The sequence below is a fragment of the Mangrovihabitans endophyticus genome (assembly GCF_014646155.1).
Lineage (GTDB): Bacteria > Actinomycetota > Actinomycetes > Mycobacteriales > Micromonosporaceae > Actinoplanes > Actinoplanes endophyticus.
On record NZ_BMMX01000032.1, the window covers coordinates 1 to 56,477 of the forward strand.

Sequence of the window (56,477 nt, forward strand, 5' to 3'; positions counted from 1 at the left end):
CCCATCGCCGGGGCCCGTGCCGCCGGGGCCCGTGCCGCCGGGGCCGGCCACACCGCCGGGGGCGGCGTCGGGCAGCGGGTCCGGCCGGGGCGGGTCGACCGGTGTCACGGCCGCCAGTTCCACCCGGAAGCGGGCGCCGCCGCCCGGCCGGTCCAGCACGCACGCCGTGCCGCCGTGCGCGTTCGCGTGCTGCGCCACCAGGGCCAGGCCCAGGCCGGTGCCGGCGCCGTCCGCGCGGGCGGTCGCCGACCGGCCCCGGACGAACCGGTCGAAGATCACCGGCTTGTCGTCCGGGCTGACTCCGGGCCCCTCGTCGTCCACCTCGACGATCCCCCAGCCGCGGTCGGCGCGCAGCCGCACCGCGGTCGGCCCTCCGCCGTACGCGTCCGCGTTGTCCAGCAGGTTGCCCAGCAACTGCGCCAGCCGGCGGCGGTCCACCGTCCACACCTGCGGGCCGGTGGCCGTGACGATGTGCTGGGGCACCTTCCGCGCCCGGCACTCCTGCCGCGCCAGGTCCAGCACGTCCACCGCGACGCGGTCCGCCGGGCGGTCGCTGCGGGCCAGCTCGATCAGGTCGTTGGCCAGGCCCTGGAACCGTTCCACCTCGTCGGCGACCAGCCCGGCCGCGGTGGCCGTGCGCTCGTCCAGCCGGTCCCGCCGCCGGGTCAGCACGCTCGCCGCCGCGGCCAGTGTCTGCAACGGCGACCGCAGCTCGTGGCTGACGTCGGCGGCGAACCGCCGGTCCCGCTCATTGCGGGCGGACAACTCGTCCACCATGTCGTTGAACGATGAGGTGAGCCGGGCCAGGTCGGGTTCGGTGGCCGGGTTCAGCCGGGCCTGGGACGCCCCCGCCGCGATCTCCTGGGCCGCCTTCGCGACCTGGGTGAGCGGCCGCAGCACATAGCCGGTGGAATACCATCCCAGCACCGCGCCGGCCGCCGCCGTGCTGATCGCCACGAACGTGAGCACCAGGGTGAGCACCCGCAAGGTGTGCTCCAGTTCCTGCAGCGAGTCCACCTCGTACAGGATCGCGGTCGGCGAGATCGGCACCGCCAGGACCATCGCCGTGTGCCCGCCGGTGCGCAGCCGCTGCACCGCCGCCTCCCCGGAGACGGCGCGGTCCTGCAGGGCGGGCGTGATCGCGTCGGTGAGCCCCGGGTCGGCGCTGCGCGCGTACCACTCGCCGTCCAGCCGCAGCACCGCCCGCCGGTTCTCCCCGGTGTCCAGCGAGCGCAGCACCCCGACGATGTCCGGCTGGCTGGCCTTCAGGCCGGCGCGCACCACCGACGCGTCGTAGACCGCCGCGCGTTCCGCGGTGCGTTCCCGCTCGGCCAGCAGCGACTGCCGGGTGATCTGGTACGACACCAGCGCCATCGTGGCGGACAACGCGAGCGCCCCGCCGGCGAACCCGGCGATCACCCGTACCCGCAGCCCGGCCCGTCTCATCGCTGCAGCTTGTAGCCCAGGCCCCGGACCGTCACCAGGCGACGGGGCGTGCCGGAGTCGTCCTCGATCTTCTGCCGCAGCCGTCCCACATGCACGTCGACCAGCCGTTCGTCGCCGCCGTCGTACTGCCACACCCGCTGCAGTAGCTGCTGGCGCGACAACACCCGGCCGGCGTGCTCGGCCAGTTCGCACAGAAGCTGGAACTCGGTGCGGGTGACCGCGACGGTGGCGCCCCGCAGCCGCACCTCCCCGGCCTCCGGGGAGATCTCCAACTCGCCGAAGCGCAGCGCCGGCACCTCCTGCGGGTCGGCGACCGTGCGGGCCCGCCGGCGCAGCGCCCGCAGCCGCGCGGTCAGCTCCTGGATGGCCACCGGCTTCACCAGGTAGTCGTCGGCGCCGGCCTCCAGCGCCTCGACGATGTCCGCGGTGTCGTCCCGGGCGCTGATCACCACCACCGGCACGTCGTCGGTGCGGCGTAGCTGCCGGATGCACTCGAACCCGTCCAGCCCGGGCAGCATCAGATCCACCAGGACCGTGTCGGCGGGCCGGGTGCGCTGCACCGACAGGCCCTCCTCCGCGGTCGCCGCGCCCACCGCGGCATACCCCTCATCCTCCAGCGCGAGCACGAGAGACAGGCGGATGCGGTCGTCATCCTCGATCACCAGTACGGCAGACACGCTTGCATTCTGGCCGGTCCCCGCCGGATCGGGCGAATTCCGGACCGGGTACGGCCGCGACTGTCACGCAACCGTCATGTCGCCGGGGAGCCATCGCCACATGCCCCCACCAGTCTGAAGGTCATGTTGCCGGAGATTGTCGTCGTCGTGACCGGGCCGTTGGCTGCGGACGCGGTGGACCGCTGGGGGCGGACCCTCGCCGATGCGGCTCTGACGGGCCCGCGCCGCCTGATCGCCGATCTGACCGACTGCCCGATGGTGGACGCCGCCGCCATCGTCATGCTGCTGCGCACCCACCGCCAGATGGTGCGCGCGGGTGGCACGCTCACCCTGCGGGGTCCGAGCCAGCGGGTGCGGCGCACGCTGCGCCTGGCGCGTGTCGACCAGGTCCTGGCGGTCGAGGACCCGCCCGCCTGCCCGGCGGAGCCGCAGAGCCCCCCGGACGCGGTCGCGCCCCGCCGCGTCGCCGCGGACAGCCAGGTGGCGGCGGAGAACCCGGTCGCCGCGGGATGAGCACGGTGGCCCCGGTGCAGGTGGATGACCGGCCGGACGCCGCGGTGGTGCACGTTCGCACGGACATCGATGCGGGCGTCGCCGCCGTGCTGCGCGACACCCTCACCGATGCGGTCGACCGGCGCGGTCACGTGGTGCTCGACATGGCCGGTGTGGACACGCTCGCGCCGGACGGCCTGGCGACCCTGGTCCGCGCGCATCGCCGCGCCCGCCAGCGCGGCGCCTGGGTGTGCCTGAGCGGGCCGTCGCGGTTCGTCCTGACGGTGCTGCACACGATGAAGGTGGACGGCGTGTTCCCGGTGTTCGACGACTGCGCGGCGGCCCTCGACTGGCTGCACGGCGAGGGGGGCTGACGCGGTGGACTTCTACGACAACCCCGTGGACGAGTTGCTCGCCCGGCGGGTGGCCGACCGTTTCGTGGACGACCCGGAGCTGCGCGGCGGCCACGTCACCATCTCGGTGCAGAACCGGGTGGTGATCCTCAAGGGCCGGGTGGGCTCGCCCGAGCTCCGCGCCGCGGCGGCCCGCCAGGCGTGGGCGATCCCGGGCGTCTTCGACGTCTGCAACCGGCTGCTGCCGGTCTGAGCCGACTGCCGGTCTGAGCCGACTGCCGGTCTGAGCCGACTGCCGGTCTGACTTGCGGCCCGGCCCCGGCGTACGAAGCGGGGCGGGAACCCGCTCGCCGGCAGGTTCCCGCCCCGCACTATCGGTTCGGCCGCACCCGGTCCACGGGGACGGGGGGAGGGGTGACGGCGTAGTCCACGTTCCTCGCCGCAGATGGCGGGCGTCCCGCGGAGTCATGACAATTTCATGACGACCGGTATGTCACAGTGGACCGATGACGAACGCCGACGACGAGGTCACCGACGCCCTGCTCGCGATGAGCCGGGTCCTGGTGGGCGTGGCGGCCCGCTCGCTCAGTGGCATCGCCGAGGACGTCACCCTGTCGCAGTTCCGCGCCCTCGTGCTGTTGGCCTCCCGCGGGCCGCAGCGGGTGGTCGACCTCGCCCAGGAGCTGGGCGTCACGTCGTCGACCGCCACCCGGATGTCCGACCGCCTGGTGCGCAAGGGGCTGGCCGGCCGGCACGAGCGTGCCGACGACCGGCGCGCCTCCTGGATCACGCTCAGCCCGGACGGCGGCCGGCTGGTCGCCGTGGTGATGCGAGCCCGCCGCGCGGCGATCGGCGATCTGGTGGCGCAGTTGCCGTCGCCGCAGCCGCCGGGGCTGGCGGCGACGCTGAACGCGATCGCGGCGGCGGGCGGTGAGCTGACCGGGACGCAGTGGCGCGTACGGATGGGCGCCGCGGATGAGCCGGTGTCTCAAAATTACGTGCAGCAGTGAACCCTTAGCGGCCGTGGTCCGTACGTCCGGTCATGAAGCTGCGTCTGTTCGCCGTCGTCACGGCCGTCCTGGCCATCTGCACCCCGTCCGCCGCGTATGCCGCACCCAGCGTGCCCGCGAGCCTCAACGCCGCCGACATGACGTTGCTCAACGGTGTGCGCCAGGCCGGACTGTGGGAGATCCCGTCCGGCCAGATGGCCGCTGAGCGCGGCAGCCGGGCGAAGGTGCGGGAAGTCGGCCAGAAGATCGCCAACGAGCACATCCAGCTAGACCAGCTCGTCGTGGACGCCGCCAACAAGCTCGGCGCGTCGATCCCGTCCACCCCGACCGCCCAGCAGCAGGGCTGGGTCGCGGAGATGCAGAAGGCCAACGGCGCCCGGTTCGACCAGATCTTCGTGGACCGGCTGCGCGCCGCACACGGCAAGATCTTCCCGGTCATCGGGGCGGTCCGCGCGGGCACCCGCAACCCGATCATCCGGGAACTGGCCAACCAGGCGAACAACTTCGTGCTGAACCACATGAAATACCTGGAGAGCACCGGGCTGGTCCGCTACGACAAGCTGGCCCCCGCGGCGCTGCCCGCCCAGCAGGACACCTCGGCGCTGGCCATCGCGAAGGCGAACGCCAGCAGCATCCCGGGCACCAACTCGACGGTGCTGTGGGTGGTGCTGATCGCCACCCTGGCGCTGGCCGGTGTCGCCACGCAACGCCTGCTGCGCCGGCACTGAGCCCCCGGCGCCGTCGCGTCGGCGCGGCGAGCGCCGACCGGTGACACGGGCGGCGCCGCCCGCGCGGGGCATGGTTCGCCTCGCGCGGACGCGGGAAACTGGGCCGCATGACGATGAAACTGGGCCGCATGAAGATCTGGCCCGGCAACCCGTACCCGCTCGGCGCGACCTACGACGGCGGCGGCACCAACTTCGCCCTGTTCTCCGAGGTCGCCGATCGGGTGGAGTTGTGCCTGTTCGACGACGAGGGCGTGGAGACACGCGTCGATCTGCCCGAACGTGAAGCCCTGGTGTGGCACGGCTATCTGCCCCGCGTCGGCCCGGGACAGCGGTACGGCTACCGCGTGCACGGCGCCTACGAGCCCGCGTCCGGGGTGCGCTGCAACCCGAACAAGCTGCTGCTGGACCCGTACGCGAAGGCCATCGACGGGCGCAACGACTGGAACGAGGCGCTGTTCTCCTACCGGTTCGGTCACCCGGACTCGTACAACGACGCCGACTCCGGCCCGTACGCGATGCGGTCGGTGGTCATCAACCCGTACTTCGACTGGGCCAACGACACGCCGCTGCGCATCCCGTTCCACGAGACGGTGATCTACGAAGCGCACGTCAAGGGCATGACCATCGCCCACCCGGACGTGCCCGCCGACGTCCGCGGCACCTACTCCGGCCTGGCCCACCCGGCGATGATCAGGCACTTCAAGAAGCTCGGCGTGACGGCCGTCGAGCTGATGCCGGTGCACCAGTTCGTGCACGACAGCGGGCTGGTCGAGCGGGGACTGTCGAACTACTGGGGATACAACACCATCGGGTTCTTCGCCCCGCACAACGCGTACGCGTCGTTCGGCGGTCACGGCGCGGTGGTGCAGGAGTTCAAGACCATGGTGAAGGCCCTGCACCGGGCGGGCATCGAGGTCATCCTGGACGTGGTCTACAACCACACCGCGGAGGGCAACCACCTCGGCCCGACGCTGTCGTTCCGGGGCATCGACAACCCGGCCTACTACCGCCTGGTGGACGCCGACCGGCAGTACTACTACGACACCACGGGCACCGGCAACAGCCTCAACGTGCGCCACCACGAGTCGCTGCGGCTGATCATGGATTCGTTGCGGTACTGGGTCACCGAGATGCACGTGGACGGGTTCCGCTTCGACCTGGCCGCCGCGCTGGCCCGCGAGTTCCACGAGGTGAACCGGCTGGCCGCGTTCTTCGACCTGGTCAACCAGGATCCGGTGGTGAGCCAGGTGAAACTGATCGCCGAGCCGTGGGACGTCGGCGACGGCGGCTACCAGGTGGGCGGGTTCCCGCCGTTGTGGACCGAGTGGAACGGCAAATACCGCGACACCATCCGTGACTTCTGGCGCGGTGAGCCGGGCACGCTCGGCGAGTTCGCATCCCGTTTCACCGGCTCCGCCGACCTGTACGAGATAGACGGGCGCCGGCCCATCGCCTCGATCAACTTCGTCACCGCGCATGACGGCTTCACGCTCACCGACCTGGTGTCGTACAACGAGAAACACAACGAGGCCAACGGCGAGGGCAACCGGGACGGGGAGAGCTTCAACCGGTCCTGGAACTGCGGCGTGGAGGGCCCCGCCGACGACTCCCGCATCGACGGCCTGCGGGACCGCCAGAAGCGCAACTTCCTGGCCACGCTGCTGCTCAGCCAGGGCGTGCCGATGATCGCGCACGGCGACGAGCTGGGCCGCACCCAGCGCGGCAACAACAACGTCTACTGCCAGGACAACGAGCTGAGCTGGGTGGACTGGGTGGACGCCCGGCACCACGACGTGCTCACCACGTTCGCCGCGTCGCTGACCGCGTTGCGCGCCAGACATCCGGTGTTCCGGCGCCGCCGGTTCTTCAGCGGCGAACCGGCCGCCGGCTCCAAGATCACCGACATTGCGTGGTTGCGGCAGGACGCCCAGCCGATGACCAAGGACGACTGGACGTCCCCGGACGCGCTGACCATGACGGTGTTCCTCAACGGGCACGGCATTCCGGAATGCGACCCGCTCGGCGAGCCGATCATCGACGACTCGTTCCTGGTGCTGTTCAACCCGCTCGGCGAGACCAGCACCTTCACCTTGCCGCCGCGCGAGTACGGACGCGCCTGGGACACCGTGGTGGACACCTCCGACCCGCTGCTGGCGGCACGCCGGCGGGTGGCCCGCGCCGGCGGCGTCATCGACGTGGGCAACCGCTCGATGATGGTGCTGCGCGCCCGGCGATGACCGGCCGGGCGGACGTGGCGGTGCACCGCAGGGCCGACGTCGTGGTGGTCGGCGGCGGCATCATCGGGCTGACCGCGGCGGCCCGGCTCGCCCAGGCCGGCGCCGACGTGCGCCTCTGGTCGCCGGCCGGCCCCGAACACACCGTGTCCTGGGTGGCCGCCGCCGTCTGGTACCCCACCCGCACCGACTACGACCCGCGGGTGCTGCGCTGGGCCACCGCGACGTACCGGGAATTCGCCCGGCAGGCCGCCGACGGCACGCCCGGGGTGCGGCTGCGGCCCACCCGCAACCTGGGGCCGGTGGCCGGTACGCCGTGGTGGGCGCCGGCCGCCGGTGATGTCACGGTCGGCCCCGCCGAGGTGCGGTTCGTCGCGCCGTGTGTGGAGATGGACGTCTACCTGCCGTGGCTCGCCGGCCGGGTGCGGGCCGCCGGAGTGCCGATCGTGCGCCGCGGGCTGACCCGGCTGGACGAGGCGCTGACGCAGGCGCCGGTGGTGGTCAACGCGACCGGGCTGGCCGCCGGGCGGCTGTGCGGCGACCCGGCGGTGTACCCGGCCCGCGGCCAGATCGCGCTGGTGCCCGACCCCGGCCTCACCGAGTCGCTGCGGGTCACCGACGGCCCCGGCACGTACGTGCATCCGCGCGGTCACGACGTGGTGCTGGGCGGCACGTTCGAGCCCGGCGTGTGGGACACCACCGTGCGGGCGGCCGTGCGGGACGCCATCGTGGCCCGGTGCGTCGCGCTGGTCCCGGCCCTGGCCGGGCTGCCGGTGCTCGGCGACCGCGTCGGGCTGCGCCCGTGCCGCACCGGCGGGCCGCGGGTGGAACGCCGGGGACCCGTCGTGCACGCGTACGGCCACGGTGGGGCGGGCATGACGCTGTCCTGGGGATGCGCCGACGAGATCACCCGGCTTGCGTTGTCCTGACCGTCTCGGACCAGGTGGCGCACGCGGTCGACGCGCCGGACCGTTTCGCCCGGTACATCGCCACGTCCGCGCGGTGCAGCAGCTCGTCCGCGCCCGGCACCCCGCCGGCGGAGGCGGCCACACCGATGGCCGCCGACGGCTGCACCCAGACGCCGCCCAGATCGACCGGCTCCGCCATGGCCCGCTGCAGCCGCTGGGCGACCGCCACGGCGGCGTCCTCGGCCGACACCTCGGTCAGCACGATCGCGAACTCGTCACCGCCCAGCCGCGCCACCAGGTCCGAGCCGAGCACGCTGCGCCGCATCAACTGGGCGAACTCCGCCAGCAGCCGGTCCCCGGCGTGGTGTCCCAGCGTGTCGTTGACCTGTTTGAAGCCGTTCATGTCGACCAGCAGCACCGCCACCCCGCCGCCGTTGCGCGCGGCGCGGGTCAGCGCCCGGTCCAGGCCGTCGTGCAGCCGGGCCCGGTTGGCCAGCCCGGTCAGCGGATCGGTGGCGGCCAGATCGTCGGTGTCGCGCTGGGTGAGGGCCTGACGCGCCACCACCAGAGCGGTGATCGCGATCGCGCCGAGGACCAGCCCGGACCACGGGTAGAACCGTCCGTCGCGCAGCACCGCCAGCACCATCAGCGCGTACCCGACGGCCACCGCCGCGTACGGCAGCCGGGTGGCCGGGTTGCGCCGCAACCCGCCGGCCTCCTTGCCGGGTGTGGCGGCTCGCCGCAACTGGGTCACCGCGGCGGCGGCGAGCAGGAAGTGCGTGGTGAGCCAGCACGCGAACTGCCACGGCGTGCGCTCCACCTGGGCGGTCTGCGCCTGGGCGATACCCAGGTAGGCGTCGCCGCAGAAGAACACCACCATCCCGGCGGTGATCAGCCACAACGGCAGCCGGGCCGACCGGTCGGCGCCGCGCAGCAGCACCCGCGCCAGGCCGAACAGCACCGCCAGGTCGGTCACCGGGTACGCGCCGGCGGCCACCACCACGTCCGGTGACGTCTGGGTCTGCTGCACGTGCGGGCCGATCACCGCGTACCACAGCAGCATCGCCCCGCCGACCACGACGGTGGCGGCGTCCAGGCCGGCCTTGGCGCGTTCCCGCGGCGCGGCCGAGGCGACCGGGAACTGCTGCACGGCCACCAGCAGCAGCAGACCGAACGCGAGATGCGTGCCGTCGCCGGGGGAGGGGAACGGCACCGGGCCGGTGATGAGGAAGATGACCGGGGTGGCGAGCAGCATGGCGAAACTGCACGCCGCGGTCGCCCACGCGCGGCGGGTGCGCTGGTCCAGGCCGCGGTGCCGGGCGGCGAGCACGGCCCCGGCCAGCGCCACCGCGGCGAACAGGACCATGGCGGGACCGGACACCGCGTCGATCGGCAGCCGGTGTGTCACCCCGGCGGTGACGGTGGTGGCGAGCGCCACCAGGTAGAGCAGAGTCAGGCCGCCGAGCAGCACGGCGTACCGGCGCGTCGCAGCGGTCACCGTGGTGTACCTCCCGAACGTCACCGGACCGGGCCGGTCGCTCCCGGCCGACTCCCCACTGCCTTCTGGTTGTGGCGTTCCTATCGGCCGCCGCACGCCGGAACTGAGCCGCCGCCGGGCCGCCGCCGGGCCGCCGCCGGGCCGTCACGCCCAGGCCGCCTCCGTCACGGTGACCGGCCGGTCGGTGTCCGCCGCCTGTTCCACCGCCAGCGCGATCAGATGGTCCTGCGCGCCGTCCGCCAGCGGATACGGCGGCGGCCCGTCGCCGCGCACCCAGGCCGCCGTGCGGGTCAGCAGCGTGGCGATGGCGATCTCCTCGTCGTTCCACCGCCGGCCGGTAAACGGGTTGCGGAACAACACCTGATCACCGAGGGTGATCGTGTCTGTCTCGAAGCCGTCCAGGTCCAGGTCGTACCCGGTCTGCCGGCGCACCAGCGGCGTGCGCACCACGGTCCGCGGGGCGACCAGCCGCACCACCTCGTCGTCGCGCACCTCGCCGTGGGTGCCGCGGACCAGGATCCGGCGGAACCGCAACTGGTTGTGCCACTGGTTGTCGGTGAAGTCGTACAGCCCGGACCGGCCGTCGCCGAAGTCCAGGGTGGCGATCGTCGTGGTGGCCGGTTTCGGCTGGTCGTCGCCGGTCCAGCCGTGGCGGGTGAGCGGGTCGACCAGCGGAGCGACGGTGCGCGACGCGCGGACGGTGACCGGGCCGCGTCCGGCGTCGAGGAAGCCGCGGATCAGGGACACGGCGTGGTACTGGTGCGTCGAGGACACCTGCACCTGGGTGACCGCGCCGACCACCCCGGACCGCACGGCGGCGAGCCGGGCCGCGTGTGCCGGCACCATCAGGTACTGCTCGGCCACCTGCACGCGACCGGAACCGCCCACCCGCTCCCACAGATCCCGCAGACGTTCGGCGTCCGGGGCGGGCGGGGTCTCGGCGAGCACCGGCAGCCCCCGCTCGACGGCTTCCACGACCACGCCCGGGTTGACGTCCCACGGCACCGCGGTGACCACGAAGTCGGGCGCACCCTGCGCGCACGCCTGCGCCAGCGACCCGAACGTGGGCACCGGCAGGTCGCGCGGCGTGCGCACCACGGCACCCCGGCACCGCACGCCGGGCAGGTCCGCGGCGAGCCGCCAGAACATCTCGGCGCGCCAGCCGGCGCCGACGATCACGAAAGACGTCACCGTCCCAGCCTAGGCCGCCGGGGACCCCGCCTGGACCGCGTCCCGCCCCGCCTGCGCAACCGCGTCCGGGGCGCGGCGGCGTACCCTGCGCCACACCCGGTTTGCCCGGCCGGGCTGCGGGAACTTCCCCGCGGCGTGAGTGATGAAAACCGCTGGCGGGCGATCAGCGTGGCGCTGGTGGCAGGGTTCATGACCCTGCTCGACGTCAGCATCGTCAACGTGGCCCTGCCGTCCATCCGCGCCGACCTCGACCTGGGTTCCGGCCAGATTCAGTGGGTGCTGTCCGGGTACGCCCTCACCTTCGGCCTGGTGCTGGTGCCCGCCGGCCGGTTCGGTGACGCCCGCGGCCGGCGCGGGGTGTTCATCGCCGGCGTGGCGCTGTTCACGCTGGCCAGTGCCGCCGCCGGGCTGGCCGGAAGCGGTGGGTGGCTGGTCGCTGCCCGGCTCGTGCAGGGCGCCGCGGCCGGCGTGGTCAACCCGCAGGTGTCCGGCCTGATCCAGCAACTGTTCGAACCGTCCGAGCGGGGACGCCCGTTCGGCATGCTGGGCGCCACCATCGGCATCTCCACCGCCGTCGGCCCGCTGCTCGGCGGCCTGCTCATCGCGGTCTTCGGCCCGGAGCAGGGCTGGCGTGCGATCTTCTCCATCAACGTGCCGATCGGGGTGCTGGCGATCCTGCTCGCGTGGCGCTGGATGCCCCGCGCCGCCGCGGACGGCGCACCGGCCCGGCAGCGCAGCCTGGACCCGGTCGGGGTGGCCCTGCTGGGTGCCGGGGTGCTGTTGTTGCTGCTGCCCCTGGTGCAGGAACGCGAATGGCACGGCAACGCGAAATGGCTGCTGGTGGTGGCCTCGGCGGCGGTGCTGGCCGGCTTCCTGACCTGGGAACGCCGGTACGGCCGGGACCGCACGCCATTGATCGACGTGGGTCTGTTCCGGGTTCGCTCGTACGGGCTGGGCACCCTGATCGGCCTGCTGTACTTCGCGGGCTTCCCGAGCCTGTTCTTCATCTACACGCTGTTCCTGCAGAACGGCGAGAAGTACAGCGCGCTGCAGGCCGGGCTGGCGGTCACCCCGTTCGCGGTCGGCTCGGCTGCCGCATCCGCGGTGGGCGGGCGGATCGTGGCGCGGTTCGGGCGCCCGCTGGTGGCGGCCGGGCTGGCGGCGGTGGCGGCCGGGCTGGGCGCGACGATCGTGGTGCTGGGCGCCGTGGACGGGCCCTCCGCGGGCTGGGCGGCGGCGCTGCCGCTGCTGGTCGCGGGCCTGGGATCGGGCCTGGTGATCAGCCCGAACCAGACGCTCACCCTGTCGCAGGTGCCGGTGCGCCGCGCCGGGAGTGCCGGCGCGGTGCTCCAGACCGGACAGCGCATCGGGACGGCGATCGGCATCGCGGCGGCGGGCGCGGTGTTCTTCGCCCGGCTGGCCGGCACCCGCGGCGACTGGAGCCAGGCGTTGCGTACGGCGTTGCTGGTGACGATCGGTTTCGTGCTGGTGGCGCTGGCGGCGGCGATCACCGACGTGGTGGCGTCGCGCCGCGCGGAGCCGGGCGGGAACACCGAGCGCGAGCGCGCGCCGGCCGGGGCCGGTGCCTAGCGCCCTTCCAGCGTCCACAGTGCACCGCCCGGCGGCGTCAGGCAGACACCCACCCGGTATCCGCCGAGGCCGTCACCAGGTACGCGCGGCGCGTCATCCCGCGGGGTCACGCAGCCGCAGCACCACGGTACGAGAGTCGGTCATGTCCCGGACGCTGTACCGCGGGCCCTCGACTCCCTGCCCGCTGTCCTTCACCCCGCCGTACGGCATCGGATCCGGGTGGTAGCTGGACGTGTCGTTGATGATCACCCCGCCCATGCGCAGCTCGCGGGCGAAGGCGAAGGCCACGTCCAGATCACGGCAGAACACGCCGGCCTGCAGGCCGAACCGGGTGCGGTTGGCGGCGGCGACCGCCGCCTCGAAGGAGTCGACCGTGGACATGGCGACCAGCGGGCCGAACGCCTCCTCGACGGCCAGCCGCGCCGCGCCGGTCAGGTCGGCCAGCAGGGCCGGCGCCACCATGGACCCGCACTGCCGTCCCCCGATCAGGACCCGGGCCCCGGCGGAACGGGCGTCCGCCAGCAGCCCTGCGACGCGCTCGCCGCTCTCCGCGCTGATCACCGGCCCGACGTCGGTGCCGGGATCGCGCGGGTCCCCGTGGTGCAGCGCACCCACCAGGCCGGCGAGCCGGCCGGCCGCCTCCTCGGCAAGGTCCCGGTGCACCAACAGCCGCTGCACCGACGTGCAGACCTGGCCGGCCTTGCGGAAGCCCGCGCGGACCACCAACGGCAGGGCCAGGTCCAGATCGGCGTCGCGCCACAGCAACGTCGGGCTGTTGGAGCCCAGCTCCAGTTGGGTGCGCGCGAGCCCGCAGACGGCGCGGATGTGCCGGCCGACGGCGGTGGAACCGGTGAACGTCACGTACCCGACCGCCGGGTGACGCACCACCCGGTCGCCGACGGTCTCTCCGGGGCCGCAGAGCAGTTGGATGCGCCCGTCCGGGACGCCGGCCGCGTGCAGCGCCTCGACCATGGCGACGGCGCACAGCGGAGTCTGCTCGGCCGGTTTCAGCACCACCGCGTTGCCGGCGGCCAGCGCCGGCGCGATCTTGTGGGCGACGGTGCTGAGCGGGGCGTTGAACGGGGTCACCGCGACGACCACGCCGACCGGTACCCGCTGCGTGAAGCACAGCGAGCGTTCGTGCCCGGGTACGCCGGCAAGCGGCACCAGCTCGCCGGTCAGCCGTTCCGCCTCCTGCGCGCAGAGCTCGAAGATCTGCAGCGTGCGATCCAGCTCGGTGGCGGCGTCGGCGGGTGTGAACCCGGTCTCGGCCACGTAGCCGGCGACGATCTCGGCGCGGCGGGCGCCCAGCCGTGCGACCGCGCCGCGCAGGGTGGCGGCCCGGGCGGTGACGCTCCAGGGCCGGCCCGCCGCCACCGCCGCGCCGGCCACGGCGCGGTCCACCTCGTCGGGGCCCGGAACGGACAACTCGGCCACCCGCTCACCGGTGAACTTGTCCAGCACGGCGAGGCGTTCTCGCCCGTGCTCCCAGACGCCGTCGATGAACAGGCCGGTGACGCTCGGGTCGGTCGGCATGCGAGCTCCTGACGGGCACGGGGACCAGCAGGCGGCGATGGTGACATACCGATCTCTCTTGCGCAATGCGTTGCGCTCTGCGCATCAGCGCGATGCTGCGGGGAAGCGGTGTCCGCCGTCCGGCGCAGGGGTTGTGCCATGCCGCGAAGGCGCGGAGGCGTCCGGTGCCGCCGCGGGTGGCATCGCCTCGGCCCGGCCGCCGATCGCGCGGGTGGCCTCGGCCGCCGCGGCGCACACGTGCGGGGCGAGGTCGGCCACCGCCGCCTCGGTCATCCGCAACGCCGGGCCGGACAGTCCCAGGCTTGCGACCACCGTGCCGGCGGCGTCGGTGATCGGCGCCGCCAGGCACCGCAGGCCCGTTTCGAGCTCCTCGTCGTCGACCGCGTAACCCCGCGCCCGGATCAGCTCCACCTCGCGGAGCAGCCCCGCGAGAGAGGTGATCGAGTTCGGCGTCTTCGCGGACAACCGGCGCCCCCGGTACCGGCGGCGGATCTCCGTGTCGTCGAGACCGGCCAGCAGCGCCTTGCCGATCGAGCTGTTGTGAGCCGGGGAACGCTTGTTCGGCCGGCTGTGCATCCGCACCGTGTGCCAGCCGTCGACGACCACGCTGGTGACCGCGTCGGTGCCGTCCAGGATCCCGATGTGACCGGTCTCGCCGGTGAGCCGCACGAGCGCGCGCAACGGGCCGGCGGCCTGCCGGCTCAGGTCGTTCCCGGCGCCGGCGAGCCGGCCCAGGCGGATCAGCTGCGGGCCGAGCCGGTACTGCCCCGCCTCGTCGGCACGGGTGAGGAAACCGAGCGCGTGCAGGGTGGCAGCCAGCCGGGACGCGTTGCTGCGGTGCACCCCGATCTGCCGGGCGATCTGGGCCACCGTCACGACCTGATGATCGTCGTCGAACATCTGGAGGATCGACAGCCCGTGCACCAGGGCGTTGACCAGGCCGCCCGGCGGCGCCGCGCCGGTTGATGACGGGCCGGTCGATGACGGGCCGGTCGATGATGGGCCGGTCGATGACGGGCCGTCCGGGCCGCCGGAGGCGTTCGCTCTGCCGTACATGCGCCCAGACGATACGCGCGGCGTCGCACGGCATCCAGCAAATCGTTGCGTGATACGCACGCTCTTGCGCAGGGCGCGATTGCGTGCAAGCCTCGGCGGGCCAGGAAAGAGAGGTGCGTCACATGGTTTCCGCCGAGCCGGACCCCTGCGGGGGAGCCGCCCGGACGACCGACGTCCTCGTCGCCGGCAGCGGCGCGGCCGGCCTGGCCGCCGCGCTCACCGCCGCGGTGCTCGGCCGCCGGGTCGTCGTCGTGGAACGGTGCGCCAGCATCGGCGGGACCTCCGCGCTGTCCGGCGGGCGCGTCTGGGTGCCGGGGAACCGGTTCCAGGACGATCCGGTGTCCGACCGCGCGGCGGCCCGTCGCTATCTGGCCGGGATCTTCGACCCGGGACGCGCGGAGATGACCGAGGCGTTCCTGACCAGCGCGCCCGAGATGGCCGACTTCGTCGAGGCGCACACGCCGCACGTCTTCGTCCCGTGCCCCGGATACCCCGACTACCACCCCGGCCGGTCCGGCGCGACGCTCGGCGGTCGCTGTCTCGACATGGAGCCGCTGAGCCTGCGCTCGGTCACCCCGGTGGCCGACCTGATCCGGATGCCACCGGGCTATCTTCCGTTGCGCCATGCCGAATGGGAGCGCTGGCGCCAGCCGCACCGTTACGACCGGAGCCTGCTTGAGCGCCGCCGCCTGGACCGGACCGTCACCGGCGGGGTCGCCCTGGTCGCCGCCCTGCTCGACGGCGCGCTGCGCGCCGGCGCCGGCGTGCGTACCGGACTGCGGCTCAGCGAGCTGAGCCGGGACGGCGCCAGGTGGGCCGCGACCGTCGAGCAGGCCGGCGAGACGCGCGTGATCCGAGCCGAACACGTCGTGCTCGCCACCGGCGGCTTCGACCAGGACCCCGGGCTCCGGCGCCGCTACCTGCCGCCCGGCGTGGAGGTCAGCACGGCGGCCCCGGGCAACACCGGAGACGCGCTCGGCCTCTGCGTCGCCGCGGGCGCCCGCCTGGAGAACCTGGAGCAGGGATGGTGGACCCCGGCGCTGAGCATCCCCGGCGAACACCTCGACGGGGTGCCTTTCCACCGGGCACTGATCCGCGAGCGGGGAGTGCCGCGGATGATCGTCGTGGACCGGACCGGCAACCGATTCGCGGACGAGGCGGCGCCTTACCACCGTTTCGGCAAGGCACTGCAGGACCGCGGACCGGGTGCCTGCCTGGTCTTCGACGAGGGCTTCCGGCGCCGGTACGCGATTCCCGGCATGGCGGCGGGCGACCCGGTGCCGTCCTGGGTGACGACCGGTGACACCGCCGAGGCGTTGGCTCGCCGGCTGGGTGTCGACCCCGCCGGGCTGGCCGCCCAGATCGGCCGCTGGAACCAGTCGTGCGCCCGCGGCGTGGACGACGAGTTCGCCCGCGGCGACGATCCGTACGACCGCTACTACGGCGATCCGGACCAGCCGGGCAACCCCAGCCTCGGTCCGCTCGACGAACCGCCCTTGCACGGGGTGCCGATCCGGGCCGCGACGATGGGCAGCAAAGGCGGTCCCGTCACCGACGCCGACGCCCGCGTCCTGGGCGAGGGCGGCATCCCGGTGCCCGGCCTCTACGCCGTGGGCAACGCAGCGGCCTTCTGGACCGCAGCGGGCTATCCCGGGCCGGGAGCGACCCTCGGCGTGGCGATGGCACTCGGCTATCGCGCCGGGCGCGCGACCGCGTCCTGACTCACCCGTCCCGCATGGAGGATCCGATGCCCACACCGACTCGTGTCCTGTCGACCACCAGAGCAGCCGGCGCACTGACCGCCCTCCTTCTCGCCACGTCCGCCGTGGCCGGCTGTGGCGCAGGCGGAGCGGCCGGAGCCGGCGAGGTTCGCATCGGCCTCGTCTTCCCCACCACCGGTGCGCAGGCCGCGCTCGGCACCGACCAGAGCAACGCGGCCAAGATGATGCTGGAGTGGGCCAACGACCACGGAGGGGTCGGCGGCGCGACGATCAAGATTTTCGAGGGTGACTCGCAGAGCAATCCCGGGGTCGGCGCCACCGTCGCCCAGCGGATGATCGACCAGAACCGCGTGCAGGTCGTCATCGGCTCCTACGCATCGGGCATCGCCCAGGCCATCGCACCGGTCGCGCGGCGCAACAAGGTGGTCCTCTGGGAGGTCGGCGCGGTCGCGCCGGACGTCGCGCCGGCCGGTGACCGGTACTTCCTGCGGACGGTCGGCGCCGCCGGCACCTACGCCACGGCCGACCTGGACTTCCTGGAGAACTACCTGGCCGGCAAGATCGGCAAGCCGTTGGACGAACTGCGGGTGGCCGTCGCGCACGAGGACGGGCCGTTCGGCACCAGCGTCGCCGACGCGGTGGTGAAGGCAGCCGCGGCCAAAGGCATCACCCCCGTGGCCACCGAGGCGTACCCGGAGACCTCGGCGGACATGACACCCACGGTGCTGCGGCTCAAGGCGGCCCACCCCGACGTGCTGCTGATCACCCCGTTGGTGGCGTCCACCCCGCTGTTCTGGCAGGCGGCCCGGACCCAGAACTTCGAGGTCGAGGCGATCATCGGTTCGGCAGGCTTCAGCTCCGCGACGTTCCTGCAGAAGTTCGGCGCCCGGGGCGTCGAGGGGGTGTACGACGTCGAGGCCCCGTCGGTGGCGAACATGAACAGCGAGAACCTGGACCCGGACGCCCGCGCGGTGCTGGACCACCTGCGTACCGAGTTCAAGGCCACGGCCGGCCACGAGTGCCTGGTGCACTGCGGTGACGGGCTCGGCGGCGCTTACGTCCTGGTCAAGGACGTGCTTCCGCGGGCCGTGCGGAGCGGCGCCGTCACCGGCGACTCGATCCGCGCCGCAGCCGAGAAGACCGATCTCCCGGACGGCGGCACACCGCAGGGCTTCGGCGCCAAGTTCGGCGAGAACGGGGACAACACGCTGGCCAAGTCCTACATCATGCAGTGGCAGTCGGGGGTCCTGAAGGTGGTGTGGCCCCGGGAACTGGCCGTCGCCGAGCCGTCCTACCCGATGCCCACCTGGTCGCAGCGGTAGAGCCCGCCACGGCACCCGAACAGTTCCCGGGAGGACCCATGCAGCTTGTCTCCGCCGTGGCCGGCGGGATCGCGCTCGGCGCGATCTACGCGCTCGTCGCGGCCGGCCTCAACCTGGTCTTCGGCGTCGTCAAGATCATCAACTTCGCGCAGGGCGCGCTGCTCACCGTCGCCCTGTACGGGGTCTACGTCTTCTACTCGCTGACCGGCGCCGACCCCTACTGGAGCCTGCCGGTGGTGGTGCTGGTGATGGGCGGAATCGGCTACCTGATCCATCGGGGCCTCATCGACCGGGTGCTCCGCAAGGAACGCACCAGCCAACTGCTGATCACGTTCGGGCTGGGGATGGCATTGAAATACCTGTGCCTGGCCGTCTTCGGGCCGGATCACCTGGGGGTCGCGACCGCGATGGCCGACCGGGTGGTCACGCTGGCCGGCGTGCGCATGACGCTGGCCAGCGTCATCGCGGCGGCCGGGTCGGCGCTCGCGGTCGGGTTCCTCTACGTCTTCCTGCACCGGACCCGCATCGGCACCGCGATCCGGGCCGTCGCCCAGCAGCCGGACTCCGCGGAGCTGGCCGGCATCGACGTACGCCGTGTCTACGCGTTGGCGTTTGCCGTCGGCACCGCACTGACCGGGGTGGCCGCAGCCCTGATGGCGCCGATCTACACGATCCAGCCGGACGTCGGCGACACCTTCGGTGTGATGGCCTTCATCGTGGTGATCCTCGGGGGCCTCGGGAGTGTTTTCGGCGCCGCGACGGCCGCGCTGATCATCGGCATCGGACAGAGCGTGTTCGCCACCCTGGTCGATGTGCAGATGTCGACCGCGTTCATCTTCGTGCTGTTCATCGTCCTCATGATCGCGCGCCCCTCCGGGCTGTTCGGCCGCACGGCCCGGGTCGCGTGATGACCGCCGCCACTCCCACACCCACCGCGGCCGCGGCAGCCGACGCCGATGTCGCAGCGGCGCCGCTGCGGGGCCGCGGGCTCGCCGAGGCCGGCCGGCCGGTTCGCCTGACCGCGGTCGCCGTCCTCGCGGCGGCCCTGCTGCTGCCGCTCGTTCCCGGCATGCCGTTCTACTACCTTCAGATCGGCGTGCTGATCTTCTGGTACGCGACGCTCGGCACGAGCTGGACCGTGGCCGGCGGATACGGCGGGATGCACTCGATCGGGCACGCCGCCTTTGTCGGGGTCGGCGCCTACACGTCCACGCTGCTCTACGTGGACCTGCACGTCAGCCCGTGGCTGGGCATGCTCGCCGGGATGGCGCTGGCCGCCGGGTTGGCCGTCCTGATCGGGTGGCCGTGCTTCCGGTTCGGCATCCGCGGGGACTACTTCGCCCTGGTGACCGTGGCGCTCGGGCAGGTCGTCTACGAGATCGCCAACGGCGCCAGCTTCCTCACCGGCGGAGCGCAGGGCGTGCCGTTGCCCTACGCCGGTGACGATCCCCTCAACTTCCAGTTCGAGACGCGCACCGCTCTGTACTACGTGGCGCTGGTGATGTGGCTGGTGACACTGGTCGTCGCGTACCGCATCCGGCGCTCCGGTTTCGGCTTCGAGCTGATCGCGGTCCGCGACGACGAGATCGCCGCGGCCCGCGGCGGCATCGACGTGAGCGCGCGCAAGCTGCTCGCGTTCGCGACCAGTGCCGCGATGGCCGCGGCGGCCGGGACCTTCTACGCCCAGTTCATCCTGTTCATCGATCCGGGCTCGGTGATTGCCATCACGCTGTCGGTGCAGATCGTGCTGATGTCCGTGCTGGGCGGCATGAACAGCTACCTCGGCGGAACGGTCGGCGCCATCCTGCTGGTGCCGCTGTCGCAATACCTGTCCACGGCGCTGAGCGGACGTCCCGGTATCGACCTGGCCATCTACGGCGTCGTCCTGGTGCTGCTCATGCTGTACCTGCCCGCGGGCATCCTCGGGACGCTGCGCGGCTCCCGGCGCTGGCGGAGCGTGATCGGATGGTAGAGAGCCTGCTGTCGGTGCGCGGCGTCGCCAAGTCGTTCGGCGGCCTGCGGGTGCTGCACGATGTGTCACTGGACGTCGTCGAGGGCGGCATCACCGGGCTGATCGGCCCGAACGGCTCCGGCAAGAGCACGCTGTTCGACGTCATCACCCGCTACCAGCGTTGCGACGCCGGCCGGGTGACGTTCGCGGGCGAGCCACTGGACGGGCTCGCGCCGCACGCGGTCGCCCGGCGCGGGCTGATCCGTACGTTCCAGCTCACGCGCGTCTTTCCGTCGCTGACGGTCGCCGAGAACCTCCTGGTCTTCGCGCGGTCGGCCCGCGCCCGGCCGGGCGGCGGCCCGGCCGCGGGCAAAGCCGGAGGGGGAGGCGAGGGCGAGACGCGCGCCGTCGAGCTGCTCGACGTCATGGGGCTGCTCGGGCTCGCGCACCGGGAGGCGGCCGGGCTCTCCTACGGCCAGCAGAAACTGCTGGAGATCGCCCAGGTCTTGATGCTCGGCCCCCGGTTGCTGCTGCTCGACGAGCCGATGGCCGGCATCAACCCCGGCCTCGCCGATGAGGTCGTGGACCGGCTCAAGGCACTGCGCACGCGGGGCATGACGCTGCTGCTGGTCGAGCACGACATCCCCGTGCTGCACCGGCTCTGCGATCAGGTGGTCGTGCTCAACGCCGGCCGGGTGATGGCCGGCGGCGCCCCCGGCGAGGTGCTCGACGACCCGCACGTCAGGGAGGCGTTCCTCGGTGAATGAAGCGCTGGACCACGTCATGCTCCGCACCCGCGGCCTGGTCTCCGGCTACGGCCGGCTGGAGACGCTGCACGGCGTCGACGTCGACGTGCCCGCCGGAGGGGTCACCACGATCATCGGGCCCAACGGGTCGGGCAAGAGCACATTCCTGAAAACCGTCGCCGGGCTGGTGCGGACCTGGCGCGGCGAGACCCTGCTGGCCGGCGAGGACGTGGCCGGCGAACCCGCGCACGCGTTGGTCCGGCGAGGCATGTGCCTCGTTCCTCAGGGCCGGGTGGTGTTCCCCTTGCTGACGGTCGAGGAGAACCTGCGGATGTGCGCTTTCACCGTGTCGTCCGCATCGATGGTGCGGGAGCGGATCGCGCAGGCTTACGAATTCCTGCCGGTCCTCGCCGACCGGCGTCGGCAGCCGGCCGGCACGCTGTCCGGCGGCGAACAGGCCATGCTGGCGATCGCGAAGGTGATCATGCTCCGGCCACGCGTGCTCCTGCTCGACGAGCCGTCGCTCGGGCTGTCGCCGAAGATGATCGACCTGGTCTACGAGAAGGTCCGCGCGCTGGCCGGGCAGGGCCTGACCACCCTGATCGTCGAGCAGAACGTCCGCAAGGCACTCGCCGTGGCGGGCCGGGCCGTCGTGCTGGTGCTCGGCACGGTCCGCTACGCCGGGCCGGTCGACCAGATGAAGGCCGAGGTCGACCTCGGCCGGTTGTTCGTCGAGGGCGAGGGGTGAGCGGAACCATGGGAGAGGGGAGCGACCGATGCCGTTTCTGAACGAGGGCGACGTGCCGTGGACCGAGCCGCCCGGCCATGTCAGGGCGTACTCGCGATACCTGGTGGGACCGGACAGCCACGGCAGCGCACACTTCGACTTCCGCACCTCCCGATATCCCACCGGCGGGTACGTGGAGGAGCACCTGCACGAGTCGGCCGAGCAGGTGTACTACTTCCTCGCCGGGGCCGGCCGGGCCGTCTGCGGCGAGGAGACCCGCATGGTCGGCGCGGGTGACGTGATGTTCGTGCCGGCCCGGATGCGGCACTCGCTGATGTCCACCGGCGAGCGGGAGCTGGAGTTCGTGGTGGTCACCTCTCCACCGGGCATCGCACGGTGAGGCCCGGGGACGGCCCACCGGCCACGCCGGTCCTCGCCGACCGATCCGGCTCGCCGCCCGTGCGGATCGTCGCGCGGTGGCGGGCCGCCCCGGAGACAGCCGACCGGGTGCGCTCGATCCTGCGGGAGCTGGCCGGCCGATCCAGCGCGGAGCACGGCTGTCTGCGGTTCGACGTCTGGGAGGCCACCACCGAGCCCGGCAGGTTCGTTCTGCTGGAGGAGTACGCCGACGTGACCGCGCGCGACGCGCACGTGGCCACCGCCCACTTCCGGGACCTGGTGCTGGCGCAGGCTGCGCCACTGCTCACCCATCGCGAGGTCGGGGAGTACGCGCCGCTGTCCTCCACCGGGGGCTGACGCGCGCTGTCACCCCGCTCACGCGCACCACCGATCCAGCCCGGCAGCGACAAGGAGCACAGCATGAGCGGCCGCACCGGTGCCGAACTCATCGTCGACTATCTGATCGCCGAGGGCGTGCCTTATGCCTTCGGCATGTGCGGGCACGGCGACCTCGGTCTGCTGGACGCCCTGTACGACCGGCAGAAGGAAATCAGCACGATCTCCGTGCACCACGAGTCCGTGGCCGGGTTCATGGCCGACGCCTACTACCGGGTCAGCCACCGGCCAGTGGTCACCTTCACCTCCTGCGGTCCCGGCTCCGCCAACCTGCCGGTGGCGCTCGGGTCGGCGCTGATGGACTCGTCGGCGTTCCTCGCGATCACCGGCAACGTCGCCACCAGCCAGTTCAACCGGGGCCCCTTCCAGGAGACCGGCCGGCACCACCAGGCCGATTTCCCGTCGGTGATCCGGCCCTACGTCAAGCGCAGCTACCAGGCGACCCGGCCGGAACAGCTTCCGCTGATGTTGCGGCAGGCGTTCGCCACCATGACCCAGGGCCGCCCCGGGCCGGTCAACCTCGACGTCCCGCTGAACGTGTTCGTGGAGGCCACCCACGCGCGGAACCCGGACCCCGGGCTGTGGCGGTCCGGGTTCTCACCCCGTGCCGCGGCCAGCGCGACGGATGTGTCCGCCGCTCTGCGCATGCTGGTCACCGCGCAACGGCCGGTGATCGTCTCCGGGTACGGCGTGGAGCTGGCCGACGCCTCGGCCCGGCTGCACGAGCTGGCGACCGCGCTCGGCGTTCCGGTGGCGAACAGCCCGCTGGGCAAGGGCTCGTTCGACGACCGCGACCCGCTGGCGCTCGGCTCAACCGGCCGTAACGGCACCTACCAGGCAAACCGGGCCACCCGCTCGGCCGACGTGATTCTGGCCCTGGGCACCCGCTTCGACGACCGGGCGACCAGTTCCTGGCTGCCCGGCTACACGTATGCGGTGCCGCCCACACGGCTCGTGCACGTGCACGTCGACCCGGCGGAGATCGGCCGCAACTTCCCGGTGGCGCTGGGCGTGGCGGCCCACCCGGACGAATTCGTCGGCCAGCTTCTCGCCGAGCTGGCCCGCGCACGCTCGGGCGGCGACCCCGGGCTCGACCCGGCGGCGCTGCGACCGGACCACGCGCCCCGCGCCCGGTGGCGCGAGGACATCGCGGGCTGGGCCGCGCACTGGGACCGGCATGTCACCCCGCAGCGCTCCAGCGACGCCGTTCCGATCCGCCCGCAACGGCTGCTCGCCGCACTGCGTGCGGCGCTGCCCGGCGACGGCATCCTGATCAGCGACGTCGGCGTGCACCACAACTGGATCGTTCAGGAGTGGCCGGCGTACGCGCCCCGCACGATCCTGCAGAGCTGGGGGTTCGCGTCCATGGGCTTCGGAGTGGGCGGTGCGCTGGGCGCCAAGCTCGCCGCCCCGGGCCGTCCCGTGGTCGCGGTGGTCGGCGACGGCGGATTCCTGCTCATGCCGAGTGCGGTGGCGACGGCCGTCCAGTACGACATCGCGGTGGTGTGGATCGTCTGGAACAACCAGGGCTTCATGTCCATCCGCGACCAGCAGGCGGGCTACTTCGGCGATGGTCGCGAGCTGGCGACCTCGTTCCGGACCGCGGCGACCGGCGCGGCGTACACCGCGGACTACGCCGCGATGGCCCGGGCGATGGGTGCCGACGGCACGGTCGTCGAGCGGCCCGGCGATCTGGCCGGGCGGCTGGAGGCCGCGCTGGCCTCCGGCCGGCCCACCGTGCTGGACGTTCGGGTGGACCCGCAGGTCCGGCCGCCGGCCGCGGCCACCTGGGACCTGCCGCCCCTGCCGCACCCGGAACCCACCTTCGGCTGGCCGGACCGATGAACGATCAGTGGGACGTGGTGGTGGCCGGGGGCGGGAACGCCGCGCTGGTGTCCGCCATGGCCGCGACCGACGCGGGAGCCCGGGTGCTGCTGGTGGAGCGCGCCCCGGTGGTCTTCCGGGGCGGCAACAGCCGGCACACCCGCAACGTCCGCTGCGTGCACGCCGACGCCGACGAGTTCCACACCGGCGCCTACCCGGCCGACGAGCTGTGGTCGGATCTGTGCGGAGTGGGCGACGGGCCGAGCGACGAGGAACTCGCCATGCTGACCGTGCGGGAGTCCGCGACGGTGCCCGCGTGGATGTCCGCGCGCGGGGCCCGGTGGCAGCCGGCGCTCACCGGCACCCTGCACCTGGGCCGCACCAACCGATTCTTCCTCGGTGGGGGCAAAGCCCTGATCAACTCCTACTACCGGACCGCGTCGCGGCTGGGCATCACCGTCGCCTACGACTCCAGCGTGGAGCAGTTGCGCTTCGACGGCCCGCGCTGCACCGGCCTGCTGATCCGCTCCACCGGCGGCGAGCGGTGGGTGCGCGCCGGCGCGGTGGTGGCCGCCAGCGGCGGGTTCGAGGCCAACATCGACTGGTTGCGGCGGTACTGGGGAGACGCGGCGCTCAACTACCACGTCCGCGGCCCGGTCTACAACGACGGCACGGTGCTGGCCCGGCTGTTCGCCGCCGGCGCCGCCCGGGCCGGCGAGGAACGAGGATTCCACGCCGTCGCGGTCGACGCGCGCAGCCCGCGCTTCGACGGCGGCATCGCCACCCGCCTGGACAGCATCCCGTTCGGGATCGTGGTCAACCGTGACGGCCGGCGCTTCGCCGACGAGGGCGAGGACATCTGGCCGAAGCGGTACGCCACCTGGGGACGCAACATCGCCGGGCAGCCCGGCCAGATCGCGTTCGCGCTGTGGGACGCCAAGGTGCGCGGGCAATTCCTGCCGCCGATGTACGGGGCGTTCGAGGCGCCGGACCCGCAGGGGCTCGCGAAGCAACTGGAGCTCGACCCGGTGGCGATCGCGGAGACGGTCGCGGCGTACAACGCGGGGGTGGACCGGGGACCCGGCGGTCGCTTCTCCATGGCCGAGCGGGACGGGCTGGCGACGGTGGGCCTCGAACCGCCGAAGTCCAACTGGGCCCAGCGGCTCGACACCCCGCCCTACTACGGCGTGCCGATGCGACCCGGAATCACCTTCACCTATCTCGGGGTGGGCGTCGATGAGCACGCCCGGGTGCGCCGGGCGGACGGCGGCACGTTCGACAACGTCTACGCGGCGGGAGAGATCATGTCCGGCAACATTCTGAGCACCGGCTACCTGGCCGGTTTCGGCATGACGATCGGCACCGTGTGGGGCCGGATCGCGGGACGCCAGGCGGCTCGGCATGCCCATGGATGACCTGTTCGCCGAGGCGCAACGGCAGCTCACCGTCTGCAACGCGTGCCGGTATTGCGCCGGGTACTGCCCGGTCTGGCCGGCCCTGACGCTGCGCACCGACCTCACCACGGCGGACGTGACGCACCTGGCGAACCTCTGCCACGACTGCGGAGACTGCTTCGCGGCGTGCATGTACACCGCGCCACACGAGTTCGCGCTCAACCCGCCCAAGGTCTTCGCCCAGGTGCGGGAGGACACCTACCGGCGGTACGTGTGGCCGCGCCGGGCGCCGCGGTGGCTGGGTGGTCGTCGCGGGGCGCTGTTCGGGTTCCTGGCCGTGGCGGTTCTGCTGACCCTGCTCGGCTACGCCACCACCGGCCGTTTCCTGTCCGCCCAGGCGGATCCGGGCTCCCCCTACGAGATCCTTCCGCACCTGGTGATGGTGCTGGTGGCCGGCGGTCCGGCGGGGTACTCGATGGTGGTGCTCGCCGATGCGGCGCGCCGGTACTGGGCGGACGTCCACGGTCCGCTGCGCGACCTGGCGCATCGCAGCCACTGGCCGGTGACCCTGGTGCAGGCCGCGCACCTGCGGCACATGCACGGCGGCGGGCAGGGATGCGACTACCCGGCCGGCGAGCCGAGCCCGCTGCGGCGCCGGCTTCATCTGGCCGTGTCGTACGGGTTCGGGCTGTGCGTGCTCTCCACCGCCTCGGCGGCCTTGATGCAGAAGGTCCTGGCGGTCATGCCGCCCTATCCTTACTGGTCGGTGCCGGTCGTCACCGGCACTGTCGGCGGCGTCGCCATCGTCGCCGGATGCCTCGGACTGCTGGCCCTCAAACGGCGCAGCCTCCCGGACCTCGGCACCGACGCCACGCGGCGCGCGGATCACCACCTGCTGTGGGCGTTGTCGCTGCTCGCCGTGTCCGGCCTGCTGACGCTCGTGCTGCGCACCGGGCCGCTGTTCAGCGCGGTGCTCGTCGTCCACCTGGCGGCGGTGGTGGTGGCGTTCGCGATCGCCCCGTACACCAAGTTCACGCACGGGATCTACCGGGTGCTGGCGATCTACAAGGACAACCTCGAAACGGCGCGGCGAACAACTCCGTAAGAGGTCCGGGTCACCCGGTGAGGGAGTCGACCAGGCGGCGGGCCGCGCCGGCGAGGTTCCACCGCTCGGCCAGCTCCAGCAACGCGTCCGGATCCACCGGCGCCGTCGGCAGGTCCGGTGTGAAGCCGGGAAGCGGCACGTCGAGCGCCACTGTGCAGACCGGCAGCGCCGCCGCCAGATAGTCGCGGGACGCGTCCAGCTTGGCGCGTACCCCGGGCGCGAAGCCCGCCTGCGGGTCGTCCAGCGCCCTCAGGATGTCGTCGATGCCGCCGTACCGGGTGATCAGCCGGGCGGCCGTCTTCTCCCCGACACCCGGCACGCCGGGCAGCCCGTCGCTGGGATCGCCGCGCATGGCGGCGAAGTCGGCGTAACGGCGTGCGGGCACGCCGTACTTGGCGGCCACCGCGGCGTCGTCGCTGTCCTCGAGCTTGGCCACCCCGCGACCGCAGTACAGCAGCCGGGTGCCGCGCGCGTCGTCGACCACCTGGAACAGGTCACGGTCGCCGGAGACGACCTCGACCGGCGCCGGCTGGGTTGCGGCGAGGGTGCCCAGCACGTCGTCGGCCTCGTAGCCGTCGACGCCGAAGGCCGGGATGCCGACCGCGCGGAGCACGTCGAGCAGAACCGGGATCTGCGGCACCAGGGCGGCGGGCACGTCCTCCACGTCGGCGTGCTTGACCCGGTGCTTCTTGTACGACGGGACGAGCCGCACCCGCCACGCCGGGCGCCAGGAGTTGTCCAGGGCGCACACCACCCGGTCGGGGCGCCGGGTGCGGATGAGCTGGGCCAGCATGTCCATGAAGCCGCGCACGGCGTTCACCGGTTCGCCGCGGTCGGTCTGCGCGGCTTTCTCCGGGATGCCGTGGAAGGCACGGAAGTACAGGCTGGGGGCGTCGACGGCGAGCATCGGTCGGTCGGTCACCGGTTCAGCGTGGCACATGCCGGGTCCGCCCTGGCCGTATGCCTCGCGGCGCGTCGACCCCTCGGGGCCGAGGGCGAGCGCCGTGACCCGAACGACCGTTAAGCTAGCGGGGTGACGGTCGACCGTATCCTGCCCAGTGACGAGGCGTACGAGCTTCTCGCGTTGACCCGGGAGATCGCCGGACGGGAGCTCGCACCCCAGGCCGCCGGTTTCGAAGCGCGCGGCGAATTCCCCCGGGAGGTGCTGCGCACCGTGGGACGGGCCGGGCTGCTCGGCCTGCCCTACCCCGAGGCCGACGGCGGCGGGGGACAACCGTACGAGGTGTATCTGCAGGTCCTCGAGGTGCTGGCCGGGGCCTGGCTGGCCATCGCCGAAGGCGTCAGCGTGCACACCCTGGCGTGCTACCCGGTCGCCGCGCACGGCACCGAACGCCAGCGCAAGATGCTGCCGGACATGCTCGGTGGCGAGACGCTCGGCGCGTACTGCCTGTCCGAGCCGCAGGGAGGTTCGGACGCCGCCGCCCTGGCCACCCGGGCGGTCGCCGACGGCGACGACTGGGTGGTCAACGGGACCAAAGCCTGGATCACGCACGGCGGCCGCGCCGGCTTCTACACGATCTTCTGCCGTACCGGCGGGCCCGGCTCGCGCGGGATCTCCTGCCTGTTCGCCGACGCGGACACGCCCGGCATCCTGCCGCAGCACCCCGAACGGATGATGGGCCTGCGCTCGTCCGCACCCGCGCAGATCGTCTTCGACGACGCCCGGATCCGCGGCGACCGGCTCGTCGGCGGGGAGGGCGCCGGGTTCCGCATCGCCATGGAGGCCCTGGACGCCGGGCGGCTCGGCATCGCGGCGTGCGCGGTGGGACTGGCGCAGGCCGCCGTCGACTACGCCGCCGCGTACGCGCGGGAACGGCAACAGTTCGGCCGGCCCGTCGCGCAGTTCCAGGGCGTGGCGTTCCTGCTCGCGGACATGGCCACGCAGGTCGCCGCGGCCCGTGCGATCACGCTCGCCGCGGCGCGGCGCAAGGATGCCGGCCGGCCGTACTCGATCGAGGCGGCGCAGGCCAAACTGTTCGCCACCGACACGGCGATGAAGGTGACCACCGACGCGGTGCAGGTGCTCGGCGGGTACGGGTTCGTCAGCGACCACCCGGTGGAGCGGTGGTTCCGGGAGGCGAAGGTGCTGCAGATCGTCGAGGGCACCAACCAGATCCAGCGGCTGGTCATCAGCCGGTCGTTGTAGCCGCCCGGGGTTCTCGCCCGGTGAATTAGGGTGTCCGGGTGGAAGAGATCGACCGGGCGATCGTCGCCGCCCTCACCGCGGACGGCCGGCTGTCGTACACCGACCTCGCCGAACGGGTCGGGCTCAGCGTGTCCGCGGTGCATCAGCGGGTGCGCCGGCTCGAACAGCGCGGCGTCGTCTGCGGCTACGCCGCCCGGGTGTCCTATGAGGCGCTCGGCCTGCCGCTGACCGCGTTCGTGGCGATCCGGCCGTTCGACCCGTCGCAACCCGACGACGCGCCGGACAAGCTGGCGCATCTGTCCGAGATCGACTCGTGTTACTCGGTGGCCGGGGAGGACTTCTACATGCTGCTGGTCCGGGTGGCGAGCCCCGCCGACCTGGAGCGGCTGCTGCAGGAGATCCGCACCGCCGCCAACGTCACGACCCGCACGACGGTGGTGCTGTCCACGCCGTACGAGAATCGCCCGCCGCGGGCCCCCGCGGTGGAGCCGGCGCCGACGGCCCGTCCCGCGGGCTGACGGTCAGGCGCCCGGCAGGTCCGCACGGACGCAGCGCGTCACGTACGGCAGGTCGAAGGAGGTGCGGCCGACCAGTTCCGGGTGGGTCGCCGCGAGCTGCCGCACCTGGCCCAGCACCGCCGCCCGTTCGTCGGGGCGCAGCAGAATGACGCTGCTGCGCGAGGCCACCAGGTCCAGCAGCTCGTCCGGGCCGATCCGGTGCGTCCAGCGGAACTCGGCGGTGGTGGCCGGCCCGAACGGGGCTCCGATGTCGGCGGTGGGCGGGGTCTCGACGCCGATGATCTCGCCGAGCCGTCGCACCCAGTCGCGCCGCTGGTCGCGCTGGTTCCAGAGCAGGCACAGCCGTCCGCCGCGGGTCAGCACCCGCGCCGCCTCCGGAACGGCGCGTTCGGTGTCGACCCAGTGCCAGGCCTGCGCGACCAGGACGGCGTCGACGGTGTGGTCGGCCATCGGCACCGATTCGGCGGTGCCGATGATGGCGGGCACGCCGGGCAGCACGCGCCGGAGCTGGCCGAGCATGCCTTCGGACGGCTCGACGGCGGTGACGTCGAGGCCGCGGGTGTGGAGCTGGCGGGCGAGTTTGCCGGTGCCGGCGCCCAGGTCCAGCACGCGCGTCGCACCGGCCGGGAGCAGCCAGTCGAGGGCCTCGGCGGGGTAGGGCGGGCGGGCTCGTTCGTACAGGTCCGCGACGGGTCCGAACGAGTTCGCGTGCGCCTGGCGATCGGTCATGGAACGGATCATATCCTATCTTCCTAGGATGCCGTACGCGGTGTGCGCGCCGTGACCACGCCACTGGCCGCCAGCGACGGCTATGCCGGCGGGGTCAGCCGTCCGTCTGCCGGCGCCACCACTGCCGGCCCGGCTCGGGGAGCGTGTCGATCGGGTCGTAGTAGGGGTGCAGCTTCGACAGCGCCTCGGCGTCGTCCGTTTCCAGGCTGGTGCGGTAGTTCTTGCGCCAGTAGGAGATGCCGTGGTCGCGGTCGTACTCGTCCACCATGTGCACCCAGCGCTTGCCCACGAACGGCACGTCGCACACGATCCGCGGCGTCGCGTATCCCGGCAGGTAGCCCATCATGTCGTGCTGCAGGCGCTGCGCATGCCAGACCGGCACCCGCCAGTGCTCGGCGTGCGGGATCATGTCGCACATGTAGAAGTAGTACGGCAGGATGCCCGTCTCGCCTTGCAGCGCGAAGCACAGGTCCAGCAGGTCCGGCGTGGTCGCGTTCACGCCCCGCATCAGCACGCCCTGGTTGCGCACGTCGCGCACGCCCACCTCCAGCAGCGTCCGGGCCGCGCGGGCCACCAGCGGGGTCAGCGAGTTCACGTGGTTCACATGGGTGTGCACCGCCAGGTTGACGCCGCGGCGCTGCGCCGTGATCGCCACCCGGTTCAGGCCCTCCACCACATGGTCCTGCAGCCAGTGCTGAGGCAGGCCCATGAGCGCCTTGGTGGCCAGCCGGATGTCGCGCACCGACGGCACCGACAGCAGGCCCATCAGGTACGTCTCCAACTGCCGCCAGGGCACGTTCGCGACGTCGCCGCCGGAGACCACCACGTCGCGTACGCCCGGATGGGTCTTCAGGTAGTCCAGGTGCGCGGCGTACCGGTCCGCGGGTTTGAGGGACAGGCGCAGCTTGTCGACCGCGGGGGTGTTGTTGCCGACCAGGTCCATCCGGGTGCAGTGCCCGCAGTACTGCGGGCAGGTGGGCAGCAGTTCGGCGAGGACCTTGGTGGGGTAGCGGTGGGTCAGTCCCTCGGCCACCCACATGTCGTGTTCGTGCAGCGAGTCGCGGGTGGCGTGCGGGTGCGACGGCCAGTCGAGGTGGCGGTCGGTGGCGACCGGGATCATGTAGCGGCGCACCGGGTCGGCGTAGAAGGACGCGGTGCCGGGCACCCGGTCCGGCACCATGGTGTTGATCATCTGGGGTGGGATCAGCATGGACATGGTGGCCAGGCGCTGCTGATCGGTCTCCAGGTCGGTGTAGAACGACTCGGCGAGCAGGTCGCCCATCACGGCGCGTAGCTGCCGGATGTTCTTCACGCAGTTGGCCCGCTGCCATTGCGCGGACTCCCATTGGGCGGCGGTGACGTCGCGCCAGCCGGGCAGGCGGGTCCAGTCGGGCTCGGTGAGCTCCCGGCGGCGGTAGACGTACGGCTGGGTGGCGGTCGCCTGGGTCGCGGTCACCTGGCTCGCAGTCGCCTGGGTCGCGGTCACCTGAGTCGCGGTCACGGGGCCTCCTTGATCGGCGGTCTCCTCGACCGTACTGGAGAATCTCCGGTCTAGAAACAAGATGCCCGTAGGATTTACGGTAAGGCACGACTACTGCCGACGTGTTTCGAGATCGGGCGAGGTTATGTCAGACCGTGCACCAACGCCGCCCCCGGCGGATCCATCATCGGCGGGTCCGGTTCCGGCGGGGATGTCGCGGGTGCTCGACCCGCCCGGCGTGCTGCCGCAGGCGGCGTGGCGGCTCGACGCGTCGCCGCGGATCGGTCCCGACGAGGTGCGGCTGCGGGTGGAACGGCTGAACCTGGACGCGGCAAGCTTCCGGCAGCTCGCCGGCCAGCACGGCGGCGACGGCGACGCGGTGCGCGCCGACGTGCTCGCGATCATCGCCGACCGGGGGAAGATGCAGAACCCGGTGACCGGTTCCGGCGGCATGCTGATCGGCGTGGTGGAGGAGGCCGGTCCGGCGTCGCCGCTGGGGCTGCGACCCGGTGACCGGGTGGCCACCCTGGTGTCCCTGACGTTGACGCCGCTGGTGGTGACCGACGGGCTGGCCGGCTGGGACGGGCTGAGTGAGCAGGTTCCGGCGCGCGGGCACGCCATCCTGTGCGGGCGCGCGCCGGCCGCGACACTGCCCGCGGATCTGCCGCCGGAGCTGGCGCTGGCGGTGTTCGACGTGTGCGGCGCGCCGGCCCTGACCGACCGGGTGACACGCGGCCACGCCGCCGCACGAGCCGCGACCGCAGCCGCGCGAGCCGGCGGCGGAGAGCCGTCCGGCGGCCCGGTGACCGTCGCGGTGTTCGGCGGCGCCGGCAAGAGCGGATCGCTGGCGCTCGTCGCGGCGCGGCGGGCCGGGGCGCGTACCGCCGCCGTCGTGGTGTCCGCCGCCGAGCGGGACGCGCTGGTGCGCGCCGGCCTCGCCGACCGGGTCGCGATCGCCGACGCGCGGGACCCGGTGGCCGTGTCCGCCGCCGTCACCGACGCGCTCGGCGGACCCGCCACGGTGACCGTGGTCTGCGTGGACGTGCCCGGCTGTGAGCACGGTGCGGTGCTGTCCACCGCGGACGGCGGCACGGTGATCTTCTTCTCGATGGCCACCAGCTTCGCCGCTGCGGCGCTGGGCGCCGAAGGGCTGGCCGCGGACGTGACGATGCTGATCGGCAACGGGTACGTGCCGGGGCACGCCGGGTTCGCGCTGGAGCTGGTGCGCGAGACGCCCGCGTTGCGCGCGTTGCTGGCGCAGCGGGTCGCGGGACACTGACCCGCATGACCTCTCACCCTGTGACCCTGTACCGCGGCGGCCGCTTCTACAGCGCCGCGGACCCGCGGGCCACCGCCATGCTGGTTCGTGACGGCCGCATCGACTGGCTCGGTTCCGAGGCCGACGCGCCGTCCGCGGACGTCACGGTCGGCCTGGGCGGCGCGCTGGTCACCCCGGCGTTCGTGGACGCGCATCTGCACGCCACCGACACCGGCCTGACCGCCGGCGGGCTGGACCTGTCCGGGGTGCGCTCGGCGGGGCAGTTGCTGGATGCGGTGCGGGCGTTCGCGGCGGGCCGCCCGTCCGGCGCGGTGGTGCACGGGCACGGGTGGGACGAGTCGACGTGGGCGGATCAGACGCCACCCGGCGCGCACGAGCTGACCCGGGCGGCGGACGGCCGCCGGGTGTATCTGTCGCAGGCGTCGGTGCATTCGGCGCTGGTGTCGGCACCGCTGCTGGGCAGCGCCGCGGACACGCCCGGCTACGACGCGTCGGGCTGGCTGAAGGAACAGGCGCATCACGCGGCGCGGGCGGTGGCGCTGGGGTCGCTGACCGCGCAGGAGCGGACCGCGGCGCAGCGCACCGCGCTGGCGGCGGCGGCCGCGGCGGGGGTGGCGGCGGTGCACGAGTGCGCCGGGCCGGGCACGTCCAGCGAGGCGGATTTCGCGTCGGTGCTGGCCCTGTCCGGCGCCGGACTGCCGGAGGTGTTCGGCTACTGGGGTGAGCTGGGCGGTGCGGCCAAGGCCCGGGAACTGGGCGCGGTCGGCGCGGCCGGGGACCTGTACGCCGATGGTGCGCTGGGGTCGCGGACGGCGTCGCTGCGGGAGCCGTACGTGGACGGTCCGGGCTGCGGCGAGGCGTTCGTGACCGCGGAGCAGGCGGCCGGGCATCTGCTGGACTGCATGAGCGTCGGCGTGCAGGGCGGTTTTCACGCCATCGGGGACGCGGCCATCGCCACGGTTCTGGAGGGGTTCGCGCTGGCCGCGGGCACGGTCGGGGTGGATCGGGTGCGCGCGGGCGGGCATCGCATCGAACACGTGGAGCTGGCCGACAAGGCGATGATCGCGGGGATGGTGGAGTTCGGCGTGACGGCGTCCGTGCAGCCGGGCTTCGACATGCTGTGGGGCGGACCGGACCGGATGTACGCGCAGCGGCTGGGCGTGCCCCGGGCGCTGGCGTCCAATCCGGTGGGGGCGATGCACGCCACCGGGGTGGCGCTGGCGTTCGGGTCGGATTCGCCGGTGACCGCGATGGACCCGTGGGCGATGGTGGCCGGTGCGGCGGCGCCGCGCAACCCGGCGTACCGGATGAGCGTGCGGGCGGCGTTCGCGGCGGCCAGCCGCGGCGGGTGGCGGGCCGCGGGCCGCCCGGACACGGGGGTGTTGTCGCCGGGCGCGCCGGCCACGTTCGCGGTGTGGGACGCCCCGGGCGGGGTGCACGGTGGGCTGCCGGTGCTGCTGCCGGACGTGGACGGGGTGGTGCCGCCGCGGCCGGTGTGCCGGCGCACGGTGCTGCGCGGCGAGACGATCTTCGAGGGGTGACGGTGGGCAAGCTGGACCTGGATCCGGAGCTGGTGCGGCGGGCCCGCGCGCTGGCGGCTCGGGCGGGCCGGCCGGTGGTGGACCTGGCGCGCACGCACACCACCGTGTCGGTGGAACGGGCGGTGCTGCGCCTGGCCGGGGTGCGCGGCGCCGACCCGGACGGCATCCCGTGGGTGAATCACCTGGTGGAGGCGGTCCGCGCGGACGTGGGCCTGGCGCACGGGGCGGCCGTGCCGGTGTTCCACGCGTTGGCCGGCCAGGGTCTGGACGACGTGACGGCGCTGGCGCAGAAGGCCGCGGCGGGCGCCGTACGGTTCGCGGTGCCGGACCGGCGTGCGCAGGTCACCGCGGCCCGGCGGGCGGCGAAGCGGGCCACCGGCGCGGGGCTGAAACGGATCGACGCCCGCCGGGCGGAACGGGAGCGGCTGGTGCGCCGGCACGGTGACCCGCCGCGCCGGCCGTGGATCTATCTGATCGTGGCCACCGGCGACATCAGGGAGGACATCCCGCAGGCGCAGGCGGCGGCGCGGGCCGGCGCGGACGTGATCGCGGTGATCCGGTCGACCGGGCAGTCGCTGCTGGACTACGTGCCGGAGGGCGCCACCCGGGAAGGGTTCGCCGGCACCTACGCGACGCAGGAGAACTTCCGGCTGATGCGTGCGGCGCTGGACGAGACCAGCCGGGAGGTGGGCCGGTACGTGCGGCTGACCAACTACGCGAGCGGCCTGTGCATGCCGGAGATGGCGGTGCTGGCCGGCCTGGAACGGCTGGACATGATGCTCAACGACTCGATGTACGGCATCCTGTTCCGCGACATCAACCCGGTGCGCACGTTCGTCGACCAGCGGTTCTCCCGTCAGGTGCACGCCCGTGCGGGCATCATCATCAACACCGGTGAGGACAACTACCTGACCACCGCGGACGCGGTGGACGCGGCGCACACGGTGACCGTGTCGCAGTTGCTCAACGAATACTTCGCGCACGAGGCGGGGCTGGGCGACGCGCTGCTCGGCCTGGGGCACGCGTTCGAGATCAACCCGGATCTGCCGGAGTCGTTCCGGATGGAGCTGGCGCACGCCCTGCTGGCCCGGGAGCTGTTCCCGGACGCGCCGCTGAAGTGGATGCCGCCGACCAAGCACATGACCGGGGACGTGTTCCGCGGCAACCTGCTGGACGGCTTCTTCAACCTGGCGGGGGCGCTGACCGGGCAGGGCATTCTGCTGGTCGGGATGATGACCGAGGCGGTGGTGACGCCGTGGCTGAGCGACCGGGACATCGCCCTGCAGAACGTGCGGTACGTGCTGGACGGCGCCGGCAACCTGCACGAGGATTTCGTGCCGGCGCCCGGCGGGTTCATTCAGCAGCGGGCGTCGCGGGTGCTGGCGGAGGCGGTGCGGTTGCTGGAACGCATCGTCGGGGACACGCTGCTGACCGCGATCGGCGACGGCACGTTCGGGATCATGAAGCGGCCCGCGGACCGGGGCAAGGGCCGCGACGGGGTGGCGGCGCACGCCGAGGACTACTACAACCCGGTGACCGAGGCGCTGGAGGCACACCCATGAGCGTCGTCCGCCCGTACGGCGACACCACCGGCGACGGCATGGCCCAGTTGTCGTTCACCCTGCCGGTGCCGCACGACAAGCGCGCCGAGGGCGCCGCGCTGCAATTGGCCGCGACGATGGGCATGGACCCGGCGATGCTGGTGCACGCCCGGCAGATGGGTGAGCGGCACACCTTCTTCGTCGTGTACGGGCGGGTGACGCACCTGGTCGACACCGCCGCCGTGCGGGTGGTGGAACGCGACTATCCGCTGCTGGGCGCCGGCGCGGTGAACGCGGTGATCAAACGGCGGTTGCGGCGCAAACTGTCGGTGGTGGGCGCGTGCATCGGCACCGACGCGCACACCGTGGGCATCGACGCGATCCTCAACGTCAAGGGCGTCGCCGGGGAGAAGGGCCTGGAGTACTACCGGGAGATGGCGGTGACCAACATGGGCGCGCAGGTGTCCGTGCCGGACCTGGTGGAGACGGCCCGCGCGCGCCGCGCGGACGCGGTGCTGGTGTCGCAGGTGGTCACCCAGCGCGACGCGCATCTGCACAACACGCGGGCGATGGCGGCGGCGTTCCGGGAGGCGCTGCCGGCCGGGCGGCGCCCGCTGCTGATCGTGGGCGGTCCCCGGTTCGACGAGCTGATGGCCGCCGAGCTGGGCGTGGACCGCATCTTCGGCCGCGGCACCACGCCCCGCGAGGTGGCGTCGTACCTGGTGCACGCGCTGTTCGGCGACGAGGGGGAACGCTGATGATCACGGTGACGCATCGCCGGTACGTGCCGTACGCGCACGCCCACTACGCGGGGCACCTGGTCGACGGGGCGTACACGCTGGGCCTGTTCGGTGACGTGGCGACGGAGATCTGCATCCGGATGGACGGCGACGAGGGTTTGTTCGCGTGCTACGACGACGTGCAGTTCCGGGCGCCGGTGCGCGCGGGTGACATGTTGGAGGCGACCGGCACGGTGGTGCGGGTAGGCACCCGGTCGCGGCGCATCGAGTTCACCGCCCGGGTGGTGTGCCGTGGCGGTGACGCCTCGGCGGCGGCGGTGCTGGACGAACCGATCGTGGCGGTGACCGCGACCGGCACCGTGGTCGTGCCGCCGAAGCCGTGAGCGGCGTCGCCGTGCACCGTGCGGTCTGCGTGGACGTCGGGTCGACGTACACGAAGGCCTGCCTGGTGGACCTGGACGGCGGCGCGCTGATCTGCGGGACGCAGACGCCGACCACCGCGTCCTCGGACGTGCTGACCGGGCTGGACGCGGCGGTGTCGGCGCTGGGCGACACCGCCGCCGGCGCGGCCGGGTGGTACGTCTGCTCGTCGGCCGGCGGCGGTCTGCGCCTGGCCGTGGTCGGGTACGAGGCGCTGGTGACCGCCGAGGCCGCGCACCGGGCCGGGCTGTCCGCCGGTGCCCGGGTGGTGCATGTGGCCGCCGGGCCGCTGGACGCCGCCGGCCTGGACGGCCTGCGCGCTGCCCGCCCCGACGTGATCCTGCTGGCCGGCGGCACCGACGGCGGTGACGGGTCGGTGCTGCTGCACAACGCCCGCCGGCTGGCCGCCGCCCGCCTGCGGGTGCCGGTGGTGGTGGCCGGCAACGCCGAGGCCCGCCCCGACGCGGCGCGGGCGCTGGCCGAGCGCCGGGTGCCGGTGACGGTCACCGGGAACGTGCTGCCCCGCATCGGGGTGTTCGACGCCGGCCCGGCCCGCGCGGCGGTCCGGGCGGTGTTCCTGGAACACGTCATCGGCGGCAAACGGCTCTCCCGCGGCCGCCGGTTCGCCTCGCTGGTGCGCTGCGCCACCCCGGACGCGGTGCTCGCCGGGGTGGAGGTGCTCGCCGACATGACCGGTGCCGGGGTGCTGGTGATCGACGTGGGCGGGGCGACCACCGACGTGTACTCGGCGCTGGTGCCGGACGCCGAGCGGGACACCGGGCCGCGCCGCGACGTGGCGGGCACGGCATGGCGGTCCCGCACGGTGGAGGGCGACCTGGGCGTGGCGGCCGGCGCGCCCGGTGCGGTCGCGGCGGCGCGGGCGGAGAACCTGCCCGTCCCGGACCTGCCCGTCCCGGACCTGCCCGGCGCGCGCCGGCACTCGGGCGTGACGGACCGGGAACTGGCCGCGGTCGCCGCGGTGGTGGCGTCGCGCCGGCACGCCCGCGGGCACCGCAGCGGGCCGGGCCTGCCCCGCACCGGCGGCCGGGACCTGCGTGACGTGCGGCTGGTGGTGGGCTCCGGCGGGGTGCTGCGGCACGGTGGCGGCCCGGCGGTGCTCGCGGCGGTGCTGGGCGACACCGGCGGCGGCTGGGTGCCGCCGCAGGCCGCCCGCCGTGTGGTGGACGCCGACTACGTGCTGGCGGCGGCCGGGCTGCTCGCCGCGGATCATCCGCGGGCGGCGGCGGGGCTGCTGACCCGCCTGACGGAGTGAGCGCCGTCGCCCGTTCGGGTGCCGCGTGACACGCCGACGGGTGCGACACGCCCATGGCGTTGCGGGCCGGTTGACAGGCCGCCGGGGTGCCGACGTACCGTCTTCGGGTCCAACACGGCAAGCGGTTGTTGTTCGCTTCGTTCCTTCGCCCACTGGCCGCCGTCCCCGGCACCGGTGCCCGCTGCGGCACCGCTCGGGAGCGTGCGCACGCCAGGTCCAGGGGGTGGGGGTCGGCGGGGCGGCGCGAACCGGCCGCGACCCGGTGGCGTCAGCAGTGCAGCGGGGCCAGTAGACAACGGCATGCCGCGGGCCGCCAGCCCGTGTGCGCGCCGGTCCGAAGGTGCCGACTCCACCGACTGCCGCGCCGACCGTGCCGGACGAGGCAACAACCGCGGCGCGGCCTGCACGGGCGGGCCGCGCCGCGGTGCCCACCGCCCGTCGGTGATCCGGCAGGCGGCGATGATGCGGCAGGCTGCGACGCCTCGTCGGCAGGTAGCCTTCCGCTCGTGACCATGACGTTGCCGCCCCCCACCGCGCAGGCCACCACACCCGCGCCCGCGCCGCAGCCGGTGCGCCGCTGGGCGGCCGTCGCCATGGCCGCCGCCGCCGGCCTGGCGCTGCTGTTCGCCTTCCCGCCGTTCGGGTGGTGGTTCCTCGCCCCGGCCGGCACCGCCCTGCTGGCCGTCGCCACCCACCGCCGCCGGCTGCGCGCCGGGCTGGGCCTGGGCCTGATCGCCGGGCTGACGTGTTTCGTGCCGATGCTGCACTGGACCAGCTTCGCGGCGGGCTGGCTGCCGTGGATCCTGCTGTCCGGCGCGCAGGCAGGCTACCTGGCCCTGCTGGGCCTGGCCGCCGCGTGGACCTCCCCGCTGATCGACCGGTGGCGTGCCCTGTGGCCGCTGGTCACCGGGCTGCTGTGGACCGCCCAGGAGGCGCTGCGCGACCGGGCGCCGTTCGGGGGTTTCCCGTGGGGCCGGCTGGCGTTCAGCCAGGGCGACGCCCCGGCCCTGCGGTTCGCGGTGCTCGGCGGCGCGCCGCTTGTCACGTTCGTGGTGGCGGCCACCGGCGGGCTGCTGGCGGCTCTGATGTGGCGGCGGCTCCGGCCGGTCAGCACCCCGGCCCTGCTGGGCGGCCTGGGCTACCTGGCCGCGGGGGCGCTGCTGGTGGCCGGCGGGGCGCTGCTGCCCGCCGCCGCGCCCGGCGGCACCCGGGCCGTGGTGGCGCTGGTGCAGGGCAATGTGCCCCGGCTCGGCCTGGATTTCAACGCGCAGCGCCGCGCGGTGCTGGACAACCACGTCAACGCCACGCTGCGGCTGGCCGGTGACGTGGCCGCCGGGCGCCGCCCCCAGCCGGACCTGGTGGTGTGGCCGGAGAACTCCAGCGACATCGACCCGCTGCGCAACCCGGACGCAGCCCAGCGCATCGCCGCCGCGGCGTCCGCGATCCGGGCGCCCATCCTGGTCGGCGCGGTGCTGCACACCGACACCCCGGGCGAGATCAAGAACGCCGGGATCCTCTGGCAGCCGGTCACCGGCCCGGACCTCGACCAGACGTACGTGAAACGGCATCCCGTGCCGTTCGCCGAGTACATGCCGCTGCGCCCGGTGGCCCGTCTCGTGTCGGACAAGGTCGAGCTGGTGAAGAACATGCTCTCCGGTGACCGGCCCGGAGTGGTGCGGGCCGGCCCGGTCACCCTGGGCGACGTGATCTGCTTCGAGGTCGCGTACGACGGGATCGTCCGGGACACGGTGACCGGCGGCGCGCAGATCCTCGCGGTGCAGACCAACAACGCCACCTTCGACGAGGCGGAGGCCCGGCAGCAACTGGCGATGGTGCGGTTGCGGGCGGTGGAGCACGGGCGCGAGTCGCTGATGGCGTCCACCGTCGGGGTGTCCGCGTTCGTGGGCACGGCGGGGCAGGTGCGGGCTTCGACCGGCTTCAACGTCGATGCGGTGGTAGTGCGTGAAATGCGGCTCGGCGGAGCGCGTACGCTAGCCACTCGCGTGGGCAACCGGCCCGAGATGGCGGCTGTCGTGCTGGCCGCCGTCGCGATCATCGCCGCGTTCCCGCTGCGCCGCCGGCGCGGCGGCGGGGACGCGCACCCGAGGACGGCGGAGGAACGGTGAGCGAGGCGGAAGGATATCCGGGGATCGGCAGGGTCCTCGTGATCATCCCGACCTACAACGAGGCGGAGAACATCCGGCTCATCACGGACCGGGTGCGCCGGGCGGTGCCCGCCGTGGACATCCTCGTCGCCGACGACAACTCGCCGGACGGGACCGGGGCGATCGCCGACGAACTCGCCGCGGCCGACAACCACATCTTCGTGCTGCACCGCGCTGGCAAGGAAGGCCTGGGCGCCGCCTACGTGGCCGGTTTCGGCTGGGCCAAGGACAAGGGCTACGACGCGGTCGTCGAGATGGACGCCGACGGGTCGCACGCCCCCGAAGAGCTCACCGCGATGCTGGACGTGCTGCGCGAGGTCGACGCCGTGCTCGGCACCCGGTACGTGCCCGGCGGCTCGGTGCACAACTGGCCGATGCACCGGCTGCTGCTGTCCCGCGGCGGCAACATCTACATCCGTCTGGCGCTGGGCATGCCGTTCAAGGACGCCACCGGCGGCTACCGCGCCTACCGGATGTCCGTGCTGGACACCATCGACGTGGACACCGTCGCCTCCCAGGGATACTCGTTCCAGGTGGAACTGGCCTGGCGGGCCTACCGGCAGGGCTTCCGCATCGCCGAAGTGCCGATCACCTTCACCGAACGCGAACGCGGCGCCAGCAAGATGAGCGGCAACATCTTCAAGGAGCAGTTGCTGCGCGTGACCCTGTGGGGCGTGCAGGCCCGCCGGGACGCGCTGCTGAACCGGCTGGGCCGCCGGCCCCGTCGGGGCTCCACCTGGCCCTGACAGGTTTCCGTGTCATGCTGGAAGGCATGATGCGCCGCGGTCTCGCCCTTGTTCCCGTCGTCGTGCTGGTGCTGGCGGTCGCCGAGATCGCCACGTTCGTGGCGGCGGTGCACGCCGTCGGCGCCGGCTGGGCGCTGCTCGCCCTCGCCGCGTTCAGCGTGACCGGTCTGATGCTGCTGCGCCGCGAAGGGGTGCGCGGGTGGCACGCGTTCCGGGACGCCGCGCAGGACGGCCGGCCACCCGGAGACCAGGTGAGCCATTCGCTGGTGGGCCTGCTGGGCGCGCTGCTGCTGGCGGCGCCGGGGTTCCTCAGCGGGCTGGCCGGGCTGCTCCTGCTGGTGCCGCCGGTGCGAGTGCTCACCCGCCACGGCGTGCGCCGCGCGGCCGAGCGCCGGGTGTCCTCAGCGGTGGCGGGTGATCTGTTCGGCCCCCGCCGGGTGCGTGTCCACCAGGAGGACCCGCCCGCGCCGCAGGCGCCGACCGGCGACATCGTTGAGGGGGAAATCGTCCGTTGACGCGTGATGCCGCCCCGCAACGGCGGGGCGGCATCATTGGTGTGGAGGCGGTTCCGCGGTCAGCGACCGCGGCGGGTGCGCACCTCCTGCAACCGTTCGTTGAGAATGTCCTCCAGCTCGGAGATCGACCGGCGCTCAAGCAGCATGTCCCAGTGAGTGCGCGGCGGCTTCACCTTCTTCTGCTCGGGCTCGTTGCCGTCGACCAGCCGGGCCACGCTTCCGTCGAACTTGCACTCCCAGGTCATCGGGACCTCGGCGTCGACGGCGAACGGAACCTCGAACTGGTGGCCCTTGACGCAGAGGTACTCTCGGGTCTGCCGGGGCGCCAGTTCGGTGTTGCGGTCGGACTCGTAGCTAACGGCACCCAAACGGCTGCCGCGCAGCATGCGTTCGCCCATGATCGGCTTTCCCCTCGGTCGTGGCGCTGCTCTCGTCTGGTGTAACGAGAGGGGCGGTCACCGGATTCCGGTGGCCGCCGTGGCACTGGTTCATCGTGGTACTGGCTAGCTGGTGGTGCTGGCCGGCTATGCGTCGGCGTGGCCGCGTCGGCATGGCTGTGTGCCGGCATGGCTGTGTGTCGGCGGTGTTAACACCTACGAGGGTAGCCGCCCGCGGCCGGTTCCCGTCAGGCGCGAACGCCCGCCCGCGCACCTTGATCCACTTTACGGTTGTTTGGGATGTCTGCGCATGGCGCGATCACCGCGCAGTCGGCACCACCTTATCCGTGCCGCCCGTGCTGCTGGCGCCCGTGCTGTTGGCGCCGCCGAGCGCGGCCAGCGCCGACGCGAGATCGGTGACCTGGGCGGAGAGCTGAGCCACCCGGTCCTGCGCGACAGCCGCGTCCTGAGCCGAGCGCCGCGCCGCGTCCAACTCCGCGGCCAGCCGGGCGACCTGTTCGCGGGCGGCCTGCGTCTGCGCGCGGGCCTCGTCACGGTCCGCGCTCGCCAGCGCCGCCTCGCGTGCCGATTGCTCAGCGTCCCGGCGCGCCGCGTGCAGGTCGTCGCGCAGCGCTCCGGCGGTCTGCTGCGCCGTCTCCAGGCCCCCGCGCGCCGCGTCCAAGTCCTGCCCGAGCCGTTGCGCGTCGGCCCTTGCCGCGTCGCGTTCCCGCAGCGCACGGTCCTGTTCCCGGCGGGCCTCCTGCAGATCTGCGCGGGTCTGCTCGACGAGGTGCTGCGCCGCCGCCAGGGCGTCGCGGGCCGCGTCGGCGTCGCGCTGGGCGACCTGCGCGTCGCGTCCGGCGAGTTCGGCGGCGCGGGTCGCGGCGTGCAGGTCCTGGGTCACCTGGGCCGCCTGCGCGCGGGCCGCCTCCACGGTGCGCTGGGCGTTGTCCAGTCCCGCGCGGGCCGCGTCCAGGTCCCGGCGGGCGTCGTCGGCCTGCTTGCGGGACTGCGCCAGGTCACGCTGCGCCGCCTCGGCCCGCGCGGCGGCGGCGTCGCGGTCGGATTCGGCCTGTTCCCGCTGAGCTTGGGCGGCCTGCGCGGCCCGGGCCGCCTCGTCGCGTTCGTCCGCGGCGAGCTCGGCCTCCCGGTGCGCGGCGGCCGCGTCCGCGGTGGCCTGGTCCGCCTCCCGGCGGGCGTCGTCGCGTTCGGCGTGCGCGGCGGCCAGGTGGCGGGAGGTCTCCGCGCGGATCTCGGCGAGTTGCCGTTCCACCCCGGCGGGGGAGAGCTCGGCGTGCAGGGCCTCGCTGAGGGTGCCGACGAACTGGTCCAGCCGGTCCACCACCTCCCAGGTGCGGGCGACCTGACCGGCCAGGCCGGGGGAGGAGCGGTGCCGCATCCGCACGTTGCGGGAGGCGCGCTGGCAGGCGCCGTCGTTGTCCCGGCAGTAGCGGAACGGCCGGCCGGCGGCGGCCCGCTGCGGGACAGGCCGGCCGCAGTGGGCGCAGGGCCGCGTCTCGGCGTGGCCGTCGCCGTCGCCGGACGGACCAGCCGCGTCCGCACCGGCAGTGGCGGGTGTGGACGGTGGCGGCGCGTCGGCGTCTGGCCCAATCCCGTGAGCCCCGGTGGCGATCTCGTTCATCACGGGAACGGTAGCGCCGTCCGCCGCCGGGACGTGCCAACTGCGCCGATGTCGCCCGTGCGGGTCGCGCTCCCTCATTTCCTATCTTCCTAGGACGGCTTACGCGGTGTGCGTGAGCCCACCCGAGCTCGGCAACGTACGGCACACCCCAAAAAGGAATCAACGACAACACCAAAATTTGACGTGAGCCCGCCCTTTCGGCGCTGCGGAAGGATCGGCCGGGTCCGATACCATCGCTGCGCGTCGACGCCGCCACACCGGCGGCGTCGGGGTCGGGCGGGGGGTGAAGGCGTGCGCGTGACGGCGGTACCGCGTGCCGCTGCCGGTGTGGCGGCGGCCGGCCTGCTGACCTGCGCCGTGACATTCGCCGGTGCGCCTGGCGCCGTCGCCGCGGCGCCGTGCGACACGATTCCGCAGCCGGGCCCGGTCAGCACCGCCACGCCGTACGAGGATCGGCTGTACGACCTGGACCGGCTCGCCGCGATAGCCACCGGCCGGGATGTGCGGGTGGCGGTGGTGGACTCCGGGGTGGACGACGAGCATCCGCAGCTCGCCGGGCGGGTTGCGGCGGGCCGGGACTTCCTGCGCGGTGGGGCGAACGGGCGGCAGGACTGCGCCGGGCACGGCACCGGGGTGGCGAGTGTGATCGTTGCCGGCCCGGTGCGGGGGGTGGTTTTCCATGGTCTGGCTCCGGACGCCACGGTGGTGCCGGTGCGGATCAGTGAGCAGGAGGAGATCGACGGCAAGGCGGTGGGGGCGCAGGGCGGGCTGGGGCAGTTCGCGCAGGCGATCCGGTGGGCGTCGGATCCGTCCGGTGGCGGTGCGCAGGTGATCAATTTGTCGTTGGTGACCGGGGTGGATGACCGGCGGGTGCGCGCGGCGGTGGCGCAGGCGCTCGACCGGGGTGTGGTCGTGGTGGCGGCGGCGGGGAACAACGGTGGGGCGGGGCAGGCGAATGCGACGCCGTACCCGGCGGCCTATCCGGGGGTGATCGGTGTGGGTGCGGTGACGGCGGACGGGGTGCGGGCGGACTATTCGCAGCGCGGTGACTATGTGGATCTGGTGGCGCCGGGGTCCGGGGTGACGGTGGCGGCGGTGGGGTCCGGGCACACGGTGGGTGATGGGACGAGTTTCGCGGCGCCGTTCGTGTCGGCGACGGCGGCGTTGATTGTGCAGCGGTTTCCCGGGTCGACGCCGGCGCAGGTGCGGCGGCGTCTGGTGGCGACGGCGGATCCGGCGCCGGGTGGGCGGCGCAGCGACGGGTACGGGTTCGGGGTGCTGAATCCGTACCGTGCGGTGACCGAGACGTTGGGGCCGGAGCAGCCGGCGGGTCCGGTGCCGGTGTCGGCGCGCAGTGCGGATCCGCTGGTGGCGGCGCGGGAGTTGCGGCGGGAGCGGTCGCGGGATGCGGCGTTGGTGGTGGCGGGTGCGGGTGTCGGGTTGGTGCTGGTGGCGATGGCGGTGACGGCGGTGGTGCGGTCGGGTCGGCGTCGCCGGTGGCGGCCGTGACCGCGGCGGTTGGCCGGGTGGGTCAGAGGGCGCCGGGGTTGGTGAGGGCGTGGTGGTGTGAGCCGGGGTCGGCGTGCCAGGCGGGGGCGTGCGGGTCGGCGGTGGTGTTGATGCGCAGGGTGGCCCAGTCGTCGAGGTCGGGGAGTTGTTCGGGGTGGAACCAGGCGACGGCGGTGGATTCGTCGTCGTTGACGCGGGCGGTGCCGCCGGTGGCGCGGCAGCGGAACCAGACGTTGAGGTATTCGCAGCGGTCGCCGTTGGGGTAGGTGACGGGGTGGGTGGCGACGCCGCCGAGTCGTTCGATGCGGGCGTGCACGCCGGTTTCTTCGTACAGTTCGCGCAGGGCGGCGTCGGCGGGTTGTTCGCCGGGGTCGACGGTGCCGGCGGGTAGGGACCATCGTCCGTTGTCGCTGCGGCGGGCGAGCAGGATGTGTCCGGTGTGGTCGCGGACGACGGTGCTGACGCCGGGGAGCAGGATCAGGTCGGTGCCGATGTGGGCGCGCAGGCGCCGGATGTAGGGGGAGACGGGCACCGGCTGATGGTAGTGGGTTGCGGGCTGGCCGGTGATGGTCAGTCCGCGGTGGTGCGGTGGGGTTCGCGGGGTCCGGTGCGGCGGACCGCTGTTTGTGGGGGTGTGGCGCTGGTGTCGCCGGGCCGGCCGGGTCCGACTGTCTCGTTGCGTATGTCGGTGAGGATGACGGCGAGCAGGTCGCGGCTGTGGGTGAGGGCTTGGATGCGTTCGTCGAGGGCGGTCATTTCGTGCCGGAGGCTCGCGGCGAGGTGGGTGCGTTCGCCGGGTTTTTCGGAGGCGGCGGTGCTGGTGCCGGATAGGAATTCCAGGGCGTGGCGGACGACGGTGGTGGGTAGTGCGGCGGCGAGCATGCAGCGGATGCGGGCGACGCGTTTCACGTCGTCGGGGGTGTAGAGGCGGTAGCCGGCCGGGGTGCGTCGTGGTGTGAGCAGGCCTTGTTCCTCGTAGTAGCGCAGCATGCGTGCGGTGGCGCCGGTGCGGGCGCTGAGGTCTCCGATGCGGAGGTTTGCGCTGTCTGGGTCGCCGGTTGTCATGCTTGACCTTAACGCCGATGTGAGGCTTTACCGTCTGCCGGTGATTGTTGCGGTGTTGATGGTGTGTTCGTTCGCGGTGGCGACGGCGGAGTTCGTGCTGGTGGGTTTGCTTCCGCAGATCGCCGCCGATGTGGGGGTGCCGGTGGGTGTGGCCGGCCAGTTGGTGACGGTGTACATGCTTGTCGGCGCGGTGGGTGGTCCGGTGGCGGCGGTGGTCACCCGTCGTGTGCCGCGGCGGGGTTTGCTGGCGGCGACGATGGCGTTGGCTGTGGTGTCGGCGTTGTGGTGCGCGGTGGCGGGTTCGTACGGTGCGCTGATGGCGGCGCGGGCGGGGTCGGCGCTGGCGCAGGCGTTGTTCATGGCGGTGGCTTCGCAGGTGTTGATGGCGGCGGTGCCGGAGCGGCGGCGGACGGCGGCGGTGGCCCGGTTGTTCGGCGGGTTCGCGTTGGCCACGGTGGCGGGTTTGCCGTTGGGTGCGCTGGTCGGTGCGGCGTATGGGTGGCGGGTGACGTTCGTGGCGGTGGCGGCGTTGGCCGGTGCGGGGCTGGTGGGGGTCTGGGTGGCCGTGCCGCGTCTGCCGGTGGGTGATCCAGGGGGGTTGGCGTCGAGTGTGCGGGCGGTGCTGGGCGGGCCGATGCTGGCTGGTTTGGCGGTGACCCTGTTGGCGTTGACCGGTTTCGTGGCGGTTTTCACGTATGTGGTGCCGGTGTTGCGCGCGGTGGCCGGGTTCGGGCCGGGTTGGGTGGGTGCGGCGCTGGCGGGTTACGGGGTGGGCACGGTGGCCGGCAATCTGATCGCGGGGCGGGTGGCGCCGGCGCGGATCGGGCGGTGGTTGCCGGCGGCGGTGGCGGCGCTGGCGGTGGTGTTGCTGGTGCAGGATGTGGTGTTGCGTTCGCCGTTGGCGTTGGCGGGTCCGGTGCTGATGGGCGGTGCGGCGTTCGTGGTGGTGCCGTTGGTGCAGACGTGGTTGATGGGTCGGGCGGGGCCGGCGGCGGCGGGGTTGGCGGCGGCGGTCAATGTGTCGGTGGCGGGCGCGGCGGGTGCGTTGGGTGCGGCGCTGGGTGGTGTCGTGTTGTCGGTGGGCTGGGGGCCGTTGTGGCTGGCGCCGGTGGCGGCGGTGCCGGCGGGGTGTGCGGTGGTGGCGGCGTTGCTGGTGGCCGCGAGTGATCGTGCGCGGCGGGACGCTGTGGTTGGGGCGGGCGGTTGATCAGGGGTGGCGGGGTTTGCCGAGGGCGTGGGTGCGTCGCACGTATCGCCGTTGCCACGGTGTTTCGACCGCGTGGGGCGAGTAGTGGGCGCGGACGTAGGCGACGGCTTCGGCGGCTGGCACACCGTCGAGGACCGCGAGTACCGCCAGTGCGGTGCCGGTGCGCCCTTTCCCGCCGCTGCAGGCGATTTCGACGCGTTCGTGCGCGGCGCGTTTCCAGGTTTCCCGCAGGGTGGCGGTGGCGGCGGCGGAGTCGGTGGGCAGCCAGAAGTCGGGCCATCGGATCCAGTGGGTTTCCCAGCCGTACCGGGGTGGGCGGCGGCCGGTCAGGTAGACGCCGAGGGTGGGTGGCGGGCCGTCGGGCATCGGGTCGCGCAGCCCGCGGCCGCGTATTCGCCGGCCGGTCGGCAGTGGGCACAGCCCCGGCGTCTGGTCGTCCCACACCTCGGTCACGGTAGTGCGGGGTGGTTGTCGTGGCCACGGACGCGCGAAAGTCATGTTACCCACGAACTCATTTATAATGATTTATATGGCAGAACAGGGAGTCATCGGACCCGACGTTGTGGAATACATCCGGGAATCCTCGCTCAGAGAAGATGAGGTTCTGCGTGACCTGCGGCGGCTGACGGCGGGACTGCCCGGCGGCCAGGCGATGCAGCTCATGGCCGAGGAGGGGCAGTTCATCGCGCTTCTGGTCGCGCTGACCGGCGCCGAACGGGTGCTGGAGATCGGCACGTTCACCGGCTATAGCACGCTGTGCATGGCTCGTGCGCTGCCGGCGCACGGCCGGCTGGTGACCTGTGACATCACCGACCGGTGGCCGGAGATCGGTGTCGAGTTCTGGCGCCGGGCAGGTGTTCACGAGCGGATCGAGGTGCGCGTCGGCGCGGCGGCCGAGACGCTGACGACCATGATCACCGATGGCCTTTCCGGCCACTTCGACCTCGTTTTCATCGATGCCGACAAGGCCGGCTATCCCGAGTATTACGAGTTGTCGTTGCGTTTGGTGCGGCCCGGCGGTTTGCTGGTGCTCGACAACACCCTGTTCTTCGGCCGGGTCATCGACCCGCGGGCCGATGACCCGGACACGGCGGGCGTGCGCACGGTCAACGCCCGCATCCGGGACGACGAGCGGGTTGATCTGAGCATGCTTCCGGTTGCCGACGGCATCACCCTGGCCCGTCGCAGATGACCGGGCCGGTGTGGCCCGCTGCGCCTCACCGCCGGCTCAGCGCGTGGCCGGCCAGCATCAACTGGCACATCTCGCTGCTGCCCTCGATGATCTCCATCAGCTTGGCGTCCCGATAGGCCCGCGCGACGACGTGGCCGTCTCGCGTCCCCGCCGAGGCGAGCACCTGGACCGCGGCGGCCGCGCCCGCCGCCGCGTGCTGGGCGCTGACGTACTTCGCCAGCACGACGGCGGCGCCCAGGTCGTCGGCGTCGGCGTCCCAGCACCGGCTGGCGTGCTCGCAGGCCCGGGTGGCGATCTGCTCGCCGGCCCACAGATCCGCCACATGCCGGGCGACGAGCTGATGATCGCCCAGCGGCCGGCCGAACTGGCGCCGGGAGCCGGCGTGCTCGACGGCCGCCGCGAGGCAGGCGCGAAGCATCCCGACGCAACCCCAGGCGACGGACATCCGCCCGTACGCCAGAGCCGTCGTCACCAGCAGGGGCAGCGGTTGCCGGCCGCCGCCGAGCAGGTGGTCCAGCGGCAGCCGGACCTCGTCGAGCCACACGTGCGCGTGCCCGGCGGCGCGGCAGCCCAGGGGGTCGCCGATGCGGTGGACCTGGACTCCGGGAGCGGTCCGGGGCACCACCACGACGGCACCCTCCGCACCCATCCGGGCCACGACCAGCAGAAAGTCGGCGTAGCAGGCGGCCGTCACCCACGTCTTGCGGCCGGTGAGGGTCAGGGCGCTGCCATCCACGGTGACCGATGTCGTCATGGCCGACAGGTCGCTGCCCGCCTGCTCCTCGCTGAAGGCCACCGCCGCCGTGTCGCCGCTGACCAGGCGGGGCAGCAACCGCGTCGCCTGCGCCGGATCGCCCAGCCGCTCGATGGTCCAGGCGGCCATGCCCTGGGCGGTCATCACGCTGCGCAGAGAACCGCACAGGCTGCCCACCTCGGCGGTGAACTCGCCGCTGTCCGTGCTGTTCCATCCCGGCCCGCCGTACCTGGCCGGGATCTGGGCGGCGAGCAGGCCCGCCTCGGCGAGTTTGCGCAGCACGTCGCGGGGCAGCTCGCCGGCCAGGTCCCAGTCGTCGGCACGGTCGCCGACCAGTTCGGTGACCGTCGCGCCGGCCAGGGCGACGGCTTCACGCACCGGTGCCGCCGTCACCGGCGGTCTGGAGCCGCTCGACGAGCTCGCTCATGCGCTGCACCGTGCGGAAGTTCTCCTTCTGCAGGTCGCCGCCGCGGATGGAGACCCCGAACGTCCGCTCCAGGTGCACCACCAGCTCCATGGCGTGCAGCGAGGACAGCCCGCCGGAGCCGAAAACGTCGTCGTCGGCCGTCCAGTCCTTGCCGGTACGCCGGGTGAGGAACTGCACCAGGTCCGTCTGCACGGCGTCCGGCGCCGTACGGTCGGATGACGTGGTCATGCCTGTTCTCCCTCGTAGTCGTAGAAACCGCGCCCGCTCTTACGGCCGAGACGGCCGGCTTTGACCATGTCGAGCAGCAGGTCACAGGGACGGCATCCCTCGTCGCCGGTCCGGCGGTGCAGCACCCACAGCGAGTCGACGAGGTTGTCGAGCCCGATCAGGTCGGCGGTACGCAGCGGACCCGTGGGATGACCGAGGCAGCCCTGCATGAGCCGGTCGACTGACGGGACGCTCGCCGTTCCCGCCGCGACCACCCGGACCGCGTCGTTGATCATGGGGTGCAGGATCCGGCTGGTGACGAAACCCGGCGCGTCCTGCACCACGATCGGCTCCCGGCGCAGCCCGGTGAGCAGCGCCCGCACCGCCGCCAAGGTGGCCTCGGCGGTGTGCGTCCCGCGGATGACCTCGACCGTGCTGATCAGGTACGGCGGATTCATGAAGTGGGTGCCGATCAGATCCGCCGGCCGCGGCACCGCCCGGGCCAGTTCGTCGATCGGGATCGATGAGGTGTTCGAGATGATCGGCGTGCCCGGCGGCACCAGAGCGGCGGCATCCGCCAGGGCCTTCGCCTTGGCGTCGGCGTCCTCGGTGACCGCCTCGATCACCGCCGCCGGGACAGCACCGGCGCCGGTCAGCAGGCCGTCCGGGGACAGCCCGGTGACGAGCTCACCGGGCGCGTCGGCGGCCGGTGACGCGCCGAGCAACTGGGCCGTGCGCACGTGGTGGTCGATCCTCGCCGCGGCCGTCGCCAGCCGGGCACGGTCCACGTCGATGAGTGACACCGCGACCCCGTGCCCGATGGCCAGGGCTGCGATACCGGATCCCATCACTCCGGCGCCGAGCACCGCCAGCGGCTGACCGCTGCCCGGCGTGCCGTTGTCCTCTGCCATGTGGCCTCCTTCCGACGCCCTGCCTGTCCCGGCGCTCAGACCTCCGACGCGCTCGCCTCGGTCCGCGGCGCCGCAGACGGTGACGCCCGCTCACCCATCGGCTCGGAGTAGAACTGCCGCGCCCACTGGCGGTACCGGCCGATCGGGCCGTCGCCGCGGGCGAGTCTCGGCTGTTCCAGGTGCTGCTGGTAGTGCCACATCAGCAGGTCGGCGCCGGTGTCGACGATCGCCACCCGCTGCAGGACGGCGCTGAGGAGCCGGGCGGCCGGCAGCGTCGCCAGCCGCCCGATCCGCGGCGGCAGAGCGGGGATGCCGGTCAGCTCAAGCTTGGTCCCGAAACGTAGCTGAATGCGTCCCGGAGCGGTCGGGGTGGCATGCAGCATCACGTACATGTGGCCGGCGTCGCCGGGCAGGACGGTGTGCGCGGCGATGCTGGCCAGCCCGATCACCGTCAACGTGTACGACTGGCGGGAGCTGCGCACCATGGTGCCGCGGGCGGTCGCTTCGACCGTGCTGACCGGTTGCCCCATCACCGGATCACCGTGGATGTCGACGTCCTTGAGACCGTGCAGGGCCGGCAGATGCCCGTAGTCGAACGCGTTCTCGATGACGTCCTGCGGGTGCCCGGCGATGTCGAAGGTGTGGTGGCTGAACGGTTGCCGGTCGTCCAGGTCGTAGGCGGGGATCTGCCACTGCGGGGGCACGCTGAGGGCGTGCCACCACACGTAGATCGAGCCGTTGGCCTCGCACACCGGGTACTGCGTCAGCGACGCCCGCGGCGGTGGCCCGTCGTAGCCGGTACGCACGCAGGCGCCAGCCGGGTCGAAGGCGAACCGGTGGAACGGGCAGACGATGTCCTCACCCTCGATCGACCCGCCGACGCCCAGATGCGCCCCCAGATGCGGGCACTGCGGCTTCACGGCCCGCAGCAGGCCGCCGGCGGTGCGGTACAGCACCACCTCCGCGCCGGCGAGCGGGCGGGTGATGAGACCACCGGGCCGCAGTTCGTCGGAGAAGGCGAGGCAGAACCAGCCGTTCGGGTACGGGCGGGCCGGCGCGTGCAACGTGTCACCCGGCGCGGCGCCGGGCAGTTTGACCTCGGTGGAGGTGAGCAGGCTCTTGACGATGGGCTTCAGGTGGGGCCGCATGGCATCACTCCTTGTGGTTCACCGGGCAGGTGCCGGTCACCGGTTGCGGGGCCGCATCCGCAGGCCGTGGCGACGCCGTGCCCGGCTCGGCGCCGGGGGCGGCCGCGTCCCGGCGCCGCTCGGTGATCCGCAGGTTCAGCCCGCGCGAGCTCAGGCTGGTTTCCACTTTGGGCCGGAACGGCTGGTCGCCGACCGGGGTCAGCTCCCAGCGGGCGACGATCGCGGTGAGGGCCAAGGTGGCCTCGGCGAGCGCGAACTGATCCCCGATGCACTTGCGGGGGCCGGCCCCGAAGGGGAGGTAACCGGCCCGGTCCGGGGCGGCGTCGCGCCAGCGGTCCGGGTCGAAACGGTCCGGGTCGGCGTACAGGTCGGGCCGGTGGTGCAGCAGGTACGGGCTGAGCACCAGGGTGCTACCGGACTTGAGGCGTACGCCGCCGAGTTCGGCGTCCTCCCGGACGGTGCGGGTCATCATCCAGGCGGGCGGGTACAGCCGCAACGTCTCGGTCAGCACCCGGCCGGCCAGGTGGAGCGACGGCAGGTGGGCTGCGGTGAGCGGCTCGCCGGCCAGGACCTCGTCGGTCTCGGCCTGCATCCGGTGCTGGACGTCGGGGTGCGTGGACAGCAGGTGCAGGGCCCACGCCAGGGTGATGGCCGTGGTCTCCATCCCGCCGAGGAAGAATGTCAGAGCCTCGTCCGCCAGCTCGCTGTCGCTCAACTGCTTCTGGCCGCCCTCGCTCTCCTCGTCGACCGCGCCGATCAGCGCGGACAGCAGGTCAGCGTGGTCGCCCGGGTTGGCGCGCCGGTCGGCGAGGATCTGCTCGATGGTGGCCGCCAGCCGGCTGCGCGCCTGGTCGTATCGGCGCTTCTGCCGCGTCGGCAGCCGGCGCAGCAGGGCCGGCGTCACCATCCGCCGGAAGAACGCGCTCACGATGGTGGCCGTGTCGGCCAGCGCCTGCCGCAACGTGTCCGCAGGCAGAGCGCCGCTGAACATCGTCTCCATGGTGGCCCGGGTCGTCAGCGTCATCATCTCCTGGGTCACGTCGAGGACGTCCCCGTCAGTCCAGGAGCTCGCCTTGCGTTGCGAGGCCCGGGCGAACACCTCCCCGTACCCGGCGAGGCGGGCCGGATGGAACGACGGCTGACACAGGCGGCGCTGGCGCCGGTGCAGGGTGTAGGAGCAGGTGGACAGCCCGTCACCGATGACTTCGCGGATCCGGTCGTAGATCGGGCCGCCCTTGTCGAAGACCCGGTCGTTGAGGAACACCTGCCGGGTCAGCGCCGGGTCGCACACCATCACCGCGGAGCTCGGGCCCAGCCGGACGCGGACCATCGTGCGGTAGCCGGACATGGACATGATGAACGCCAGCGGATCGCGCAGCAGGGGCAGGGCGTGTCCCAGCAGCGGCAGCGCGCCCGGAGCGAGGGGAACCGACGCGGTGGGCGCCGTGGTCGTGCTTGTCATCGCCAACCTCATTTCACGGGGAACCGGCCGGTGTCCCGGCGTTCGGATCGCGGGTGATCTCCAGCAGCGCGGTGGTCCAGCGGAAACCCAGCCCGAAACTCACCACGAGGACACGGTCGCCGGCCCGCACGGCGCCGGAGCGGAACATCCGGTCGAGGGCGAGCAGGATGTCGCAGGGACCGGCGTGGCCGAGGTGGCGCCCGAAGGTCCAGCTAGTGTCGTCGGCGCGGCGTTCCAGCGGGGAGCCGGCCAGCACCAGGTCGAGCACGGCGGACCCGATGGCTATGGTCACCACCTGCGAGATGTCCGCCGGGTGCAGACCGGCTTCGTCCAAGACGGCCTGGATGCAGCGGCGGGTGGACGCTTGCAGCGTCTCGATGTGCGGCATCAGCCCGGTCTCCTCGATGAGGAACGGCCGGCCAGCGCCCGAACGCGCCTGCCCGTTCCGTGCCCGGGTCAGCGTCTCCATCTGCGGCTGCGTGACCTGGGCGCTGCTCACCAGGCGGGCGAAACCCGTGGCGCGGGTGAGCACGGCCGCGGCGCCGCCGTCACCGGCCACGTAGCCGATCTGCCGGACGTGGCCCCACCGCTCGGCCGGGAACCGGGCGCCGGCGGTGACCAGGACCGCGCTCGCCGACGGCCGGGCGGTGAGGTGCTCGGCCGCGGCGACCAGCGCGGCAGCGCCGCCGTCACTGGCGGCGCCGACCTCGATCCCGGTGGTGCCGGCTCCCCCGAGCACCCGCAGCAGGTAGGGGGCGGGTGTGTAATGGTCCTCGTCCTGGAAATTGGCGTGCACGAGCAGGCTCAGGTCATCGGCGGCGACGTGCGCGTGGCGCAACGCCTTCAGGCCCGCACGGGCCGCCATCTGCGTCGCGGTATCACCGGCCGAGACCGCGGCCGAGCTGAATCCGTTGAGCGCCGCCATGCCCGGCCGGGCGCCGGCCGTGGCGTCCCCGGCTTCCTGCTCGGGCCTGATCGGGGGAATCCACCCGCCGGTCCCGGCGATCGTGATGTCCTGCCACAACACGGCTGTCTCCTCGGCTGTCACGAAAGGGTCGGCTGGGGAACGCCGGCGCGGGGCCGGATCACTTCTCCGGTGTGGTCCAGGCCGTGCGCGGTGACGCCGGTGATGCGCGCCAGCACCCGTCCGGTGCCGGTCACCGCGGTGAGGGCTCCGGTGGCGAAGTCGCAGTGCAGCCGGATCTGCGGGTGGGCCGCGCTGAGTTCGCAGTCATTGCCCGGACCGCCGAGAACGACATCGTCGATCCCCGCCATCGGCCCGACCATCGGGGGCCGGTCACCACGCGGCGGTAGCAGCAGCAGGTGCACCATCGCGTCCAGCAGGATCGCCGGCACGGTCATCCCGGCCAGGGCCGGCGCCCAGGCCGCGTGGTCCAGGGTGAACCGGGCGCTGTTCCCGTCCGGCCCGCGGGCGTAGTCGCCGGTGCCGGCGAACGGGCCGGTGAGCGAGATCGGCGTGTCGGGAGAATAGACCGGCACGGCGAAATCGGGTTCGGGCTCATGGTCGGCCCAGCCCGGCGGCGAGGCCGGGACGGGAAAACGGTCCGCCAGCCGCACCGTCGTCTCACCGAGCACGTCGTTGAAGCGCAACACTTTGCCGTTGCGGCCCAGCCGGTGGGCGGTGAGCCGCACGGACACCTCGGCCCGTCCGGGTTCGCGGCGGGTGACCCGGGCCTCCACCGCGACGGTGCGCGGCGGTCCGGACAGCCGCACCGTGACCGACGAGCGGCACGACAGCCCGCGGAATCCGGTCACCAGCAGATCGGGGCAGAGCACGGCGGCGGCGCCGGCCGCGGCCTCGAAGATGAAGGTGCCGGGCAGCATGTACTCGCCGTTGACCCGGTGGTGCCGCATCCACCGGCCATCACCGTCGGCCAGTGTGCGCGGATCCCAGGTCTTGGCGAAGACCGCCCACTGCCGGCCGCGGTACCCCACACCGTCGAGCAGGGGAGTGCGCAGCGCCGCGTCCGGCGGCGGGACCGGCGGCGCGCCGGGAGCCGGGAGCGACCCGGCGGCAGAGCCGTACGTGTGGATTCCGCGGCGGCCCAGCAGGACCCGCTCCTGCTCCCGGATGAAGAACACCACCCCGTTGGCCGGTGGGCGGGTGATGACGTCGAGGAACTGCGCACAGCCCTGTTCGGTGCTGACGTACGCGTCCATCTGGTTGCGTTTGAGGGTTTCCTGCATGGTGACGCTGCTGGCCACGCCGACCTCCCGCCAGCCGCTCCACAGGATCGACACCTCCTGGTGGCCGTCGGGCCCGTGCCGTTGAGCCCAGGCGCTCGCGTACGCCAGATACTCGTTGGCGGCGCAGTAGTCGATGTCGCCGGGAGCGGGGGCCAACGTCGCCAAGGTGCTGAAGTTGCACCACAGGCGCGGCCGTCGCCCGTCCAGCGCCCGGGTGAGGTTGCGGTAACCGGTGGCCTTGGTGGCCCGGACCGCCCGGAAGTCGGCCAGCGTCTTGGCGTTCAGCGCCCGCGAACGCAGGTCCAGGACGGTGTTGATGAGCACGTCGATGCGTCCGTGCCGGTCGAATATCTCGCCGATCAGGGCGGCGGTGCGATCGGCGTCGAGGACGTCGCCCACCCGGTGATGAACCCGGTCCGGGCCGCACAGCCTGCTCAGCCGCTGCACCGTACGGGCGACCTCCAGACGGGCGTGGGCCTTGTCGTAGGCGGCCCTCAGCTCGCCGACGGAGGCGCGCGGGCGCTTGCGGCGTTCGGCGGCGATGAACTGCGCCTGCGGCGGCAACCCGTCGTCCGTCTCCGGTAGCGGGGTACGCCCGATGACGTACACATGCGGGCGGTCGCTGGTGCGGGCGATCGCGTCGAGCAGCTCGGGGCCGATCCCCCGGGCGCCGCCGAACGCGACCACCACCGCGCCGGGTGGCAGCGCCGTCGCCGCGGCCTCCGGCGGCACGTCGTCGTCGGCGACGGCCAGGGCGAACCAGTCGCCCCCGCGGCAGGCCAGCGTATGCGTCGGCACCGAGACGGCGCCCGCCTGCGCGAACTCGTCGAGCGCGGTAGCGGCGTCGGGCGCCGTGCTGAGCAGGGCCAGGCCCCGGCACTGCGGGACTTCCGCCCGTACCGAACGCACCAGAGCGGTGAACAACCCGCTCAGCGGCGGCGGCAGGTCGC

Annotated in this window: 54 protein-coding genes (1 of these 54 running past the window's edge); 33 read left to right on the forward strand and 21 right to left on the reverse strand. The window is 73.1% G+C overall.

Annotation, left to right across the window (positions count from 1 at the left end; translation table 11 throughout):
- The coding region (locus tag IEY73_RS24920; RefSeq protein ID WP_189081746.1) for a sensor histidine kinase at positions 1 to 1,446 on the reverse strand (1,446 nt) is incomplete at its 3' end.
- Positions 1,443 to 2,123 (reverse strand): response regulator transcription factor, encoded by a 681-nt coding sequence (locus tag IEY73_RS24925; RefSeq protein WP_189081747.1) that lies wholly within the window; start codon positions 2,121 to 2,123, stop codon positions 1,443 to 1,445. The genes IEY73_RS24920 and IEY73_RS24925, both read right to left, overlap by 4 nt.
- A 123-nt stretch (positions 2,124 to 2,246) precedes the next feature.
- On the opposite strand from IEY73_RS24925, the gene IEY73_RS24930 reads away from it, so the two are divergent.
- From IEY73_RS24930 to IEY73_RS24960, 7 genes are all read left to right on the forward strand, one after another.
- Positions 2,247 to 2,636 carry an STAS domain-containing protein gene (locus tag IEY73_RS24930; protein ID WP_189081748.1) on the forward strand — a complete coding sequence of 130 codons (390 nt, stop codon included), beginning with the start codon at positions 2,247 to 2,249 and terminating at the stop codon, positions 2,634 to 2,636.
- Positions 2,637 to 2,650: 14 nt separating this feature from the next.
- Positions 2,651 to 2,989: an STAS domain-containing protein gene (locus IEY73_RS24935; protein WP_229716128.1), complete on the forward strand. Its 339-nt coding sequence runs from the start codon at positions 2,651 to 2,653 to the stop codon at positions 2,987 to 2,989.
- A 4-nt stretch (positions 2,990 to 2,993) separates the two neighbouring features.
- Positions 2,994 to 3,221, forward strand: coding sequence for a BON domain-containing protein (locus IEY73_RS24940; RefSeq protein ID WP_189081750.1), 228 nt, complete (start codon positions 2,994 to 2,996; stop codon positions 3,219 to 3,221).
- A gap of 253 nt (positions 3,222 to 3,474) precedes the next feature.
- Positions 3,475 to 3,978, forward strand: a complete 504-nt coding sequence (locus tag IEY73_RS24945; protein ID WP_189081751.1) for a MarR family winged helix-turn-helix transcriptional regulator — start codon at positions 3,475 to 3,477, stop codon at positions 3,976 to 3,978.
- A gap of 32 nt (positions 3,979 to 4,010) precedes the next feature.
- The gene (locus IEY73_RS24950; RefSeq protein WP_189081752.1) at positions 4,011 to 4,706 is read left to right on the forward strand and encodes a DUF4142 domain-containing protein; all 696 of its coding nucleotides are present in this window, start codon (positions 4,011 to 4,013) and stop codon (positions 4,704 to 4,706) included.
- A 128-nt stretch (positions 4,707 to 4,834) separates the two neighbouring features.
- The gene (glgX, locus tag IEY73_RS24955) at positions 4,835 to 6,943 is read left to right on the forward strand and encodes a glycogen debranching protein GlgX (protein ID WP_189081788.1); all 2,109 of its coding nucleotides are present in this window, start codon (positions 4,835 to 4,837) and stop codon (positions 6,941 to 6,943) included.
- Complete coding sequence (locus IEY73_RS24960; RefSeq protein WP_189081753.1) at positions 6,940 to 7,869, forward strand: FAD-dependent oxidoreductase; 930 nt, start codon at positions 6,940 to 6,942, stop codon at positions 7,867 to 7,869. Before glgX ends, IEY73_RS24960 begins: the two co-directional genes overlap by 4 nt.
- Here IEY73_RS24960 and IEY73_RS24965 read toward each other — a convergent pair.
- The gene (locus tag IEY73_RS24965; protein ID WP_189081754.1) at positions 7,847 to 9,346 is read right to left on the reverse strand and encodes a GGDEF domain-containing protein; all 1,500 of its coding nucleotides are present in this window, start codon (positions 9,344 to 9,346) and stop codon (positions 7,847 to 7,849) included. The two genes, IEY73_RS24960 and IEY73_RS24965, sit on opposite strands and share 23 nt — an antisense overlap.
- 144 nt (positions 9,347 to 9,490) lie before the next feature.
- On the reverse strand, positions 9,491 to 10,537 hold the full coding sequence (locus tag IEY73_RS24970; protein WP_229716129.1) for a Gfo/Idh/MocA family protein: 1,047 nt from the start codon (positions 10,535 to 10,537) through the stop codon (positions 9,491 to 9,493).
- Positions 10,538 to 10,672: 135 nt separating this feature from the next.
- Between IEY73_RS24970 and IEY73_RS24975 the strand changes: the two genes are divergently transcribed.
- The gene (locus IEY73_RS24975; RefSeq protein ID WP_268240485.1) at positions 10,673 to 12,127 is read left to right on the forward strand and encodes an MFS transporter; all 1,455 of its coding nucleotides are present in this window, start codon (positions 10,673 to 10,675) and stop codon (positions 12,125 to 12,127) included.
- Positions 12,128 to 12,220: 93 nt separating this feature from the next.
- Here the strand turns inward: IEY73_RS24975 and IEY73_RS24980 are convergent, their stop codons facing one another.
- Positions 12,221 to 13,663: an aldehyde dehydrogenase family protein gene (locus tag IEY73_RS24980; RefSeq protein ID WP_189081755.1), complete on the reverse strand. Its 1,443-nt coding sequence runs from the start codon at positions 13,661 to 13,663 to the stop codon at positions 12,221 to 12,223.
- An 84-nt stretch (positions 13,664 to 13,747) separates the two neighbouring features.
- Positions 13,748 to 14,719, reverse strand: a complete 972-nt coding sequence (locus tag IEY73_RS24985; protein ID WP_189081756.1) for an IclR family transcriptional regulator — start codon at positions 14,717 to 14,719, stop codon at positions 13,748 to 13,750.
- Positions 14,720 to 14,841: 122 nt separating this feature from the next.
- On the opposite strand from IEY73_RS24985, the gene IEY73_RS24990 reads away from it, so the two are divergent.
- The 11 genes from IEY73_RS24990 to tcuB all read left to right on the forward strand — a co-directional run bounded on the left by IEY73_RS24990 (position 14,842) and on the right by tcuB (position 26,304).
- Positions 14,842 to 16,440: an FAD-dependent oxidoreductase gene (locus tag IEY73_RS24990; protein WP_189081757.1), complete on the forward strand. Its 1,599-nt coding sequence runs from the start codon at positions 14,842 to 14,844 to the stop codon at positions 16,438 to 16,440.
- A 26-nt stretch (positions 16,441 to 16,466) separates the two neighbouring features.
- Entirely contained in the window at positions 16,467 to 17,762 is a 1,296-nt protein-coding gene (locus tag IEY73_RS24995; RefSeq protein WP_189081758.1) for an ABC transporter substrate-binding protein, read from the forward strand.
- Between the two features lie 38 nt (positions 17,763 to 17,800).
- Positions 17,801 to 18,670, forward strand: a complete 870-nt coding sequence (locus IEY73_RS25000) for a branched-chain amino acid ABC transporter permease (RefSeq protein WP_189081759.1) — start codon at positions 17,801 to 17,803, stop codon at positions 18,668 to 18,670.
- Positions 18,670 to 19,734 (forward strand): branched-chain amino acid ABC transporter permease, encoded by a 1,065-nt coding sequence (locus IEY73_RS25005; RefSeq protein WP_189081760.1) that lies wholly within the window; start codon positions 18,670 to 18,672, stop codon positions 19,732 to 19,734. Before IEY73_RS25000 ends, IEY73_RS25005 begins: the two co-directional genes overlap by 1 nt.
- A complete protein-coding gene (locus IEY73_RS25010; protein WP_189081791.1) occupies positions 19,728 to 20,480 on the forward strand; it encodes an ABC transporter ATP-binding protein in 753 nt (250 codons plus the stop codon). Before IEY73_RS25005 ends, IEY73_RS25010 begins: the two co-directional genes overlap by 7 nt.
- The gene (locus IEY73_RS25015) at positions 20,473 to 21,207 is read left to right on the forward strand and encodes an ABC transporter ATP-binding protein (RefSeq protein WP_229716130.1); all 735 of its coding nucleotides are present in this window, start codon (positions 20,473 to 20,475) and stop codon (positions 21,205 to 21,207) included. Before IEY73_RS25010 ends, IEY73_RS25015 begins: the two co-directional genes overlap by 8 nt.
- Before the next feature lie 28 nt (positions 21,208 to 21,235).
- Entirely contained in the window at positions 21,236 to 21,586 is a 351-nt protein-coding gene (locus IEY73_RS25020) for a cupin domain-containing protein (protein ID WP_189081761.1), read from the forward strand.
- Complete coding sequence (locus IEY73_RS25025) at positions 21,583 to 21,942, forward strand: putative quinol monooxygenase (RefSeq protein ID WP_229716131.1); 360 nt, start codon at positions 21,583 to 21,585, stop codon at positions 21,940 to 21,942. The genes IEY73_RS25020 and IEY73_RS25025 overlap by 4 nt, the downstream gene beginning before the upstream one ends.
- A 63-nt stretch (positions 21,943 to 22,005) precedes the next feature.
- Entirely contained in the window at positions 22,006 to 23,826 is a 1,821-nt protein-coding gene (locus IEY73_RS25030) for a thiamine pyrophosphate-binding protein (protein ID WP_189081762.1), read from the forward strand.
- Positions 23,823 to 25,220: an FAD-dependent tricarballylate dehydrogenase TcuA gene (gene tcuA / locus IEY73_RS25035; RefSeq protein ID WP_189081763.1), complete on the forward strand. Its 1,398-nt coding sequence runs from the start codon at positions 23,823 to 23,825 to the stop codon at positions 25,218 to 25,220. Before IEY73_RS25030 ends, tcuA begins: the two co-directional genes overlap by 4 nt.
- On the forward strand, positions 25,207 to 26,304 hold the full coding sequence (tcuB, locus tag IEY73_RS25040) for a tricarballylate utilization 4Fe-4S protein TcuB (protein ID WP_189081764.1): 1,098 nt from the start codon (positions 25,207 to 25,209) through the stop codon (positions 26,302 to 26,304). Before tcuA ends, tcuB begins: the two co-directional genes overlap by 14 nt.
- 10 nt (positions 26,305 to 26,314) lie before the next feature.
- Here tcuB and IEY73_RS25045 read toward each other — a convergent pair whose 3' ends face one another.
- Positions 26,315 to 27,244 (reverse strand): 5'-3' exonuclease, encoded by a 930-nt coding sequence (locus IEY73_RS25045; protein WP_189081765.1) that lies wholly within the window; start codon positions 27,242 to 27,244, stop codon positions 26,315 to 26,317.
- Positions 27,245 to 27,337: 93 nt separating this feature from the next.
- On the opposite strand from IEY73_RS25045, the gene IEY73_RS25050 reads away from it, so the two are divergent.
- Entirely contained in the window at positions 27,338 to 28,471 is a 1,134-nt protein-coding gene (locus tag IEY73_RS25050; RefSeq protein WP_189081766.1) for an acyl-CoA dehydrogenase family protein, read from the forward strand.
- 38 nt (positions 28,472 to 28,509) lie between these two features.
- Positions 28,510 to 28,989, forward strand: a complete 480-nt coding sequence (locus tag IEY73_RS25055) for an Lrp/AsnC family transcriptional regulator (protein ID WP_189081767.1) — start codon at positions 28,510 to 28,512, stop codon at positions 28,987 to 28,989.
- Positions 28,990 to 28,992: 3 nt separating this feature from the next.
- Here IEY73_RS25055 and IEY73_RS25060 read toward each other — a convergent pair whose 3' ends face one another.
- Together IEY73_RS25060 and IEY73_RS25065 are read right to left on the reverse strand one after the other, a co-directional pair.
- Positions 28,993 to 29,718 carry a class I SAM-dependent methyltransferase gene (locus tag IEY73_RS25060; protein WP_189081768.1) on the reverse strand — a complete coding sequence of 242 codons (726 nt, stop codon included), beginning with the start codon at positions 29,716 to 29,718 and terminating at the stop codon, positions 28,993 to 28,995.
- A 94-nt stretch (positions 29,719 to 29,812) separates the two neighbouring features.
- Positions 29,813 to 31,204: a KamA family radical SAM protein gene (locus IEY73_RS25065; RefSeq protein WP_229716136.1), complete on the reverse strand. Its 1,392-nt coding sequence runs from the start codon at positions 31,202 to 31,204 to the stop codon at positions 29,813 to 29,815.
- A 205-nt stretch (positions 31,205 to 31,409) separates the two neighbouring features.
- Between IEY73_RS25065 and kdd the strand changes: the two genes are divergently transcribed.
- The 9 genes from kdd (at position 31,410) to IEY73_RS25110 (ending at position 41,418) form a co-directional block, all read left to right on the forward strand.
- Positions 31,410 to 32,477, forward strand: coding sequence for an L-erythro-3,5-diaminohexanoate dehydrogenase (gene kdd / locus IEY73_RS25070; protein WP_189081769.1), 1,068 nt, complete (start codon positions 31,410 to 31,412; stop codon positions 32,475 to 32,477).
- A gap of 5 nt (positions 32,478 to 32,482) precedes the next feature.
- Positions 32,483 to 34,018: an amidohydrolase gene (locus tag IEY73_RS25075; protein WP_229716132.1), complete on the forward strand. Its 1,536-nt coding sequence runs from the start codon at positions 32,483 to 32,485 to the stop codon at positions 34,016 to 34,018.
- A 2-nt stretch (positions 34,019 to 34,020) separates the two neighbouring features.
- Positions 34,021 to 35,580: a lysine 5,6-aminomutase subunit alpha gene (kamD, locus tag IEY73_RS25080; protein ID WP_189081796.1), complete on the forward strand. Its 1,560-nt coding sequence runs from the start codon at positions 34,021 to 34,023 to the stop codon at positions 35,578 to 35,580.
- Positions 35,577 to 36,317: a lysine 5,6-aminomutase subunit beta gene (gene kamE / locus IEY73_RS25085; protein ID WP_189081770.1), complete on the forward strand. Its 741-nt coding sequence runs from the start codon at positions 35,577 to 35,579 to the stop codon at positions 36,315 to 36,317. The genes kamD and kamE overlap by 4 nt, the downstream gene beginning before the upstream one ends.
- Positions 36,317 to 36,682, forward strand: coding sequence for a 3-aminobutyryl-CoA ammonia lyase (gene kal / locus IEY73_RS25090; protein WP_189081771.1), 366 nt, complete (start codon positions 36,317 to 36,319; stop codon positions 36,680 to 36,682). The genes kamE and kal overlap by 1 nt, the downstream gene beginning before the upstream one ends.
- 11 nt (positions 36,683 to 36,693) lie before the next feature.
- Positions 36,694 to 37,992, forward strand: coding sequence for a glutamate mutase L (locus IEY73_RS25095; protein WP_189081797.1), 1,299 nt, complete (start codon positions 36,694 to 36,696; stop codon positions 37,990 to 37,992).
- Positions 37,993 to 38,504: 512 nt separating this feature from the next.
- Complete coding sequence (gene lnt / locus IEY73_RS25100; RefSeq protein WP_189081798.1) at positions 38,505 to 40,118, forward strand: apolipoprotein N-acyltransferase; 1,614 nt, start codon at positions 38,505 to 38,507, stop codon at positions 40,116 to 40,118.
- A complete protein-coding gene (locus IEY73_RS25105) occupies positions 40,115 to 40,903 on the forward strand; it encodes a polyprenol monophosphomannose synthase (protein WP_189081772.1) in 789 nt (262 codons plus the stop codon). The genes lnt and IEY73_RS25105 overlap by 4 nt, the downstream gene beginning before the upstream one ends.
- A gap of 29 nt (positions 40,904 to 40,932) precedes the next feature.
- Positions 40,933 to 41,418 carry an FxsA family protein gene (locus tag IEY73_RS25110; protein ID WP_189081799.1) on the forward strand — a complete coding sequence of 162 codons (486 nt, stop codon included), beginning with the start codon at positions 40,933 to 40,935 and terminating at the stop codon, positions 41,416 to 41,418.
- Between the two features lie 59 nt (positions 41,419 to 41,477).
- Here IEY73_RS25110 and IEY73_RS25115 read toward each other — a convergent pair whose 3' ends face one another.
- The gene (locus IEY73_RS25115; RefSeq protein ID WP_189081773.1) at positions 41,478 to 41,816 is read right to left on the reverse strand and encodes an RNA polymerase-binding protein RbpA; all 339 of its coding nucleotides are present in this window, start codon (positions 41,814 to 41,816) and stop codon (positions 41,478 to 41,480) included.
- A gap of 298 nt (positions 41,817 to 42,114) precedes the next feature.
- Entirely contained in the window at positions 42,115 to 43,437 is a 1,323-nt protein-coding gene (locus tag IEY73_RS25120) for a coiled-coil domain-containing protein (protein WP_229716133.1), read from the reverse strand.
- Positions 43,438 to 43,734: 297 nt separating this feature from the next.
- Here IEY73_RS25120 and mycP point away from each other — a divergent pair, with 297 nt between their 5' ends.
- Complete coding sequence (gene mycP, locus IEY73_RS25125; protein WP_189081774.1) at positions 43,735 to 44,946, forward strand: type VII secretion-associated serine protease mycosin; 1,212 nt, start codon at positions 43,735 to 43,737, stop codon at positions 44,944 to 44,946.
- 22 nt (positions 44,947 to 44,968) lie between these two features.
- Here mycP and IEY73_RS25130 read toward each other — a convergent pair whose 3' ends face one another.
- Both IEY73_RS25130 and IEY73_RS25135 read right to left on the reverse strand, forming a co-directional pair.
- A complete protein-coding gene (locus IEY73_RS25130) occupies positions 44,969 to 45,478 on the reverse strand; it encodes an NUDIX hydrolase (RefSeq protein WP_189081775.1) in 510 nt (169 codons plus the stop codon).
- Positions 45,479 to 45,516: 38 nt separating this feature from the next.
- On the reverse strand, positions 45,517 to 46,011 hold the full coding sequence (locus tag IEY73_RS25135) for a MerR family transcriptional regulator (protein ID WP_189081776.1): 495 nt from the start codon (positions 46,009 to 46,011) through the stop codon (positions 45,517 to 45,519).
- Between the two features lie 40 nt (positions 46,012 to 46,051).
- Here IEY73_RS25135 and IEY73_RS25140 point away from each other — a divergent pair, with 40 nt between their 5' ends.
- Positions 46,052 to 47,218, forward strand: a complete 1,167-nt coding sequence (locus tag IEY73_RS25140; protein WP_189081777.1) for an MFS transporter — start codon at positions 46,052 to 46,054, stop codon at positions 47,216 to 47,218.
- On the opposite strand, the gene IEY73_RS25145 is transcribed toward IEY73_RS25140, so the two are convergent.
- Complete coding sequence (locus IEY73_RS25145; RefSeq protein WP_229716134.1) at positions 47,219 to 47,671, reverse strand: protein-tyrosine phosphatase family protein; 453 nt, start codon at positions 47,669 to 47,671, stop codon at positions 47,219 to 47,221. It abuts the gene before it with no gap.
- Positions 47,672 to 47,714: 43 nt separating this feature from the next.
- Between IEY73_RS25145 and IEY73_RS25150 the strand changes: the two genes are divergently transcribed.
- Positions 47,715 to 48,410, forward strand: coding sequence for an O-methyltransferase (locus tag IEY73_RS25150; protein ID WP_229716135.1), 696 nt, complete (start codon positions 47,715 to 47,717; stop codon positions 48,408 to 48,410).
- Between the two features lie 25 nt (positions 48,411 to 48,435).
- Here IEY73_RS25150 and IEY73_RS25155 read toward each other — a convergent pair whose 3' ends face one another.
- The 7 genes in view from IEY73_RS25155 to IEY73_RS25185 are tightly spaced (at most 35 nt apart) and all read right to left on the reverse strand, a layout consistent with a single transcriptional unit that may run on beyond the window.
- Complete coding sequence (locus IEY73_RS25155; RefSeq protein ID WP_189081779.1) at positions 48,436 to 49,542, reverse strand: acyl-CoA dehydrogenase family protein; 1,107 nt, start codon at positions 49,540 to 49,542, stop codon at positions 48,436 to 48,438.
- On the reverse strand, positions 49,535 to 49,819 hold the full coding sequence (locus IEY73_RS25160; protein ID WP_189081780.1) for an acyl carrier protein: 285 nt from the start codon (positions 49,817 to 49,819) through the stop codon (positions 49,535 to 49,537). The genes IEY73_RS25155 and IEY73_RS25160 overlap by 8 nt, the downstream gene beginning before the upstream one ends.
- The gene (locus IEY73_RS25165; protein ID WP_189081781.1) at positions 49,816 to 50,709 is read right to left on the reverse strand and encodes a 3-hydroxyacyl-CoA dehydrogenase family protein; all 894 of its coding nucleotides are present in this window, start codon (positions 50,707 to 50,709) and stop codon (positions 49,816 to 49,818) included. The genes IEY73_RS25160 and IEY73_RS25165 overlap by 4 nt, the downstream gene beginning before the upstream one ends.
- A 35-nt stretch (positions 50,710 to 50,744) precedes the next feature.
- A complete protein-coding gene (locus IEY73_RS25170) occupies positions 50,745 to 51,857 on the reverse strand; it encodes an aromatic ring-hydroxylating oxygenase subunit alpha (protein ID WP_189081782.1) in 1,113 nt (370 codons plus the stop codon).
- 4 nt (positions 51,858 to 51,861) lie between these two features.
- Positions 51,862 to 53,319 carry a cytochrome P450 gene (locus IEY73_RS25175; protein ID WP_189081783.1) on the reverse strand — a complete coding sequence of 486 codons (1,458 nt, stop codon included), beginning with the start codon at positions 53,317 to 53,319 and terminating at the stop codon, positions 51,862 to 51,864.
- Positions 53,320 to 53,332: 13 nt separating this feature from the next.
- A complete protein-coding gene (locus tag IEY73_RS25180; protein WP_189081784.1) occupies positions 53,333 to 54,346 on the reverse strand; it encodes a 3-oxoacyl-[acyl-carrier-protein] synthase III C-terminal domain-containing protein in 1,014 nt (337 codons plus the stop codon).
- Positions 54,347 to 54,363: 17 nt separating this feature from the next.
- Positions 54,364 to 56,477, reverse strand: partial view of an SDR family oxidoreductase gene (locus IEY73_RS25185; protein ID WP_189081785.1) — the end only. 3,853 nt of this gene lie beyond the right edge of the window; only the last 2,114 of its 5,967 coding nucleotides appear in the window; the start codon falls outside the window, past its right edge — the gene reads right to left on this strand; it ends in the stop codon at positions 54,364 to 54,366.

What these genes read in the sequence shown, in the direction of transcription:
- IEY73_RS24930 (WP_189081748.1), top strand. Translation starts at nt 2,247, where the DNA reads ATGTTGCCGGAGATTGTCGTCGTCGTGACCGGGCCGTTGGCTGCGGAC.
- IEY73_RS24945 (WP_189081751.1), top strand. Translation starts at nt 3,475, where the DNA reads ATGACGAACGCCGACGACGAGGTCACCGACGCCCTGCTCGCGATGAGC.
- IEY73_RS24950 (WP_189081752.1), top strand. Translation starts at nt 4,011, where the DNA reads ATGAAGCTGCGTCTGTTCGCCGTCGTCACGGCCGTCCTGGCCATCTGC.
- glgX (WP_189081788.1), top strand. Translation starts at nt 4,835, where the DNA reads ATGAAGATCTGGCCCGGCAACCCGTACCCGCTCGGCGCGACCTACGAC.
- IEY73_RS24960 (WP_189081753.1), top strand. Translation starts at nt 6,940, where the DNA reads ATGACCGGCCGGGCGGACGTGGCGGTGCACCGCAGGGCCGACGTCGTG.
- IEY73_RS24980 (WP_189081755.1), bottom strand. Translation starts at nt 13,663, where the DNA reads ATGCCGACCGACCCGAGCGTCACCGGCCTGTTCATCGACGGCGTCTGG.
- IEY73_RS24985 (WP_189081756.1), bottom strand. Translation starts at nt 14,719, where the DNA reads ATGTACGGCAGAGCGAACGCCTCCGGCGGCCCGGACGGCCCGTCATCG.
- IEY73_RS24990 (WP_189081757.1), top strand. Translation starts at nt 14,842, where the DNA reads ATGGTTTCCGCCGAGCCGGACCCCTGCGGGGGAGCCGCCCGGACGACC.
- IEY73_RS24995 (WP_189081758.1), top strand. Translation starts at nt 16,467, where the DNA reads ATGCCCACACCGACTCGTGTCCTGTCGACCACCAGAGCAGCCGGCGCA.
- IEY73_RS25000 (WP_189081759.1), top strand. Translation starts at nt 17,801, where the DNA reads ATGCAGCTTGTCTCCGCCGTGGCCGGCGGGATCGCGCTCGGCGCGATC.
- IEY73_RS25005 (WP_189081760.1), top strand. Translation starts at nt 18,670, where the DNA reads ATGACCGCCGCCACTCCCACACCCACCGCGGCCGCGGCAGCCGACGCC.
- IEY73_RS25010 (WP_189081791.1), top strand. Translation starts at nt 19,728, where the DNA reads ATGGTAGAGAGCCTGCTGTCGGTGCGCGGCGTCGCCAAGTCGTTCGGC.
- IEY73_RS25020 (WP_189081761.1), top strand. Translation starts at nt 21,236, where the DNA reads ATGCCGTTTCTGAACGAGGGCGACGTGCCGTGGACCGAGCCGCCCGGC.
- IEY73_RS25030 (WP_189081762.1), top strand. Translation starts at nt 22,006, where the DNA reads ATGAGCGGCCGCACCGGTGCCGAACTCATCGTCGACTATCTGATCGCC.
- tcuA (WP_189081763.1), top strand. Translation starts at nt 23,823, where the DNA reads ATGAACGATCAGTGGGACGTGGTGGTGGCCGGGGGCGGGAACGCCGCG.
- tcuB (WP_189081764.1), top strand. Translation starts at nt 25,207, where the DNA reads ATGCCCATGGATGACCTGTTCGCCGAGGCGCAACGGCAGCTCACCGTC.
- IEY73_RS25045 (WP_189081765.1), bottom strand. Translation starts at nt 27,244, where the DNA reads ATGTGCCACGCTGAACCGGTGACCGACCGACCGATGCTCGCCGTCGAC.
- IEY73_RS25060 (WP_189081768.1), bottom strand. Translation starts at nt 29,718, where the DNA reads ATGACCGATCGCCAGGCGCACGCGAACTCGTTCGGACCCGTCGCGGAC.
- kdd (WP_189081769.1), top strand. Translation starts at nt 31,410, where the DNA reads ATGTCGCGGGTGCTCGACCCGCCCGGCGTGCTGCCGCAGGCGGCGTGG.
- IEY73_RS25075 (WP_229716132.1), top strand. Translation starts at nt 32,483, where the DNA reads ATGACCTCTCACCCTGTGACCCTGTACCGCGGCGGCCGCTTCTACAGC.
- kamE (WP_189081770.1), top strand. Translation starts at nt 35,577, where the DNA reads ATGAGCGTCGTCCGCCCGTACGGCGACACCACCGGCGACGGCATGGCC.
- kal (WP_189081771.1), top strand. Translation starts at nt 36,317, where the DNA reads ATGATCACGGTGACGCATCGCCGGTACGTGCCGTACGCGCACGCCCAC.
- lnt (WP_189081798.1), top strand. Translation starts at nt 38,505, where the DNA reads ATGACGTTGCCGCCCCCCACCGCGCAGGCCACCACACCCGCGCCCGCG.
- IEY73_RS25110 (WP_189081799.1), top strand. Translation starts at nt 40,933, where the DNA reads ATGCGCCGCGGTCTCGCCCTTGTTCCCGTCGTCGTGCTGGTGCTGGCG.
- IEY73_RS25115 (WP_189081773.1), bottom strand. Translation starts at nt 41,816, where the DNA reads ATGGGCGAACGCATGCTGCGCGGCAGCCGTTTGGGTGCCGTTAGCTAC.
- IEY73_RS25120 (WP_229716133.1), bottom strand. Translation starts at nt 43,437, where the DNA reads ATGAACGAGATCGCCACCGGGGCTCACGGGATTGGGCCAGACGCCGAC.
- IEY73_RS25135 (WP_189081776.1), bottom strand. Translation starts at nt 46,011, where the DNA reads ATGACAACCGGCGACCCAGACAGCGCAAACCTCCGCATCGGAGACCTC.
- IEY73_RS25150 (WP_229716135.1), top strand. Translation starts at nt 47,715, where the DNA reads ATGTTACCCACGAACTCATTTATAATGATTTATATGGCAGAACAGGGA.
- IEY73_RS25160 (WP_189081780.1), bottom strand. Translation starts at nt 49,819, where the DNA reads ATGACCACGTCATCCGACCGTACGGCGCCGGACGCCGTGCAGACGGAC.
- IEY73_RS25165 (WP_189081781.1), bottom strand. Translation starts at nt 50,709, where the DNA reads ATGGCAGAGGACAACGGCACGCCGGGCAGCGGTCAGCCGCTGGCGGTG.
- IEY73_RS25170 (WP_189081782.1), bottom strand. Translation starts at nt 51,857, where the DNA reads ATGCGGCCCCACCTGAAGCCCATCGTCAAGAGCCTGCTCACCTCCACC.
- IEY73_RS25175 (WP_189081783.1), bottom strand. Translation starts at nt 53,319, where the DNA reads ATGACAAGCACGACCACGGCGCCCACCGCGTCGGTTCCCCTCGCTCCG.